The 56,878-nt window shown below is 43.7% G+C and carries 66 protein-coding genes, 1 tRNA gene and 1 pseudogene (2 of these 68 running past the window's edge); 51 read left to right on the top strand and 17 right to left on the bottom strand.

The genetic code is table 11. The features are described 5' to 3' along the window. The 26 genes from MKZ07_RS14475 to MKZ07_RS14355 form a co-directional block, all read left to right on the top strand. A protein-coding gene (locus tag MKZ07_RS14475; protein WP_341026300.1) for an FtsK/SpoIIIE domain-containing protein crosses the window boundary here: on the top strand, window positions 1–143 show its 3' portion. Its footprint begins 1,672 nt before the window's first position; the window shows 143 of its 1,815 coding nt (coding positions 1,673–1,815); the start codon falls outside the window, past its left edge; the stop codon is at window positions 141–143. A 302-nt stretch (window positions 144–445) separates the two neighbouring features. Next, window positions 446–928, top strand: a complete 483-nt coding sequence (locus tag MKZ07_RS14470; protein ID WP_341026299.1) for a hypothetical protein — start codon at window positions 446–448, stop codon at window positions 926–928. 48 nt (window positions 929–976) lie between these two features. Continuing rightward, entirely contained in the window at window positions 977–1,477 is a 501-nt protein-coding gene (locus MKZ07_RS14465; RefSeq protein WP_209988173.1) for a hypothetical protein, read from the top strand. Between the two features lie 82 nt (window positions 1,478–1,559). Continuing rightward, entirely contained in the window at window positions 1,560–2,558 is a 999-nt protein-coding gene (locus MKZ07_RS14460) for a hypothetical protein (protein ID WP_341026296.1), read from the top strand. Between the two features lie 590 nt (window positions 2,559–3,148). Further along, window positions 3,149–3,556: a hypothetical protein gene (locus tag MKZ07_RS14455; protein WP_341026294.1), complete on the top strand. Its 408-nt coding sequence runs from the start codon at window positions 3,149–3,151 to the stop codon at window positions 3,554–3,556. A 2-nt stretch (window positions 3,557–3,558) separates the two neighbouring features. Then, entirely contained in the window at window positions 3,559–3,768 is a 210-nt protein-coding gene (locus MKZ07_RS14450) for a hypothetical protein (RefSeq protein WP_341026293.1), read from the top strand. A 14-nt stretch (window positions 3,769–3,782) separates the two neighbouring features. Then, window positions 3,783–4,037, top strand: coding sequence for a hypothetical protein (locus MKZ07_RS14445; protein ID WP_081389395.1), 255 nt, complete (start codon window positions 3,783–3,785; stop codon window positions 4,035–4,037). Beyond that, the gene (locus MKZ07_RS14440; RefSeq protein ID WP_341026290.1) at window positions 4,034–6,106 is read left to right on the top strand and encodes a CpaF family protein; all 2,073 of its coding nucleotides are present in this window, start codon (window positions 4,034–4,036) and stop codon (window positions 6,104–6,106) included. Before MKZ07_RS14445 ends, MKZ07_RS14440 begins: the two co-directional genes overlap by 4 nt. Then, entirely contained in the window at window positions 6,103–6,978 is an 876-nt protein-coding gene (locus MKZ07_RS14435; protein ID WP_341026288.1) for a hypothetical protein, read from the top strand. The genes MKZ07_RS14440 and MKZ07_RS14435 overlap by 4 nt, the downstream gene beginning before the upstream one ends. A 12-nt stretch (window positions 6,979–6,990) precedes the next feature. Then, window positions 6,991–7,869, top strand: coding sequence for a hypothetical protein (locus MKZ07_RS14430; RefSeq protein WP_076162363.1), 879 nt, complete (start codon window positions 6,991–6,993; stop codon window positions 7,867–7,869). Between the two features lie 26 nt (window positions 7,870–7,895). Then, window positions 7,896–8,135, top strand: coding sequence for a hypothetical protein (locus MKZ07_RS14425; protein ID WP_076162361.1), 240 nt, complete (start codon window positions 7,896–7,898; stop codon window positions 8,133–8,135). A 61-nt stretch (window positions 8,136–8,196) separates the two neighbouring features. Next, window positions 8,197–8,571 (top strand): DUF4320 family protein, encoded by a 375-nt coding sequence (locus tag MKZ07_RS14420; RefSeq protein WP_076162359.1) that lies wholly within the window; start codon window positions 8,197–8,199, stop codon window positions 8,569–8,571. 1 nt (window position 8,572) lies between these two features. Beyond that, the gene (locus tag MKZ07_RS14415; protein WP_076162357.1) at window positions 8,573–8,992 is read left to right on the top strand and encodes a hypothetical protein; all 420 of its coding nucleotides are present in this window, start codon (window positions 8,573–8,575) and stop codon (window positions 8,990–8,992) included. A gap of 21 nt (window positions 8,993–9,013) precedes the next feature. Then, a complete protein-coding gene (cpaB, locus tag MKZ07_RS14410; protein ID WP_076162355.1) occupies window positions 9,014–9,697 on the top strand; it encodes a Flp pilus assembly protein CpaB in 684 nt (227 codons plus the stop codon). Window positions 9,698–9,708: 11 nt separating this feature from the next. Next, complete coding sequence (locus MKZ07_RS14405) at window positions 9,709–10,332, top strand: hypothetical protein (protein ID WP_076162353.1); 624 nt, start codon at window positions 9,709–9,711, stop codon at window positions 10,330–10,332. A 24-nt stretch (window positions 10,333–10,356) separates the two neighbouring features. Then, window positions 10,357–11,457 carry a WxL protein peptidoglycan domain-containing protein gene (locus tag MKZ07_RS14400; RefSeq protein ID WP_341026283.1) on the top strand — a complete coding sequence of 367 codons (1,101 nt, stop codon included), beginning with the start codon at window positions 10,357–10,359 and terminating at the stop codon, window positions 11,455–11,457. Between the two features lie 15 nt (window positions 11,458–11,472). Next, window positions 11,473–12,063: a hypothetical protein gene (locus MKZ07_RS14395; protein WP_341026282.1), complete on the top strand. Its 591-nt coding sequence runs from the start codon at window positions 11,473–11,475 to the stop codon at window positions 12,061–12,063. 21 nt (window positions 12,064–12,084) lie between these two features. After that, the gene (locus MKZ07_RS14390) at window positions 12,085–14,793 is read left to right on the top strand and encodes a hypothetical protein (RefSeq protein WP_341026280.1); all 2,709 of its coding nucleotides are present in this window, start codon (window positions 12,085–12,087) and stop codon (window positions 14,791–14,793) included. Window positions 14,794–15,002: 209 nt separating this feature from the next. Then, complete coding sequence (locus MKZ07_RS14385; RefSeq protein WP_341026278.1) at window positions 15,003–15,317, top strand: hypothetical protein; 315 nt, start codon at window positions 15,003–15,005, stop codon at window positions 15,315–15,317. A 31-nt stretch (window positions 15,318–15,348) separates the two neighbouring features. Continuing rightward, window positions 15,349–15,663: a type II toxin-antitoxin system PemK/MazF family toxin gene (locus MKZ07_RS33600; protein ID WP_445670285.1), complete on the top strand. Its 315-nt coding sequence runs from the start codon at window positions 15,349–15,351 to the stop codon at window positions 15,661–15,663. 184 nt (window positions 15,664–15,847) lie between these two features. After that, on the top strand, window positions 15,848–16,165 hold the full coding sequence (locus MKZ07_RS14380) for a hypothetical protein (RefSeq protein ID WP_341026277.1): 318 nt from the start codon (window positions 15,848–15,850) through the stop codon (window positions 16,163–16,165). After that, entirely contained in the window at window positions 16,152–17,045 is an 894-nt protein-coding gene (locus MKZ07_RS14375; RefSeq protein ID WP_341026276.1) for a copper amine oxidase N-terminal domain-containing protein, read from the top strand. Before MKZ07_RS14380 ends, MKZ07_RS14375 begins: the two co-directional genes overlap by 14 nt. A 91-nt stretch (window positions 17,046–17,136) precedes the next feature. After that, complete coding sequence (locus MKZ07_RS14370) at window positions 17,137–19,527, top strand: CARDB domain-containing protein (RefSeq protein WP_341026275.1); 2,391 nt, start codon at window positions 17,137–17,139, stop codon at window positions 19,525–19,527. A gap of 163 nt (window positions 19,528–19,690) precedes the next feature. Next, a complete protein-coding gene (locus MKZ07_RS14365; protein ID WP_341026273.1) occupies window positions 19,691–20,110 on the top strand; it encodes an A24 family peptidase in 420 nt (139 codons plus the stop codon). Window positions 20,111–20,559: 449 nt separating this feature from the next. After that, window positions 20,560–22,674 (top strand): AAA family ATPase, encoded by a 2,115-nt coding sequence (locus tag MKZ07_RS14360; protein WP_341026271.1) that lies wholly within the window; start codon window positions 20,560–20,562, stop codon window positions 22,672–22,674. Window positions 22,675–23,038: 364 nt separating this feature from the next. Continuing rightward, window positions 23,039–24,265 carry a hypothetical protein gene (locus MKZ07_RS14355; RefSeq protein WP_341026270.1) on the top strand — a complete coding sequence of 409 codons (1,227 nt, stop codon included), beginning with the start codon at window positions 23,039–23,041 and terminating at the stop codon, window positions 24,263–24,265. 256 nt (window positions 24,266–24,521) lie between these two features. Here the strand turns inward: MKZ07_RS14355 and MKZ07_RS14350 are convergent, their stop codons facing one another. Beyond that, window positions 24,522–25,007: a cohesin domain-containing protein gene (locus MKZ07_RS14350; protein ID WP_341026269.1), complete on the bottom strand. Its 486-nt coding sequence runs from the start codon at window positions 25,005–25,007 to the stop codon at window positions 24,522–24,524. Window positions 25,008–25,295: 288 nt separating this feature from the next. Between MKZ07_RS14350 and MKZ07_RS14345 the strand changes: the two genes are divergently transcribed. From MKZ07_RS14345 to MKZ07_RS14305, 11 genes and pseudogenes are all read left to right on the top strand, one after another. Continuing rightward, window positions 25,296–25,553, top strand: coding sequence for a hypothetical protein (locus MKZ07_RS14345; RefSeq protein WP_341026268.1), 258 nt, complete (start codon window positions 25,296–25,298; stop codon window positions 25,551–25,553). Continuing rightward, entirely contained in the window at window positions 25,546–26,475 is a 930-nt protein-coding gene (locus tag MKZ07_RS14340; RefSeq protein WP_341026267.1) for a hypothetical protein, read from the top strand. Before MKZ07_RS14345 ends, MKZ07_RS14340 begins: the two co-directional genes overlap by 8 nt. A gap of 10 nt (window positions 26,476–26,485) precedes the next feature. Further along, entirely contained in the window at window positions 26,486–28,324 is a 1,839-nt protein-coding gene (locus tag MKZ07_RS14335; protein WP_341026266.1) for a hypothetical protein, read from the top strand. Window positions 28,325–28,421: 97 nt separating this feature from the next. Continuing rightward, window positions 28,422–28,793 carry a DUF2085 domain-containing protein gene (locus tag MKZ07_RS33595; RefSeq protein ID WP_445670284.1) on the top strand — a complete coding sequence of 124 codons (372 nt, stop codon included), beginning with the start codon at window positions 28,422–28,424 and terminating at the stop codon, window positions 28,791–28,793. A gap of 453 nt (window positions 28,794–29,246) precedes the next feature. Then, window positions 29,247–29,591, top strand: a complete 345-nt coding sequence (locus MKZ07_RS33590; RefSeq protein WP_445670283.1) for a prepilin peptidase — start codon at window positions 29,247–29,249, stop codon at window positions 29,589–29,591. A gap of 332 nt (window positions 29,592–29,923) precedes the next feature. Beyond that, entirely contained in the window at window positions 29,924–30,250 is a 327-nt protein-coding gene (locus MKZ07_RS14330; RefSeq protein WP_341026265.1) for a hypothetical protein, read from the top strand. 62 nt (window positions 30,251–30,312) lie between these two features. Next, window positions 30,313–33,804, top strand: a complete 3,492-nt coding sequence (locus tag MKZ07_RS14325) for a tetratricopeptide repeat protein (protein WP_341026264.1) — start codon at window positions 30,313–30,315, stop codon at window positions 33,802–33,804. 330 nt (window positions 33,805–34,134) lie between these two features. Then, a pseudogene (locus MKZ07_RS14320) lies at window positions 34,135–34,324 on the top strand (transposase); the annotation flags it as partial. Window positions 34,325–34,558: 234 nt separating this feature from the next. Continuing rightward, on the top strand, window positions 34,559–35,374 hold the full coding sequence (locus tag MKZ07_RS14315) for a hypothetical protein (protein WP_341026262.1): 816 nt from the start codon (window positions 34,559–34,561) through the stop codon (window positions 35,372–35,374). A 778-nt stretch (window positions 35,375–36,152) separates the two neighbouring features. Continuing rightward, window positions 36,153–36,887: a hypothetical protein gene (locus tag MKZ07_RS14310; RefSeq protein ID WP_156949511.1), complete on the top strand. Its 735-nt coding sequence runs from the start codon at window positions 36,153–36,155 to the stop codon at window positions 36,885–36,887. A gap of 56 nt (window positions 36,888–36,943) precedes the next feature. Beyond that, entirely contained in the window at window positions 36,944–37,597 is a 654-nt protein-coding gene (locus MKZ07_RS14305; RefSeq protein ID WP_341026260.1) for an ATP-binding cassette domain-containing protein, read from the top strand. Window positions 37,598–38,025: 428 nt separating this feature from the next. Here the strand turns inward: MKZ07_RS14305 and MKZ07_RS14300 are convergent, their stop codons facing one another. Next, complete coding sequence (locus tag MKZ07_RS14300; RefSeq protein ID WP_036699458.1) at window positions 38,026–38,229, bottom strand: DUF6199 family natural product biosynthesis protein; 204 nt, start codon at window positions 38,227–38,229, stop codon at window positions 38,026–38,028. Between the two features lie 97 nt (window positions 38,230–38,326). Between MKZ07_RS14300 and MKZ07_RS14295 the strand changes: the two genes are divergently transcribed. Together MKZ07_RS14295 and MKZ07_RS14290 are read left to right on the top strand one after the other, a co-directional pair. Beyond that, on the top strand, window positions 38,327–38,623 hold the full coding sequence (locus MKZ07_RS14295; RefSeq protein ID WP_036699459.1) for a hypothetical protein: 297 nt from the start codon (window positions 38,327–38,329) through the stop codon (window positions 38,621–38,623). A gap of 135 nt (window positions 38,624–38,758) precedes the next feature. Then, window positions 38,759–39,562, top strand: coding sequence for an undecaprenyl-diphosphate phosphatase (locus MKZ07_RS14290; protein WP_341026258.1), 804 nt, complete (start codon window positions 38,759–38,761; stop codon window positions 39,560–39,562). 10 nt (window positions 39,563–39,572) lie between these two features. Here MKZ07_RS14290 and MKZ07_RS14285 read toward each other — a convergent pair whose 3' ends face one another. The 3 genes from MKZ07_RS14285 to MKZ07_RS14275 all read right to left on the bottom strand — a co-directional run bounded on the left by MKZ07_RS14285 (window position 39,573) and on the right by MKZ07_RS14275 (window position 40,670). Then, window positions 39,573–39,737, bottom strand: coding sequence for a hypothetical protein (locus MKZ07_RS14285; RefSeq protein WP_156949716.1), 165 nt, complete (start codon window positions 39,735–39,737; stop codon window positions 39,573–39,575). A gap of 69 nt (window positions 39,738–39,806) precedes the next feature. Next, window positions 39,807–40,349 (bottom strand): ImmA/IrrE family metallo-endopeptidase, encoded by a 543-nt coding sequence (locus tag MKZ07_RS14280; protein ID WP_036699461.1) that lies wholly within the window; start codon window positions 40,347–40,349, stop codon window positions 39,807–39,809. Between the two features lie 144 nt (window positions 40,350–40,493). Continuing rightward, complete coding sequence (locus tag MKZ07_RS14275) at window positions 40,494–40,670, bottom strand: YjfB family protein (protein WP_076076056.1); 177 nt, start codon at window positions 40,668–40,670, stop codon at window positions 40,494–40,496. Between the two features lie 169 nt (window positions 40,671–40,839). Between MKZ07_RS14275 and MKZ07_RS14270 the strand changes: the two genes are divergently transcribed. Continuing rightward, window positions 40,840–40,995, top strand: coding sequence for a hypothetical protein (locus MKZ07_RS14270; RefSeq protein WP_155991357.1), 156 nt, complete (start codon window positions 40,840–40,842; stop codon window positions 40,993–40,995). Between the two features lie 47 nt (window positions 40,996–41,042). Here the strand turns inward: MKZ07_RS14270 and MKZ07_RS14265 are convergent, their stop codons facing one another. Beyond that, window positions 41,043–41,234 (bottom strand): hypothetical protein, encoded by a 192-nt coding sequence (locus tag MKZ07_RS14265; protein ID WP_341026256.1) that lies wholly within the window; start codon window positions 41,232–41,234, stop codon window positions 41,043–41,045. Window positions 41,235–41,320: 86 nt separating this feature from the next. Then, on the bottom strand, window positions 41,321–41,761 hold the full coding sequence (locus MKZ07_RS14260) for a NucA/NucB deoxyribonuclease domain-containing protein (protein WP_341026254.1): 441 nt from the start codon (window positions 41,759–41,761) through the stop codon (window positions 41,321–41,323). 162 nt (window positions 41,762–41,923) lie between these two features. On the opposite strand from MKZ07_RS14260, the gene MKZ07_RS14255 reads away from it, so the two are divergent. Continuing rightward, complete coding sequence (locus MKZ07_RS14255) at window positions 41,924–43,399, top strand: glycosyl hydrolase (RefSeq protein ID WP_341026252.1); 1,476 nt, start codon at window positions 41,924–41,926, stop codon at window positions 43,397–43,399. 18 nt (window positions 43,400–43,417) lie between these two features. On the opposite strand, the gene MKZ07_RS14250 is transcribed toward MKZ07_RS14255, so the two are convergent. Continuing rightward, the gene (locus MKZ07_RS14250) at window positions 43,418–43,909 is read right to left on the bottom strand and encodes a PH domain-containing protein (protein ID WP_341026251.1); all 492 of its coding nucleotides are present in this window, start codon (window positions 43,907–43,909) and stop codon (window positions 43,418–43,420) included. Between the two features lie 202 nt (window positions 43,910–44,111). Here MKZ07_RS14250 and MKZ07_RS14245 point away from each other — a divergent pair, with 202 nt between their 5' ends. Together MKZ07_RS14245 and MKZ07_RS14240 are read left to right on the top strand one after the other, a co-directional pair. Continuing rightward, window positions 44,112–44,714, top strand: a complete 603-nt coding sequence (locus MKZ07_RS14245; protein ID WP_341026248.1) for a hypothetical protein — start codon at window positions 44,112–44,114, stop codon at window positions 44,712–44,714. Between the two features lie 405 nt (window positions 44,715–45,119). Beyond that, window positions 45,120–45,455 carry a YolD-like family protein gene (locus tag MKZ07_RS14240; protein ID WP_341026247.1) on the top strand — a complete coding sequence of 112 codons (336 nt, stop codon included), beginning with the start codon at window positions 45,120–45,122 and terminating at the stop codon, window positions 45,453–45,455. A 45-nt stretch (window positions 45,456–45,500) separates the two neighbouring features. Here the strand turns inward: MKZ07_RS14240 and MKZ07_RS14235 are convergent, their stop codons facing one another. Beyond that, window positions 45,501–45,662, bottom strand: a complete 162-nt coding sequence (locus MKZ07_RS14235) for a hypothetical protein (RefSeq protein ID WP_341026245.1) — start codon at window positions 45,660–45,662, stop codon at window positions 45,501–45,503. Between the two features lie 179 nt (window positions 45,663–45,841). Between MKZ07_RS14235 and MKZ07_RS14230 the strand changes: the two genes are divergently transcribed. The 3 genes from MKZ07_RS14230 to MKZ07_RS14220 all read left to right on the top strand — a co-directional run bounded on the left by MKZ07_RS14230 (window position 45,842) and on the right by MKZ07_RS14220 (window position 47,334). Further along, entirely contained in the window at window positions 45,842–46,528 is a 687-nt protein-coding gene (locus MKZ07_RS14230) for a M15 family metallopeptidase (RefSeq protein ID WP_341026244.1), read from the top strand. Between the two features lie 75 nt (window positions 46,529–46,603). Beyond that, a complete protein-coding gene (locus tag MKZ07_RS14225) occupies window positions 46,604–47,065 on the top strand; it encodes a WGxxGxxG family protein (protein WP_341026243.1) in 462 nt (153 codons plus the stop codon). A gap of 183 nt (window positions 47,066–47,248) precedes the next feature. Further along, a tRNA-Leu gene (locus MKZ07_RS14220) sits at window positions 47,249–47,334 on the top strand. A 107-nt stretch (window positions 47,335–47,441) separates the two neighbouring features. Here the strand turns inward: MKZ07_RS14220 and MKZ07_RS14215 are convergent. Then, complete coding sequence (locus tag MKZ07_RS14215; RefSeq protein ID WP_341026241.1) at window positions 47,442–47,732, bottom strand: DUF6809 family protein; 291 nt, start codon at window positions 47,730–47,732, stop codon at window positions 47,442–47,444. 143 nt (window positions 47,733–47,875) lie between these two features. Here MKZ07_RS14215 and MKZ07_RS14210 point away from each other — a divergent pair, with 143 nt between their 5' ends. Continuing rightward, window positions 47,876–48,088: a helix-turn-helix domain-containing protein gene (locus MKZ07_RS14210; protein WP_076154267.1), complete on the top strand. Its 213-nt coding sequence runs from the start codon at window positions 47,876–47,878 to the stop codon at window positions 48,086–48,088. Between the two features lie 203 nt (window positions 48,089–48,291). On the opposite strand, the gene MKZ07_RS14205 is transcribed toward MKZ07_RS14210, so the two are convergent. The 3 genes from MKZ07_RS14205 to MKZ07_RS14195 form a co-directional block, all read right to left on the bottom strand. Next, on the bottom strand, window positions 48,292–48,483 hold the full coding sequence (locus MKZ07_RS14205; protein ID WP_341026240.1) for a helix-turn-helix domain-containing protein: 192 nt from the start codon (window positions 48,481–48,483) through the stop codon (window positions 48,292–48,294). A gap of 166 nt (window positions 48,484–48,649) precedes the next feature. Next, window positions 48,650–49,267 (bottom strand): hypothetical protein, encoded by a 618-nt coding sequence (locus MKZ07_RS14200; RefSeq protein WP_341026239.1) that lies wholly within the window; start codon window positions 49,265–49,267, stop codon window positions 48,650–48,652. 88 nt (window positions 49,268–49,355) lie between these two features. Continuing rightward, window positions 49,356–50,102: a hypothetical protein gene (locus MKZ07_RS14195; RefSeq protein ID WP_341026238.1), complete on the bottom strand. Its 747-nt coding sequence runs from the start codon at window positions 50,100–50,102 to the stop codon at window positions 49,356–49,358. A 428-nt stretch (window positions 50,103–50,530) separates the two neighbouring features. Here MKZ07_RS14195 and MKZ07_RS14190 point away from each other — a divergent pair, with 428 nt between their 5' ends. Further along, window positions 50,531–50,932 (top strand): helix-turn-helix domain-containing protein, encoded by a 402-nt coding sequence (locus MKZ07_RS14190; protein WP_341026237.1) that lies wholly within the window; start codon window positions 50,531–50,533, stop codon window positions 50,930–50,932. Next, entirely contained in the window at window positions 50,933–51,208 is a 276-nt protein-coding gene (locus MKZ07_RS33585) for a transposase (protein ID WP_445670304.1), read from the top strand. It begins immediately after the preceding gene. Here MKZ07_RS33585 and MKZ07_RS33580 read toward each other — a convergent pair. From MKZ07_RS33580 to MKZ07_RS14180, 3 genes are all read right to left on the bottom strand, one after another. Then, complete coding sequence (locus tag MKZ07_RS33580) at window positions 51,127–51,573, bottom strand: AraC family transcriptional regulator (RefSeq protein ID WP_445670282.1); 447 nt, start codon at window positions 51,571–51,573, stop codon at window positions 51,127–51,129. The genes MKZ07_RS33585 and MKZ07_RS33580 overlap by 82 nt on opposite strands. 194 nt (window positions 51,574–51,767) lie before the next feature. Further along, window positions 51,768–51,998: a YuzF family protein gene (locus tag MKZ07_RS14185; protein ID WP_341026236.1), complete on the bottom strand. Its 231-nt coding sequence runs from the start codon at window positions 51,996–51,998 to the stop codon at window positions 51,768–51,770. Between the two features lie 22 nt (window positions 51,999–52,020). Next, the gene (locus MKZ07_RS14180) at window positions 52,021–52,314 is read right to left on the bottom strand and encodes a hypothetical protein (RefSeq protein ID WP_036724156.1); all 294 of its coding nucleotides are present in this window, start codon (window positions 52,312–52,314) and stop codon (window positions 52,021–52,023) included. A 491-nt stretch (window positions 52,315–52,805) separates the two neighbouring features. Between MKZ07_RS14180 and MKZ07_RS14175 the strand changes: the two genes are divergently transcribed. Further along, window positions 52,806–54,158 carry a sodium-dependent transporter gene (locus tag MKZ07_RS14175; RefSeq protein WP_341026234.1) on the top strand — a complete coding sequence of 451 codons (1,353 nt, stop codon included), beginning with the start codon at window positions 52,806–52,808 and terminating at the stop codon, window positions 54,156–54,158. Between the two features lie 132 nt (window positions 54,159–54,290). Here MKZ07_RS14175 and MKZ07_RS14170 read toward each other — a convergent pair whose 3' ends face one another. Next, window positions 54,291–55,328 (bottom strand): LacI family DNA-binding transcriptional regulator, encoded by a 1,038-nt coding sequence (locus MKZ07_RS14170; RefSeq protein ID WP_341026232.1) that lies wholly within the window; start codon window positions 55,326–55,328, stop codon window positions 54,291–54,293. A gap of 780 nt (window positions 55,329–56,108) precedes the next feature. On the opposite strand from MKZ07_RS14170, the gene MKZ07_RS14165 reads away from it, so the two are divergent. After that, window positions 56,109–56,878, top strand: the beginning of a protein-coding gene (locus MKZ07_RS14165) for a glycoside hydrolase family 32 protein (RefSeq protein ID WP_341026231.1). The gene runs 781 nt beyond the window's last position; only the first 770 of its 1,551 coding nucleotides appear in the window; its start codon is at window positions 56,109–56,111; the stop codon falls past the right edge of the window.

The raw sequence follows: 56,878 nt of genomic DNA, 5'->3' as shown, positions 1-56,878 counted from the left end.
GACTTGGAATACGTAAAGAGAAAGTGCTCCAGTTAATGAGTCAATTGGTGAAATCGAATTTTTTATTTTCTCCAGTAAGTTCTAAAGCAGGGTATACGATTGCATGGAGCAACGAGCAAATTGAGCAGTTTTTAAAAGGATAATTGTTAGTTTAATGAGTCGGTTATAGGAGAGATACGGTAACTAACTTGAGCCTTGTGAAAATTAATTCGACATTCTTCAGCATTTCGTTTCACTGGCCTACACCATCTGATATTTCAAATTTGTCCACTTTAAGAACTTTCATGTCAATCAATATAGCAAGGCCAGACTATTAATATGGGATTTTATATAAAATAATTAAAAATATTGACAGTAAGAGAACGTGAAGTTATATTATTTTACAGAGGGTAAAAATGGAAAAAAATATCCTCTAGTAATAAAAAAATATAAAGGAGGATATTAAATGAAAAAAAGGAAGGTTGTCACTTTGCTCCTTGGTAGCGCTATACTTCTCTCGCCAACAAATGTGTTTGCATTAAGCACAGACCAAACTATACCTTTAGTTGTTTTTGATACAGCGCAACTTCAAGAGAAATCTTTTGAACCGGCAAATACTAATACGGGGGCAAAGTTGTCAGCAGCACTCACACCACACTGGACTGCCAAGACTACTGTTACTTATAATTCTGGAGCAACTTCAGTTTCAGATTCCTTCACCGACAGTAGTAAGCGAACTAGATTAACAATTGATCGAATATATGCAAAAGTCAAACTGTATGAGGATGGGGGTCATATAGGGAGCGCTGAGGATGATCAATCCAACTTGTCTCATGCAGGTGCACAATTTGGTAGTGGGGCTAGTGCTTCAAACACAGAAGCTTATGGTGCACATAAATTTGAACATGCCGGCTTTCAATCTTGGTACCCAGAAACCTTTGATACCTAAATTCTTTTCATTTTATTTAAAACAAATAATACTAAAGGAGTTTTGTATATGAAAAAGGCATTAGCATCTATTGCTATTATCTTGTTCTCTGTTTCTTCAATATCCTTGCCTGCAAATGCTTCTGGGAATGATATTATTCCCTCAGCAGTAGTAGTAGATACAGAAAAAGTACCACATAAAGAATTTCAACCTCAATTGTTAGATAATCAACAAAATACTCTTAAAGCTGCTGCAGTTGGTCCTCACTGGGTAGCAGACAGTTCATGCGATGAAGGTTATTTTAGCGATAATGTATTGTCATACTCTGCATCTTACACAGATAGTACAAAAAGTACTAGAAAACAAATAGATCGAATTTATGCAAGATTGACAGTGTATAACGAGAAGGCCTTTGCAGCATCTGGAACCGATGATCAATCCAATTCTTCTTATGCTGGTGCAACTGCGTCAGTTCATTTCAATCCATGGGAAGATGGAGAATCATATGGTACTCATAAATTTGAACATGCTGGTTATCAATCTTGGTACCCGGAAACTTACGGAGACTAAACATAACTACAATAAGCAAATTGGCTATTTACCACCAATTTGCTTATTGTAGTTTAACAATCTGAAAAAAGAGGTATCAATCATGGATTTAAAAAAATTCAATAAGTTATTGATAGTTTCTTTACTGCTTACATTAATAGCTTGTTCTGAAAAACCTGCTAATAGCACTCTTGACGATAATGTAAATTCAGGGTTGAATAGCATAGAGTTTGCCAATACCATCCCTAGTACTGCAAATAGAGATAAACTCCCCAACACAAGTGCTGGTGGTGTGTCGCTCGGTTTGTACAATGATAAAGGGGTAATAGAAAAGGATTTTAATTTCAACTACAATGCAGATGAAAAAATAAATAAATTTATTTCAATTGGGAATTTCATTAATACTGACCGAGTATATAAGATAATACTTTTAATTGATTACAAACAAGCTAAATTCAGTGTAGACAACAGGGAGCCCGAAGAAGACTTTACACTTGAAGTTAAAGCTGGAGAGTCGGTTGAAATCCCGTTTCAGTTGCCAAATTTAGATAGGGGATTACACGATATACTATTTGTAATTATTAAATCTCCTGAGAATAAGAGCTTTGATGAGGAGTACAGAAAAAAAACTGATATGAATCATTTACTCTTTCTTAGATTTAGTACTGTAATACAGGAAGAAACTGTTAATGAACAGATTAAATATAATGAATATGGAACAATCGAAAATAATAGTATGCTTGATGGGTTGTTAGTTACAAAAAATAATGATTTAAAAAGATGGCTCACACAAAATGTTGCTTCACATGACATATTAAATTACTATATACGGGTAGGTAATAACAGCAACAAGCAATTGAAAAGATATGCAGTAGTAAATTTATTTGATTGGAAACAAGTTGATGTAATTGACGATAGAAAAATCGTATATTTTGAAGTTTCAAAAGACAACTTAGTAAAACTAAATTCAGGGTTCACTATCAATGAAGATTCTGGCACTTATGATCTTACAACTTTATTAATTCATAATCCTTATCAAAAATTAGATATATATAATAGAGATGTTGAAACAGGTATCAGAGTGGGTGTGAAAGTTAATTAAATACAATAGATCAAACAAATTGTTTCTGATACAAACTAAAGGCTCAATATTTATTCATTAGGTTATTAACGAGTACAGAAGTGGTTGTTCCTTATTTCTACTAGATAATGCGAATTTGTATTCACCTAAGGCTAAAGAATAATTAATCAGAATTATATTTAAAGTTCCCGTTATTGTTCCCTGTTTCAAAAGCCGAAACCCTCGTGGTATAGGCTTTTTTTGTTTTCTATACTTGTAAATGTCCGGGAACCAAAGATGGGAACTATAACAGGAGCCATAAAATGTTTGAGAAATAGGAAAAGGTATAATAAAGATTATTAATGGGCATCGAAAATATCCCATGGTTTATAGAAAAAGTTATAGTATTTGGGAATACCATGAAGCAGAGTTCCAACTTGCAAACGTTGCCCTGCCTTGAGATACGGCTGACGGAGACTCGAATAATTCATCCCTATAATCCCATACTTTTTACGTACTTTTCGAACACGTTTCACTTGAACAATTGAGTTAATCTTATATCATGCAAGAAAACAAAAGAGGCCGCCCCGGCAATCCTAGGGGCGGCCTTTGCGTTGAGAGAGGAGAGTGCCATGCAGGAAGTTGGATTCAAAGAGGCAGGAGAACTATTGAATACGCCAGTCAGCACATTGCGGCGCTGGGTCGTCTTATTGGAGGAGCAAGGGTACACCTTCAATCGTGACGGCAAGCGCAGGCAGCTGGATTGGCAGGATGTAGGTATGCTGCGGGAGGTCAAGCTCAGACTCCAGGAAGAAACACTGGAAGAGGCGATTCAGAAAGCCGTCTCTTCATCTGTGTTTACGCAGGAGGAAACTCATCAGCAGGAGTCACAGCCCGTGATCGAGGTAAGCGAGTGGGAGGCTTTCGACTCCCACATAAGCAGCCTGAGAGAGAACTTGTTTTGGCACGGTCAGGAACAAGCAGTGAGCACTTTGCTTATGGCTTGGCGAGCACTTAAGGAGACGATAGGAGGGGAATAACATTGGATATTAAGCACAGCCTGGCTGAGCTGCAGGCCTTACCCACGCTGCAACAATCACACACGGATAATCTGAAAAAGGACACCGGCAAAGAACGGGTCTGGTTGTCCCGAATGACCGTTGCGGATGGTATGGCCTACAACCATCAGGTCACCGTGGAAGTGTTCTCGAATGGTAAGTGGAACATCGTAGATACGTACCAGGCACAATAAGGAGTGAACATGAAATGATAAAGACTTATGCAAACTGGGAAGGAGATTTGGAGGATTACCTTCAGATCGGTGATGTGGTAGATGAGGAGATGGCCGACCACTTTCTGAATGTCCTGCCTCCGGCCTGCTGGACGGCGAAGATCATCCAGATCGGAGAGCCGAATAGCCATGTGGGGGGCAAAGCCACCTACGCCACCTTAGAAAAAACAAGTCAAGGCTGGGTGTACCGGGGCAATTGTCACCGGGGCGAGACGGAGGGGCGATCATGACCGGCAAAGCGCAGGTCATCGCCTTCGCCAATCTGGGCGGCGGGGATGCCGTTCAAGGCGTGATGAAACTGATCCGCAGCTATCCCAAGGATCAGCGCGTGGTAGTCGCGGAGTTACCTTGTGTCGGTTTGCCGCGCGTGGCCTACACCTTCGATCAGCAAATCGCTGAACTCCACAAAGAGCGCACCATGGATCAGTTCCTGCTCGATCTGGACCGTCAAGCCCTGAAGCCGATCCAGGACTACATGGTTCAGCGAAGCAGCGTGGACTACTTACTGGTCAATCCGCGCTCCCAGCCGGAAGCGCCCGTGATTCGTAAATTGTCTTCGAATCAAACGCTGATCTCGGCAGCAGTAGTGCTGCGGCAACAGCTGGAAGCTGCCTATGATGTGATCATTCTGCTCACACAGGGTTCGCTCATCCAGCCCACGACTCACTTCGCACTCCGGACTTCAGATGCTGCTCTACTGTATAGCGCAGATGCCATTGATTTTGTCGGGAATTATACGCATTACCGCCGATTAATTGAAGTGTTCAGTGTGAAGCCGGAGCGACTTTATCTGTTCAGTGCGGATACCAATGTCAAAATTGATGAAGCACCTGTGTATACCAAATTCGCTGAGCTGATCAAACGCTGGAAGGCGCTTGAACCGAACCAGATCCCCATAAGGGAAGGACAAGCTGCCGGACGTGACAATGAAACGGTGGGGATCATTGAACCGCTGGAATACTTGGATGTTCAGATTTCCATTCAGCCAGTCAACAGTGAATGGTCAGAGGGGGATGCCAAGAAGATGGAGGGGCTGCTGAACTTTGTCCGTTATCGGCTGCAGGAGGATCATCTGGACGAATACGTACAGTCTCTGACCCATGAACCTTCACGGCAGAAGATCCGTTATTATATCTCGGATCTGATCCGGGAACAGAATGACTATGCCCTATCGATTCCTCTGAATGAAGTGGTGGAATGGGTGCAGAAGGAAATCACTGAGCTTGGGGTGCTGCAGGGTATTCTGGATGATCCCACGGTCAGTTCGATTGAGATCAACGGTCCGGAGCAAGTGATCATTGAGCAGGGCGGGCAAGACATACACCGGCCAGATATCAAGTTTCAGAGTGTGTCTCACTTGTACGAAGTGATCAACAAAATGCTCATGCCGATCGGCAAACCGATCTCCAGCACCGATCCGATTGTGGATGCCAATTACCGGGGCTTCCGGATCTGTGTAGTTGCGGATACGAAAGAGTACCAGGGGGTTAGTGCTAATGCACCGCTGATCAGTATCCGGAAGTTCCCGCCGGATGTGTACACCGATGAGCAGTGTATCCAGTATGGAAACATCTCGCTGGAGATGGCCGAATTCCTGCATTTCATTGTTCCGAAGGGTGCCAATCTCGTCATTGGCGGGGGAACCAACAGCGGCAAGACCACACAGCTGATTCGCCTGCCGATGTGTATGGAGCCGATTACCCGAATCATTTCTATCGAAGATTCTGAGGAAATGATGCTGGCCAGCAAGCGGCAGTATCTGCATTATCCGAATCTGCCTTCCCTGTTAGTGAAGGAGGTCGAGGATGAGAAGAAGAGCTACGGCATCGCCAAGCTGATCAAAGCCTGTCTGCGGCTCAAGCCAGAGGTGATGTGCATCGGGGAGATCCGGGATGAACCGGCAGCGCAGCAAAGTCTGATCGGGATGAACACTGGACACACCGTCTGGACGACCATTCATGCCAACAGCGCAAAAGAGGCGGCAACCCGGTTCCTGCAGCTGAATGGAAACACGATGGCTGCGGCCAGTCAGATCTCCGGATCGATTGACCTGATTGTCTTTCAGAAGAAATTGCCGAATGGAGCGCGGGTTGTAACCGAATTGTCGGAGCTGATTGGCTACCGGGGAACCGAGGAGCCGGTGCTCAATCCGATCTTCAAATACGATTACAGCCGGAAACGGCATGTACGGGTCGGCAAGATCCAGTCCGAGTCGCTGATGGAGAAGATTTATTTGAAAGACCCCGCGCAGGAAGACCTCCGGCGCTGGTGCGAAGCGAAGGAGCTGAAGGCCATATGATGATCATTCTGCTGCTCTCAGCGGGTTTTCTGGTCTCCTTTGGCCTGTTCTCGTTGCTGCCTGCGGCAAACAGTCGTTCCAGGCAGCTGCGTATCGCCTTTGGATTTGAGCAAACCCAAGCGGAAGCGAAGGCGGCAGGCATTCACCTGGAATGGCGTAACTATGTGCAGCTCCTGGGTCTCGCCCTTGTCATAGGTGCAGGGGTGGCCTACTGGACGGCGAACATCTGGTTTGTCGGCGTGGGGATCGCAATGGGCGTGATTGTACCGAAGATGATCATTTCGGCGGTGAAGTTCAGACGCAGGAAAGAGGTGCTCCTGAACTTGCCGGGGAATCTGCGGCTGCTGTCCTCCAAGTTCCGGGATTGTAAGTCCCTCCAGAAGTCACTGGAGATGTCCTTGCCGGTGATGAGCGGTGTGACGGTTCCCTACTTTGAACAGATGTACGCTTCGCTCCGGATCGGGATCGATGTCCCCACGGTGCTGGAGCAGATGAAACAAGCGGTTCAATTCAAAAAGTTCGATGATTTCTGCGAAAAAGTACTCGCCGGGAACAAAGATGGATTCCACGCCCGTTCGGTCGAAGGGATTCGGGAGAGCATCGCGGACATCGCTTCAGACATGCATCTGCTGCAGGAGATCGATATTGAGAATGAGAAAAAACGGATGGAGCCGTTCGTGGTGTTCGGGATCAGCTTGCTCTTCCCGTTCCTGTTCGGTTATCTCGAAAGTCAGCTGGTACTGGAGTTCAAGGCAGCAACCACCTTGCAGACCGGATTCGGCAAGCTGCTGCTGGCAAGCATGATTGTCAGTGTCATGATTGGACTGTGGAAGAAGGATTCGCTGCTGCGCCTGAATCTGGATGATTTGTAAGGGAGGTGAAACATGATTACATCCATACTGTTTGGGCTCGCCGCACTATGTATTGTCATTCCTGTTCTGCGGATCGTCATTCCCGGCTTCCGGCGGCAGCAGCAGCTCATGAATCTGGCGGCTCTAGTCAACCAGTCCGATGCGCAGCGATTGCGGCTGCAGCAGAATGCCATGGTCCGATCCCTAGCCGACAGGCTCTCTGCCAGACAAGGAAAGAGGCAAAGTAGTAAGCAGCGCGAAATGTACGGCATGCTGGGGTACCCGGTAAGTTATGAGATCTATCTCGCCAGGGCGATCATTCAAGCCCTCTTGCCAGGCGGGTTTGCCCTTGTGCTGGCGGGTATGGTGCAGCAAGTCTTTTTTGCCATTGCCGGACCGATTCTATCGTTTCTATTCTTTTGGCTCCAAATGCGGCAGATTTCCCAGGCATATCAAAAACGGCAAAATCAGCTGATTGCGGATTTGCCGTTTTTAATTAGCAAAATGATCACTGCGCTGGAAGTAGGCAAGCCGTTAAACGTGATTTTTCAGGAAGTGAGTGCCCGCTGTGGTCCTACGTTATCTGCGCTGCTCAAGCGCCTTGTTGCCAATATGGGGACGATGTCGCAGAAGGATGCCTTGCAAATGTTTGCCAAAGAGGTCCATGTGCCTGTGGTGTATGATTTTGTGTCGGTGGTCAATGTCGTGGCGGAGAAAGGATTTCATGAAGCTGAGGACGATCTGAATGGTGTTAAAAACGATTTGCGGAATTTAAGCAAGCTTGCCCTGCGGGAACGCACCAGGGGCAATCCGGGAAAGATGAACCTGTTCTACGGAATGGTCATTATCCATGTGGTGGTGTTCTTTTTTATGATGCTGATCAAAATGTTCGGCGCGTTTAATTCCCTATAAACATGAACTGAGAGGATGATTGACGAATGAAGAAGCTGATGAAGAGAATGGTTGAAGGTACAAAGCAGGTAGTGGTGAACGCTCCAGGAGTTCTGGCGGTAAGGCTGAACCGGTTCCGAACAGAAGAACGCGGAGATGCGATGCAATGGGTGATTGGTATTCTGATCACGCTGCTGCTGTTCATCGCAGTGTATCTGCTGTTCAAGGCACAGATTAACACCTTTGTCGTAGATAAAATCTTCGGCAAGATGAACTCGCTTGACTAAGGAACGCGCCATGCGCCGCAGATGGAAACAGTTTATCCGGAGCGAGAGAGGAGATGGTATCATGTCCTTCTTCTTTCTGATGATGATCGTCCTCATGATTGCACTGATTGTCGTGACCATTGTGCAGTATGTAATGATTCGTTCCAACTTGCGTACAGCAGCCAATGAAGTGCTGCAGGTGATGAAGGTGGAGAATGGGGCAGACCAGGCGACCCGGACTCGGCTGGATGGGTTACTTCAAAGTATGGGGATGAATCCGGCTAAGGTCTCGCTTGTCGCCACCCCGAAGCCGGTACAGCGCGGGGATCGCCTGGAAATCACCGTCACTCGGGAGTATGACGTATTTGCCCTGAAGGCAGTGGGTGTGAACTATACCGTACCGATCACCGTCCATCTCCCCGGACTGGCACATGTATTCTACAGGACGGGGGAGTAGGATGTGGATCAAAGTCTTAGGGGCCATTTTATTTGGTCTGATTCTTGTGGTGCTGGTGATGGATCTGCTGGTGGTGGACAGTGTATATGACTCGACAGGGAGAACGATAGAGAATGCGATTGACGCAGGAATTATCCGTTCCGGCATTGTGACGGATGCCCAGCAGGGGCTTGTGCTGCTGGAACAGAGTACGCTACGCTCCGCAACCCGAGAAGCCTTTATCCAGAGTCTAGGCCTGAATGCTGCGATGGAGAACCCGGTGATGAAGAGCAGCAGCTTTGAACTGCATCTGACGTATGATTCCGGGGATGTTCCCTGGATCGATGTGGTGTTTCGCACGCATGTTTCTTTTGCGCTTCCAGGGGTGTCGTATCCAGTAACTGTTCATCGCAATATTCCCTATGAAAGTATCTATAAATAAAGAGGGAGGCAGTATAAGCCTTTGAAAAAGCTATGGAATAAGTATACCCGCAGCGCATTGATCGTCCTGCTCGGACTGATCCTTGCGCTGGTTGCGTTTCAGATGAGTAGCCGGAACATTGCCCAGCAGGTGCAGACGAAGAAGATCATTGTTGCTGTAGCCAATATTGATCCGTATATGCCAATTACTAAAGACCAATTGAAATTCCGCGAAGTCGTGGTCAGTGAAGTACCGGAGGATGCGCTAGAAACCGCAGATGAGCTGGATTTCAGCGATGCCTATGCCTCCAAGTATGGATTCATGGCTGGCGCTCCGATTCGCAAGTCGCTGGTGACAACGGCAGCGGCCTCTGGCATGGGGGCTGCAGTCTCCTTACAGGAAGGCATGCGGCAGATTGGGGTGAAGACGGATCTGGTCATGTCCTCCGGAGATGAGGTCAAGCCTGGTATCCTCGTGGATGCCTATGCATTCGTCTCCGATACGGCAACGGGGCAGTCGAAAAAAATGATTCTGCCGGAGTTGTCCCGTCTGAAGGTTGTGAAACGGCTAAATGCGGAAGGGAAGGTTCCTGATCCTGCAGACGGTGGAAGCCTGATTCCCGCCGTAATTGTACTTGAGGTGACACCGCAGCAGGCCGCACTGCTGATGGAGGCGCAAGAAACAGGGAAGGTCTACCTGCTGCCAGCAGGCACACTTCTTCGGTGAGGAGGGATTGTATGAAGAGAATCAGCCTGTGGATGGGGATGATGCTGCTGCTTGTGAACTCCCCTGTAACTGATGCCGCAAAAGCCCAGCCTGAAACCGGAGAAGGAAGCACGGTCATGTCAGCCACCTATGCCGTTTATGGCAATCCTCTAGGCAACCTACGTCTCGCCGGTCAACCGGCGCAGCTTACGCTGAGTGCTTCCGGACATCTTCAGTTTAACCAGTCGCTGAACCTTACGGTGGAGCAGCAAGGCGACTCTGGTTGGCAATATGCAGTTTCACTGGATGAGTTTACGGTCCGGCATGATGTACAGGGTGGAAATCTCCAGGCGAGAATTCCAGCAGGCTATGCATCCTATCAGGTAGCTGGTCTGATTGCGGAGCAAGAAGCTGCAGGGGTTACCACCGGCTCAGGTGTATTTGCTTCCGGATCGCCCCAGGTGGTGATGGAGGCTGCTGAAGGCTCCGGGCGGGGGAGCTTCAGCGCTGAGTTGCTGCTACAGGTAGATCTTCCTGCCTTGATTGAGGTGGCCGAAGTAAAGAATACTGATCAGGTCTCTCCCGGTGATCAGGTGGGACTGCTTGCCGGTGAGTATCAAGCGAGTCTGACCTTTACCCTGGTTAACGGGCTATAAGAGAATGAAGAATTGAGGTTGTCCATGAAAAAAGTAAACGTTCGTAAAATCATGAGTGTATGGTTGCTCGGATTCATCGGCTGTCTGTGGCTGTCTGCGGCTGTTCATGCCGACAGTTCCTTTGTGCTGTCTCCGGTCAAAGCCGTGGAAGAAGGCCGGGGCTATTATAAGGACCAGGTGAAGCCGGGGGACACGCGTGAGTATACCTTTGTGGTCCGCAATGCCAAGGATACGCCGGTGCAGCTCAAGCTGTATCCGGCTGATGCCCTTCCGGCACAAAATGGGGGCCGAAGCTTCTCGGAAAAGGAGCAGCGCCTGACTCTGGTCGGGTCCTGGCTGGAGCCGCAAGGCGTGAAGGCCATCACGCTGAAACCGCAAGAAGTGCGTAGCTTCAATTACGTCTTGCACGTACCGGTGGATCTTCGCCCCGGTCAGTACGTGGGAGTGATCGCTGCCGAAGAACTGATCAAGGCAGAAGAACCGGCTGCAGGTTCAGAGGGGCAGCAGGCTTCGGTGGCCATCGATGTGGTCAACCGCAGCGGGGTACAGATCGTTCTGGAATACAAGGCCGATCAGGCCAAGCATGAGATGAGTATTGATGATTTCAAGCATGATTATGTCAGTACGGGCCATTCCCGGCTGACGATGAAGCTAAGTGATCGCGGAACGATCCTTGAGAAGCCCACCGGCAAGATCACGGTCCGTGACGGGCAGGGGGAGATCAGGTATGAGCAGGAATACGCAGCGGACTCGATTTACGCGGGGAGCACTGCGGATATGGTCTATATCGTCAATGACCGGCTGCTGCTGCCGGATGTCTATGAGGTGAACTATACCGCCTCCTTCTCAGGCAAGACGATCAGCCGAACATTTACCTTCAAAGTCACACCTGAGCAGTCCAAGACTTCCCAGGCCGCATTGACGGAGGCAGGCAAGATTGAAGTCACACAGACGTTATGGGATTGGCTGGAGCTGCATCTGTGGGTCGTGGTGATCACGATTGTGGTGATTCTGATGTTTGTTGTGTTGTTGTTCTGGCTGCTGCTTCTGCTATGGAAGCGGAAAAAGGAACAGAAGGAAGAAGCAAACCTGTCTGTTTCAGCGCCTGTTAGCCAAGATAAATGATTGAGGAGGAGCAATATGAAGAAAGTATTAGTAGGTCTGTTCATGCTGATGGTTTTAAGCATGCCGATGTCTGCCTTTGCTGCAGATACAGATGAATCCGAAGTGGTAGTCACCGGTGCGGGACTTCAGATCACCCAGACGAAACCGGCATTTAAGGATATCACGCTTGATCTGAAGCAGAACCAAACGTCAGCAGCGGACAGTAATCTGTATGTCCTGGATGCACGCGGTACGGCAGCGGGATGGGGAGTGGTCCTTCGGGCCACGGATTTCAAACTGACCAAGATGGTGAGTGGCCAGAATGTTGACTTTGTTATTCCGGCCTCGTCCGTATCGTTTACCACGCAGTACAAGACTGCAATTGCAGGTACACCTATCGATTTTGCTGCAGCCAAAGGAGAACTGGCCAATCATCAGGTACTATCTTCCGGAGACAGCCGGATTGTGGGGGTGATCCCATCGGAAGGTGCCGGTACACATCAGTTCGGAATTGCCTATACCCTGAACGTTCCCAAGCTGATTACAGGTAGCAACGGCCAGCATGTGGGCTTACTGCAGGGAACCTATACGTCTACCTTTACCTACACGGCAACAGCCGGATTATAACGAATAAGGAGGAGCTGTTTTATGAATAAGAGCAAATCGAAGAAAAAGGGGCTACGTTCACTGTATGTAGCCCTATCATTGGTACTTCTATTTCCTATACTGCTATCGGGGAATGGAAACAATGCAGAGGGGGCTGCCTTTACTACAATAGACAGCATTACCTACGACCATAACGATACCACCTATGGCACGGTATTCAACCTTTCTAATGGGACCAAGGTACTGCAGAACTACATTTATCCAGTTCAGACGATCACTGCCGATAAAGTCCGGATGTATTATGAGAACTATTCAGATGAAGTCGGTAAAGTGTATCTGCAAGGAAGCACAATGTACTCTCAAATGAAAGGCCAAAGTGCGGTAAAGCTATTAGAACAAGTTTCTGATTTTCAGGTCCTCGAAAATGGCTATTCGTGGTCCATGGCGACTAACTACAGTTATTTTGCTCTGAAAACGGATGGAACCGTATGGTCCTGGGGGAAGGGGACTGGTGGACAGTTAGCCATCGGTGGTGCAGCCGATAAAAGCATCCCTACTGAAGTGCTCGATCCGTCCGGAGCAGAGTTGTCAGGCGTGAAGAAGTTGTTCTATCTTTCAGATAGTTCGATTCTAATCGTGAAAGATAAGGCGGTGTACCTTGTCGGTGAAGCCTTTGGAAAAACATCCTTCACCACACCGACCTCTAAGGCTGTCGATGTAACCTCCATCTTTCCAGCGTTTAGTTCAGCAAACAACTTTGATATGAAATTTTTGAATGGACAGAATCATGCGGTCATATCCACGCGTCCAGGAGGATCGGGATACTCCGATATTAAAGCTAATGTATCTTCTCGCATTTTCACAGTCAATGGCTCATCCTATACGCTTTCAAACTGGTTCACCTATCGATCGCCTATGGACACATCGAATGAGTTGACGAACAATACCTTAATTCCATTACCCAGCAACATCAACCTATCGAATGTACACAGATACATGTCTACCACAAGTCAAGGTTCAAATTATTATTTGCTGCAAGGATATGTGTCCATTCAGAATGGCGATCTGAGTTATTGGGGGACATCGTTGTCAGAATTCTACACCTCCGCTTTTTCACCCATGAAAGTTATTGATACTGGGGTTACAAAGGTAACTTCCGATTATAGTGGTACTTATTGGTACCTTAAGAATGGGAAGGTATATGCAGTGGGGCTGAATTATTTTGATAGGTCTGGTATTGCTGGAGGTTCATTAGCTACTCCTGTGAGAATAACCGGACCACTCAACCAGATCGTGAACATAACCGATTTGGCAGCCTCAGCAGATAACTACACCTATGCATTAGCGGCAGATCATACGGTAACGGGTTGGAGTAAAGCGTCCGATTTCTTTACATTGCCGAAGAAGTTTCTTAAATTTTACTCGGTTACGAATCGAAATGGTGCAGCCTATCTGTATGGCATTACAGAGGACGGAGTCTTGGAAATGATTAATGGCCGTTCCAGCTATCCTCTTACTGGCGGATTTCCAACCGTATATCCACCTGATTATGTCGCTCCTATCGTGCTAGATTTGCCAACAAATACAGTAGCCCTAGACAAGTTTAATCGTCATGTGGTTACCGTGAATTATGGTTCTTCTACCGATATTCAAACTCGTGAGTACTCGGTTGATGGTGGAACCACATGGAAGAATTACACAGCTCCCATAGTATTAAGTCAGTCAGGCGCAATTAGTTTTAAAGCACGATCAGGAGCAGGCGCTACCTATAGCCCAATCATGTCTCTGGATGTGACCAATGATCCTGTCGTTATCGCAGCTGGATATCCCAAGGTGGTAGATAAGGGTAATGGAACTTATACAGTCGAAAGTGGAACAACACATACCAGCGTGAAAGTCCAAGTTCGCAATGATAATGGGTCGTGGACAGAGTATACAGGACTGGTCACGCTGCCCCAAGGCAGTCATGTAGTGGATGCAAGAATCCTAAACCTGGCAGGGGATGAACTGGCGACAGCTCAGGCCTCAATTAATGGGCCGACTCCCATCCCAACAGTGGCCCCTACATCCACCCCTGTGCCGACAGTAGCCCCAACAGTTGCACCAACACCAACGGTCACCCCTACGGCGACACCCGTGCCGACAGTGGCCCCTACGGTCACCCCGCAACCAACCATAGATCCAGGCTGGGGCAGTCCGATTGGTTCAGAGGATATTTCCTTTACGGTCCTGGGCGGCGGCTTCAGTTCACAATTCAACGGGTTACTGCTCGATACGGTGACGATTGGTACAACCAATCAGTATCAGGTGCTCAATAGTGTCACGAATTCCGTGATTGAGGATTCTCGCGGCACCGGCGTGGGCTGGAACTACTCGCTCAAGATTACGGATTTTGTCAGTGATCCTGTGGTCGATAACAGCCTCGGAACCAACAGCCTAGTCGTGAAGATGCCTACAACGGTTCTGAGTGTAGATGTTACAGATACGACCACGCTGGTAGGTCAAGATATGAAGCTCAGTCTGAATGGATCGTATGTTTTTACTGCTGAACCCGTCATTCTCGCCAAAGCGGAAGCGTTTCAGGGCATGGGACAATACCAGCTGCCGATGAGCTATATGCTTCGGGTACCGGACAAAGTGGAGGTAGTGTCAGCGGGCAGCGGAAGTGCCTACCAAGCCGGAGCTCAAACCGGGCTGCGTGTCGGAACCTACCGGTCACAGTTCACGTTTACGCTGGCTTCAGGGATATAATCGTTATTCCTTTACAGGTCTCACTCCATTTACTGTAACTGTTTTTGAAGTCCATTGAGCGAAGAGGAACCGGTGATTGCCGGTTCCTTATTTTTGTTTTCTCGTCTATGGCATTGGGCAAGCAAAAAGGGCATACTTTTTGTATACGCCAGCCTTGATAAATTGAAGTATGCTTGTTACTGTAGGATTACTAGAGAAAGGAGATGGCCATGAATCAGCCTGTATCCGATATTCTAAAAGAAATCGAAGCTCTACCCGAGAATCAACGTGAGCAGCTGCTTGAAGTACTACATGCGAAGTATGCGAGGGCATTCATGAAGGGAGAGGGGTATACGTTTTGGTGTCATGGACCGGATGGAATGTTTGACCATATTCACGAGGAGGAACAAGATATGAACATGGATAGCAGCCTGAAAGAAGCCAACCGGAGAGTAGATCAGGTGCTTCCTGATTTATGGGCCAAAGCAGAGCAGAATTTGAAAGAAGCAGAAGCAGAATATCAACGTAAAAAAGGAGAGAAATAAGCTAATATGAAACATATTAGTTTAGCTGCGGATGAATCATAATCGAGGAGATGTTTACCTTGTCCTGTACCCTTTTGACGATGAAGTGGTGGAAAAGCTGAGGCCGGGCATTATCCTGGGTACTCAGGGAGATCGCTCCATCGTCATTAAGGTGACCACTCATGCTGAACGTGCGAATGAGACCAAGGATCTTGTTCTGTTACACTGGAAGAAGGCAGGGCTCAGTCAGCCTTCTGTCGCTAGATGCTCCCAATATGTACCGTTGCATCATGATAAAATCAAAGGCTTCTTAGGAAAATTACATGATGAGGACCTGCTAAATGTACTGGCAAAGTTTTATGAATAGCATCACGACACAAGCGCCGTTGAGGGGCTTTTTATTTTGCCTTTTTTCAGTGTGAAGGTGCGGTGGGGGAGAGGAGGGAGGGGGTGGGTATTTCATTTGGAAAATATTTCTTTACAAATGATATACTATAAAATATACTATGCGTATATCATGAAATGAGGTGCTTGTTCTGAACCCTTCAAGAATGGGTAGACCGCCTTCAGCGAACCCAAAGAGCAAAGCCGTTCCCATCCGGCTGGATGCGGCCACTGAGAAGATCCTGCAGGACTATTGCGATAAGCATAACACCAACAGAGCCGAGGCTATCCGCGAAGCGATCCATCGTCTGAGTGAAGATGAAACTCGCTATTTCTGGAGTCCGGAGTGGAGAGCTTTGCTAGGCGATAACGAGAAGAACCTGATGAATATATCTGAGGAATTCCAAGGGACGATCCAACTGTTACTGCAGCTAATACAACAAATGAAGATCAAAACGGGGAGTGAAGCAAATGAGTCGGAGTAAAATGAGAGTAGGCAGTGTGGTTCTAGCCATGATAATGGTACTAACCTTGATCACAAGTGTTGCATCCGCAGCCCAAGTCGTGGTTTCGGTGCAGGTCAATGGAACAGCACTCAAGTTCTCGGACGCGAAGCCGTACTATGAGAATAACCGGGTGATGATACCGATCCGGTTCGTCAGCGAAGCTCTGGGGGCGAAGGTGGGTTATGGTCTGGATCGATCCGTAACCATCGACTTGGGTACGAAGAAGATCCTGATGAAGATCAACAGCGATACTGTTACCGTTAACTCGGTCATTCAGAAGCTGGATGTACCTGCGCGTCTGCAACAGAACCGTACTTATGTACCCTTACGGTTTGTTTCTGAGGCTCTCGGTGCGGGTGTGGGCTGGAATCAAGAAAAACGTCTGGTGACGATTACGACAGGAGCAACTGCAACACCGGTAGCGAGTCCGTCTCCTTCGGCCACGCCTGCTGCGGGTGGGAATAATATGTTTAAAGTCGGGTTTGAGAGGCCTCGTGAGACAGAGCTGGGTAAGGCATTATTTGTTGATAATATGAAGATTGTAAATGGAAAGTTGAATTTTACATTGCCGAAAGGTGCAGCAGGCAGTAAGGGGACAGCTAAGGGAGCCTTAACTAAACTTGAGCCAGGTAAGAGCTATTCATACCCTATAGGGAAGAATGCTGGTGGGTTAATGATTTCAAAGCCTGAGTCTAACGGAGACAGTTGGGAATCTTACGCTATCAATCTGGATACGAATTTTAATGAAGATATGACTGAACTTTTTGGAACCATTACAAACGATGTGATCGTCTTTGGCGAAGGAAACGGCGGCTCCACATTGACAGAAGTTATTCAGTTATTTAAAGCTTTAAAATAAAATAGACACAGTATTTTATTTGTTAAAGGGCCTGATCGCTATAAGCGGCAGGCTTTTTTTATGCAAATATTCTTTGGAAGGTGAGATTGCTATGAAAATATTCAGGACATGCAATGTCTTACTGGTGGTAATAATCAGCGCGTTAATAATTGGGAAAAGTGTGTCAGCAGCAGGAACGCCTATGCTCTATAAATATGTCCAATGGGAGTATGGAACCGAAGATAGCTCTAGGTTTGCGGGGTATATTCCAGCAATTGATAAAAGAGTGCTTAACAACCCTTGGCAGCTCTATCAATGGGCTGGATTGTTTACCTTTTCAGATGGGCAAACAAGAATTGTTCCTAATTATGATGTCTTTAACGTTAAGAGGACTCCATTGGATCAGAGTTTTAATAAAGAGAATGGTTTTGGACTGGTCTTTAAAAGTGAGGCAGCGTTGGGTGACTTATTTGACTCTATTTGGGCGGGGCAATCTATTGGAACCAAACAGCGTCAGTATTTCCGTGATCAATTTGTTCAAACTGCCAATGATCCTATCTTTACAACAGGTCATGATTATTACTATACTGTCTGGAATAATTATCAATTCCTCCGCACATCCGGCATTGTCCCGCGCATGGGCATTAAGTTCAACAGCACCCAAAAGATCAGCGCTGACTCCTACCGAGCGCTCTATGATGTTTCTCCTTGGCCTAAATTGACAGTATCCCAGGGAAATGCACTGAATGTGGCCTTTTCTTCCTATGGCTACTCCGAACGGGACATACGGGTCATAGCAGCCCCAAAGGGAGCATTTCCGGACTTATCCAAAGTGGTTAGTCTAACGGATGGTAAACTGATCCATGCTAGTGAAGCGATCCATAACGGCAATGTGAGCGTGAATGCAAGGGACATCTCCAAAGTCCTTGGTAAAGATGTTGATATTATCGTGGATGATGGGTATGGCCGGACAGCTATTAAGAGCATTTCCCTTCCGGATGAGCAGGCGCTGGATTTTGTACCTACAAAGCTGATGCTCACGGATGGTGGTCAACTTTGGGTGAAATTTCGGTATAGCGGTGATGATATCATGGCCTCCGATCATGTGAATACGCGGGGGATGCCGATGAATGCGGCAGTCAAGATTGGGGGCGTGCTTACCGCAGAGTTTTCGCTGACCTCGATGTATAACTCTCTTCCAGCAACAATAACGAATGGACAGGAATTCAACTACATGCTCGGTAAAATAGAGATTGGTGATGATCCGGGGAAGTACTATATCAAAGTAGACGCTACGATCAATAACCCTGTCCATCAGGATCGGGCGTTGGAGTCACCAGCGGCGGCTTACAACAACAATAAGCTACATGGAGAATGGATGATTGAGCGTGTAGCTCCGAAGGCTGATTTGATTGCTGTATCGATCACGGCTTCGCCGAATTCCATAACCAAGGGTGGTCAGTCTAGCATCATCGGCAAGGTTAAGAACGACAGTGCGACAGCGCAGAATGATGTACTCATTCGTTTCTATGATAACGCCAGCACAATCTATGAGACGCGAAAATCTTTTGCAGCAGGTCAGACGCTAACCGTAGGGCCTTTTAATTGGACAGGCAACTCGACAGGGGTCCACAACCTTACTCTCTCCGTAGATCCCGAGAAAGAGAAGACAGATCAGAACCGTAGCAATAATATTGTCACGACAGGCTGTAGTGTTGTCTCAGGGGCTTCAGGAAGTGGAAGCGAATGTAATCAGCCGGAGGCTGCTGGTGAATGGTCAGTGTCCTATCCAGTGATTACTGGTTATCCTACGAAGTACTACTCTTCAAGCTATACATCAGCGGATGGTAAGACTCACTACTTCACTCAGTATTATACAGATTACGGTGATCCTAATTGGAGCAATACTCCTGTAACGTACCAGGAGAATCTGAAGATCTCTGCAGAAGTGAACACCAAGCAAGGCATAGCAACAGATCTTAATCACCCCAGAGAGGCGGACAGGGAGAGCCGCGGTTCCTGGGAGATTATCCCCTACGCCAAGAGAAGCGGAAAGGATGCCAATGCAATTACCAGAGCCGGTTACGGCATTGAGCTAAAAGTGAATACAACGTACAACACAAATTGGGAGACGAAGATACCGACAGGCCTAGAAGAAACAGCATATTCGTTAGGGGGAACTTACTACGGCCCGGATGCGGTGTACGCTACCTTCTATGACCCGAACTGGAAGTACGAGCGTCAGGTCAAACTGGAGAAGACCGGTGGGGACCGTAATAATGCGACCTGGGAGTTACCATTGACCAAGATCACCTCCGACTCCGGTAAGGTTTATCAGAGCCGTAAATACATGACCTCTATGAATGCTACAGATGGCTATTACCGGATCAAAATATCAACCGATCCTGCTGGAATGAATGGCTTGGTGACTTGTATTACGAAGCAAGTTGAGATCTATGGTGGAATGTATGACGATGTGCAGAATGTGAGACGGACAAACTAAACAGAAAGTAGCTAACCCCATCGATCTCGGTGGGGTTTTACTTGTGAGCACCGAGAGGGCTCACTGAAGGAGGAAATTATGATATCTAACTTATGTACACTGCTGAAGGTAATCGTGATCTGTGGCCTGCAACTGTTATTCCCGGATCTAGGAGTATAAAGTGATGGCCATAGTAAATATGTTGCTAATAACAAGTCTACTCATCCTTTGTTGTTGGTTCAGTTACACTGATATTACAGAGCGGAGGATTTCAAATAAGCTGACTTATCCTGCGATTATAGTTTTGCTTGTGTTCAGGATCGCGTGTAGTCCGGAATATTTATGGGGACTGGTCCCAGGTGCGGTCTTATTTCTGATCTTCATGATCACCCCCCGTTCCCTGGGAGCCGGTGATGTGAAACTGGTTGTGCTGCTTGGATTATGTATCGGCCTGGAACGAGCGGTGGTAGCTCTGTTGTTGATGTGCGGTTTTGTTTTTCTGTATCAGGGAGGAAGAAGGCTACTTTCAATGGAGGTTTCGAGTTCAGTGCCGCTTGCACCATTTCTCACTTTAGGGTTGCTAGGAATTGTTGTCGCTTTATGACTTTAAATTGTCGATTTACAGATTGTTACAATCATGCTAATGTGAAACTACACTGATCGGAAGCACCGGCGTGTAGTCCGAAAGTATCGGCGCAATCGCCCTGTTAGCTTAAGCTGGCAGGGCGATTTTTTTATTTAGGCGCTATACATTGACAGTGGGCTTAGTAGAAGTTTTTTCGATTCGAATCATTTATTTCTTTGGTCAAAATGGAGAGTTAAGGTGATGCTTTCGAAGTGCATTTATTTTAAATAACAACTTATAGTGGAGATTCTTAACGAAGTAAAGGAGGACTTAAAAGTACATTTAAGTGATTTCTTTTTAAACGAGCTAATGAAATAAATATGATTAAGACTTAAATGAAAAAGGTTTGTCTGTTCCAGTACATAGTAGTAGAAAATCATTAATATGAAAAATACAAACTTAGTTTGCATTTTAGGAGGGGAACAAGAATGGACATTTCAATTAACAACTGTAACAATATTGATTCCGGTGTTATTTATATAGAGAATGGAAGATTAAATATTAAATATGCTATCAATGGTACTGGAAAATCAACGATTGCCCAAGCTATATCCTTGCATACATCAGGTGGAACTCTGAAAGACTTACGTCCATTTAAATATTTAAATGATGGAGTAGATGCGCATAACCCAAGCGTTGCAATATCTGATACCATTCAAAAAGTGGCTATCTTTGATGAAAAGTATATTGAAACCTATGCCTATAAAAAGGATGAGCTATTAGCAAATAGTTTCGAAATTTTTGTTAAGACTCCCCAATACGAAGAACATATGCGTGAAATTTCTGAATTGATTTCTAGCATACAAATTGCTTTTCGTGATGACCCGGAGCTAGATGCCTTGATTAATGATCTGACAACTTTTATTGAGGGTTTTGGAAATACGCAAAACGGCTATTCAAAAGCCAGTGATCTTGCAAAAACTCTAGGAAAAGGAAATAAACTTGAAAATGTTCCCCAGGAACTTGTCGCATATGCTCCCTATTTAAGAAAACCTGGAACAAATCTGAAGTGGCTAAAATGGCAAACTGAGGGGAAAGATTATTTGGAAATTACTGATAAATGTCCGTATTGTGTTTCCAATATTTCTACACCAAAAGAAACAATTTTAAAATTAAGCCAAGAGTATGATACAAAATATCTTTCTTCATTAAGTAAGTTGCTAGTTGTATTTACCTCTTTAGAGGGTTATTTCTCAGAAGCTACAAAAGCAGCTATGCAAATAATATCTAGAAATGCTACCGGTTTAACAGATGATCAGATTGATTTCCTTAAACGTTTAAAAGATGAGGTGATTACATTACGAAATAAGTTGACTGGTTTAAAGTTTCTAGGTTTTACTTCATTAAGTAATGTAAACCGAGTGGCTGATGCATTACGTGAAAATAGAATCGACTTAGCTTTTTACAGTCAGCTTGAAAGTGACTATACAAAAGAGAAGATTGATAGGATTAATACTTCACTTGACGAAGTAATTACGGTTGCCGGGCAATTACAGGGACAAGTTGCACAACAAAAGATAGAAATAAGAAGGACTATAGAAAAACACAGTAAGGATATTAATGGCTTTCTTGAATCTGCGGGGTATCAGTACAAGGTCTCGATAATTCCGTCCACAGGAGAGAGCTATCGATTAATTTTGACGTATACTGAACAAAGCGAGGGTATTGGGAATGTAAGACAGCATTTAAGCTACGGTGAGAGAAACGCTTTTGCTTTAGTACTGTTTATGTATCAAACTCTTAAGGAGAATGCAGATTTTATCATCTTAGATGATCCCATATCATCTTTTGATAACAATAAAAAATTTGCTATTATTTCTATGCTTTTTAGAGGAGCGAATTCTTTCCAAGGAAAAACCGTATTGCTGTTAACACATGATTTTGAACCAATCATTGATATTGTTTGTACATTACGTGATATTTTCGCACCATCAGCAAAAGCGTATTTTATTGCAAATATTAACGGAACACTAGACGAACGTACTATCACAAATGCAGATGTCAAATCATGTGTCTCACTATGTGAAAGCAATATTGCCGATTCTGCAGATATAATTCATAAGCTAATTTATTATCGACGACTTCTTGAAATCAACGATCAAAAGGATGATGTTTGGGATTTACTCTCAAATGTGTTTCACAAAGATAGAGATATTCCGAAAATTAAAAATGAAGATGGGGATTTTAGGGATATGACTCCTAGTGAAGTTGAGCAAGCAACGAGAATCATTCAGGAAAGAATAGATGGATTTGATTACTCGATTGTATATGCTCGAATCAAAAATATTTCAGACATGATTGAGTTATATCGTCGATCTGCTAGCGGCTATGAAAAGGTACAGATATATAGAATGTTGAAAGATGGTGATTTAGAACGGGGCAGTGCAATGAAAAAATATGTGGATGAAACCTTCCATGTTCAAAACGATTATTTATTCCAACTTAATCCTAGAGAGTACAAAATTGTTCCACAATATGTTCTAAACTATTGTGATATTGAAATTCGTGCAATTGAAGAAAGTCTTGCACTAGTAGTTGGATAACTTTTTTATATAAAAAAATTATAAAGCGGCATTAGTAACCTCTCCACCTCATCGTATATAGAAGGTCTGACCCCAAATCTGGTTGTTATCTTTTGCAGTCCCGCAATTTTTGAGGGTGCTATATATTTGCTCAAATAGCAACCTAATTGAGGCCTATTACAATTTACGGCTCGTTTGATGTGTTTTTGATTTGTGGAATTCCCTCCATCTCATAGAGTCATTAGGTTGTTAATCCGATACTTAAAAATCATATGGCCAAGATACTATTGCACATAGACCGTTTGAGTTGGGGAGTATAAGTAGTTAATTGTAAAGTTTCGATAATTCAGAAGTAGTATATATTTTAACATGTTAGGAGTATATTATGTTTTTAGGATACGTTGATCAAATTGAACGTGTTGATAATATGTTTTACATTGTATTTGATGTTGTAAGTGAGCATCAATTAAAGAAATTGCTCGAAGACCCTGTAAGCGCAAAACAAATAAACCTTTCCGATGCTTATAGTACCTTTTGTCTAATGCTGAAGGTGCACAAATGGAGTGATGTACCTGCATTACAAAGAGAAATTGAAATAGATCGATGGTATAAGATAGAAATAAATGATTCTGAATCCAATCTAGTTAATGCGATACGATATGATGATATGAATTCTAATAATGGTGTAGATGTAAATGTTCAGATTTATTTTCTTGACAAACGGGTTAATTCAACTAAAAATATTTACCATTTATTTAGTCTAAATGATTTTCCTAAATCTAATGAAAATGAACTTACAAATTTATTAACTCAAAATCGATTTGCAAGCAAAACATTTCTTGCAGTTTACAACGTTGGACAAGGCAATTGTTCCGCAGTTTGTAATTCATTAAATTCGTCTCCTATCGTCTACTATGATTTTGGCGGGGGCTGTTATAGCAATGCTCATACATACCCTAGTGGACAACAATATTGCTTTACCAATAATCCACCTATTGTACTGTCACATTGGGATAATGATCATTGGTCATCGGCAAATCATTTGCGTTCACCATGGGCAAAAAATTATCCTTGGATTGTTCCTGATCAACCGCTCAATGCAACACAATTAAAGTTTGCCTCAGAGCTAGCTTTTTTAGGGAATTTATATATTTGGCCACGAATTTCCACACTCAAATTAATTCGTACTGGTTATGGTGCTTTTTTTTATTGCGATGGTACTAGCAAGAACGATAGTGGTCTTGGGTTTCTTTACTCTAGTGAGCAAGAGGATATTAGGGCTTTACTTCCAGGTGACGCTGCGTATAAATATATTAATTCTAGATTTAAGAATGATCTCTCCTCAATTGTAGCAAGTCATCATGGCGGTAACCGGAGGCTAGACCCGCCGCCTTTTGCCCGATCAACTCAATCTAATACTAATATAGTATATCCATATGGATTGCATAACTCATATGGTCACCCAGGAGTATTACGTTTTGGGGAACATGTGCATTTCGGATGGAATAAAGACATTCATACTTATAAAGGACATGTTGGCCTTGGTATATCTTCATTGCCACCAATAGGCTGTTCTACGAACTATTGTGACCTTAGGATCGTGCAAATCTAACTTTGAGGCGTGAATTTTTTAGGAACAATAATTCTTGAATTTGGAATAAATCTAAGACGTTAAATTAAAAAGTAGATAATAACTAAATAAAAGTTAAAAGCCCGTCAACTTTAACTGGTCAGCGGGTTCATTTTTATTCATTAGTTAAGTATTAGGCAGATAATCCGGATTGTTTAAAATCTGATCAACAATAAAAAGCAAGTCATCATCATTCATATATTCATCACCGGCTTGTTGAGCATTATACTTTACCGGATCAACATCGGAGGGCGAAATACTTGAAGTACCTGGCATCGATCGCAAGGTCGACAAGGGTATATGTACCTGATTTGTTGACGTCTGTTGCTTCGATGATGACACTGTCTTCCAGGTAGTTATCTTTCTCTAAATCATATTCCTCTTCGGTATCAGCGCTCCTCGCTTTAGTTGCATCAACAATGGTTATACCTTTGGCTTTGGCCTTAAACTTGAGTTTTACGACAACCGTGTCTTCATTGATGCCGTATTTTTCACCTAGACTGGCTACTAAGCAGACAGCACCGTTTTGTTCAATGGGTTTATTGTATACCTTATAGCCGGTTACCTCTTCAAACCCGAGATATTGCAAGTGCTCTTTGTCGTACTTCATTTCAAAGTCTTCAGCGTAAATTTTCTTAACATTTTTCAGTGATATATCTGCTGTGAACTCTTTGCCTAGACCAATATTTTCTGGAGCGATGGCTACATCAATCGTAGGCTTCAATGCTGGTTTTGAATAGGAGTTGGTGTTGGTGTTGGCGCAATCGAAATCATTGATACGTCCGAAAAAGCTCCTACTTTAGCCACTCCTCCCATAGTACTGTTATACAATTAAGACTACTCAGGTAACTACTTTTACTAATAGTTACTTTTGCATAATGTGGGTAAATTGATCCAGTATCTTCTACTTCAATTGCATTTATAGCATTCAAGACAAAATTTTTAATGTAAAATTTACTATTATAGTAATTTAGAACTAATGTTTTTAACTCTCATAGGAGCGTGGGAATAGATGGCGATTGCTTTTCTAGTTACCCTCTTACTTATCGTCGTCGCGATCATGTTTATCCGAAAAAAGACCTCGGTGAAAATTGATCAGGTGTATATGTCGGAGGCGGGCAAGTTCCGGGTAGAAGGGAACGTGCAAAGTTTTATAATACAAAAAGATGATCGATTCGAATTCCTTGTCGAGGATGGAATCATTACGGCTTGCAAGGATCGGACGCGCCATAAGGAATTCGTGTACTACGGGGGAAAAGATAATGATTAATCAGTTAAAACGAACAGCGGATCGATTTCTGGATCGTGCGGCTTCCGCTGTCCAAGGATTTACAGGGGAGTCTGAACGCAGAGAGTTGGTTATGAGCTTTAAAGAAGTGTACGCATCGTATAGCGAGAAAATCAGCCGAATAGTCGAACGAATTAACGATGAGATTAACCAATTTAATGATCGGATTGAGAAACTGAACAAGTACCGAAATACAACTGTAAAGAAAAACATCGCTTTTTTAGGGGGTGGGCTTTCACAGTTGGGCAATATCAAGAACGTCGAACGTTTTGCACCTGAAGCGAGAATTGATCCTGTCCACATGCCTAGTAAGCATCTGGAAGCGGTCGAGAGCTATATCGAGACGATTGACTGGAGTAAAGATGATATTTTCTCAAAAACCTTCTTTAAGGGGATTATTGGTGTACATCGGGAGACAAAGAAAGTGAATGTAGAGGCAGTACAGCAAATCGAAGAGTTCAAGACGAACGGGAATCGGATGTTAGAGCTTGGAAATTTGAAAGTTCGTTTTGTACAAGAAGATATACATATTTTAGAAATGTACCAAGAAAGTGTAGGAATGATTGCAGACACGATTGAGACTAAAGTTCTACCGGAGCTCCAGCTCATCCATGCATTCCTACAATGTGAAGAAATCAAAAATCAAGTCCTTTCAAACCGGGAATTGTCGGTATCTGCTGAGATGGATGCTGGGGTGTTAGTTTCAGGACGCTATAAGAATCATTATCGATTTGTGAAGAACGCGTTTCTTTTCTTCGTCGTTTCCTCAAAAATTTACGACTCTCCTGTGTTAACAAAACTACTTACCAATGAGTCGCACGACGTAGAACGAGAAGCTGTCTCTGATTATGGCAGAATCATTACAGAGCAGACAATCCAGCTGGAAAAATATCGAATAGATTGAGGAGGAAAAAATGTCTCTGCGAAAAGTAATAGATGCAAGAACAACGCTGCTGGAACAGGAGCAGAAGCTGTACACCTCTGCTATCACACAGATTAATTCGGAGATGAAAGGGTTGTTGACCAACAATTTCGGTTCAAAGCTTATTAATAACTGCGGTCGTGATCTCGCCGGCGAACTCGTCCGTAACTTTTTTGATACATCAGATTATTATGTTACTGCCGATCAGCTGATGGAACGAATTTTAAAGTTTAAGTACGACAGCGAGTATGATCCACTGATGGAGACTAACGCGCTACGGAAGTCGATATTTAATTATAATGACCTTGAGAGCTCCACAACGATAGTAGCAATTATGAACGATTTAGAAAGTTCAAAGCAAAAGCTCTTCGAAAAAGAGAAGTTTGAGAACGAGAATGGTAAGCTGAAAGCTCACTATAAAGATCGAAACATGATTCATAAAGGTAAGCTGCAGTACCGTTCAGACCGCCATGCTAACGGGACTATGAAAGATGACTACACTGGTAAGACAGAGACCTCGAAAAAAAATTCACGTGGGGAACAAGTGAGTCAATTACATGTGGAGCATACGCAAGCTTTGAGTACTGCATATGTGTACAATCGCTATTTGAAAGAGGGTGCGGAGGAACGGATTAAAGAATTTTATAACTCCTCAGATAACTTTACAATGATGTTCAAAACCGCAAATCAATCCAAGGGCGATGTCAAGGTTGAAGTGAAAGTAAAAGTGAAGGACTCTGATGGTGTAAGATACGAGAAAATCGACATTACACATAAAGCAACTCCTCACCAAATAGCAGAAGCCATTGAGAATCGTTGGACGCACCTTCCTGATGAAGCGAAAAAGAAGATGAAGGAAGCTGGTTACCTTGATGATGAAGGCAAAGTCCCGAAACATGTAAAGGCGGAACTGGTAAAGAATTATCGTAGATCGCAAAACGCTGAAAGTAAAAAGATTTTGAAGGAAACTGACTATAAGAAAGTGTCGAAGGACGCTGCCAAGCATACCGCAGAATCACTCGGTAAAATGTTGGCTGGCCAGGTCATCTATTATACGGTACCACCACTAATTTACGAGCTTCGAATGATTTTACAGGATAAGAAGGTTAATCTGAAAGAGGCATTGCATAAGCTCGAAAAAGCGGGAGAGCGTGTTGTTAAGTACGTCTTCTCTAAACTTGGTACAATATTCAATAACTTGGTGAGCCAGGGATTGAAAAAATTTCTAAAATCGTTTTTCGATATACTCATCAACGTAGTAAAGTCGACCATTCAGAAAATGCTCAAGCTGCTGAAGAATCTTGTTCTGGCTGTTGTGGATGCGGCTAAAGTAATTGGAGACAAACGTGCGACCCCAAGCCAGAAGGCAGACTCCGTCTTTCAGCTGCTGTCTGTGAGCGTAACTTCATTCGTGCTTGAACTGTTGTTTGAGTATGTAGAGCGCCAGTTTGCGATTCCTGAGCCGCTTCTACTGCCGCTCCAAGTAATCACTACCGTCATCTGCACAAACCTTATTATGTTAGTCTTGGAGCATGCTGACCTGTTTAATTTTCGCCATGGCCTACTGCTAACGAATATCCAGCAGGTCATTCAGCGGGAAAATCAGTTGTACATACAGAGCATTGGTAATCTAAGCGCATCAGATAGGGAGGAAACGGAAAGGAAGTTACAAGAAGTTGCTGCCGAAATTGAGGAGGCGAAACTGCATCTACAGCGGATTAATCCACATACAGACTCAGTGCAAGAGGATCTTCAAAAAATTAATACAGCTTTTGATATGAATATCGACTTTGAAAAAGAATGGAAAACATACTTGGGAGTTGTATACTGATATGCTCTATATTATTGCAGTCATCATCGTCGTTCTTGTCATTACAGGCTGCTGCGCGAAATTGAACAGCCGTTAATTGCGAAAGGGATAAGTACTTATGGAATTTAGAAAATGGTTAATCGGTGTACGTCAGGACTTTGGTGTCACTCCGCTCTGCAATGGGAAGCCAGCGCGTGCCCCGCATATTGGTGATTTTTGCTTTCCATTGTGCTGGAGATGTACTAGTGTGGTCGGAAGTACGATTATCTGCGCCGCAATCCATCTCGCGGTGCAGATAGATTACTTCCAATGGGGAGGCAACGTAATAGGTATGGCTGCCATTCTTTTCATTTCACCTATGTTGTGGGACGGGTGGATACAATACGGGAGGCATCGGGAAAGTACTAACGTCAGACGATTGGTTACAGGCTCACTATGCGGTATCGGGGTCTGGTTTTGGGCGAACCTTTTGCTTTCAGTACTTGATTAAAATGTATGTCTTATTCAAACTCACTAATTATTTTTCACGGGATAACTTAGGGGGAAATCTGGAAATGATCATTGGGGAATGTAGTATTGTTACAGGGATCACCGGTTACGGTAATGTTAGACAGAGCAGGAAGTTTATCTCTGTGATAGCTACAGATGGCTTTTACCGGATGAAAATTTCCACCGATCCTGTAGGGATACATAGTTTAGTGAATTGTATCACTAAGTAAGTAGAAATCTTTGGCAGCATGTATGATGATGTGCAGAATGTCAGATGGACAAAATAAAAAGAAAACAGCTGACCCACCCCATCGTTCTCGATGGGGTTTTACTTGTGAATAACGAGAAAGCTCATATGAGGAGAAAAACATGATATCTAACTTATGTACACTGCTGAAGGTAATCGTGATCTGTGGCCTGCAACTGCTATTTCCGGACCTAGGAGTATAGATTGATGGCCACAGTAGATAAGTTGCTGATAATATCCCTAATCATACTTTGCTGCTGGTTCAGCTACACGGATATCACGGAGCGGCAGATCTCCAATAAGCTAACGTACCCAGGAATTATAGTTTTGCTTGTGTTTAGGATGATGTGTACCGCAATACTTGTGGGGATGATCCCAGGCGCAGTGTTGTTATTGGTCTTCATGATCAGCCCTCGATCCCTGGGGACTAGTAATGTGAAATTGGTTGGACTGCTGGGGTTGGGAGTTGGTCTTGAACAAGCGGTGGTAGCTCTATTGTTGATGTGTTTTTTGTTTTTCTGTATCCAGGAGGAAGAAAGTTGCTGTCAGTAAAGGCCCAGATTTCTGTGCCATTGGCACCATTTCTGACTGTTGGCTGCTAAGGACCGAAGTTACTTTATGACTACAGATTGTCGATTTACAGATTGTTACAATCGTGTTAATGTGAAGCTACATGGATCGGAAGCACCGGCATGTAGTCTGAAAGTATCGGCTCAATCGCCCTGTTGGTTTAGGCTGGAAGGGTGATTTTTGCTAATAATCTGTTTTGCTTGAAATACGAGAATTGTTTTCTCTTTTCAAATGATTCTAGTGCTGGGACTGAAAAATTATTGACTGTGAAAGCTTATCAATGAGCAAATAAATTAAAATTAGGAGGAATCCATATGCTGAAGATTTTTTTGTATCCATTGTATTTTATTGTAGCCGTGTTAATGATCGGTGCGCTTGGTGTGGCTTCAGATGTTATGCAATTGACAAATTTTAATATACTAGAATTTATTAGGGAAAATTCACCGAATTCACTTTATTATTTAGGCATAATCATCATAATTATATATATTATCTTAGTGGCAATTGGATTTTTTCGTAAGGTGGGCCGAAGTAATTCATCCCAAGCTGAAGGGAATACAAAAATATCTCAACGAATGAAAAATCGTGATATTAGTAACTCCACTATTAATCAGTCAGGCAGGGATACAAATAGTAAATAACAAATAATTTGAACAAGGTTATTTGTTTTATATTAATCCATTTTAAAGGGGTTATTAGGAAAATGAGATTATTTAATACAACCATCTTTTCAACCTGGTTCAAACCTAAACAATCAATAAAACAGCGTGTATCGGCCAGGGTGGTAAATAACTCAAATGTTTACCAAGTAGCCGGAGACATGAATATTAATCAGTTTCCAGAAGATATGCTGAAAAAATTGATGGAAATGGCCTCAAAGGACCTTAATATAGATGGTCCTCAAACAATTGAACCTAAAGATGATTTGAGTATAGATATAGATGAAGCAAACGAATTATATGTAAAATTAATGGAAAGTAAAATACGTGATATAAATTCTTTACTTGATAATGGTGAAATTGCAAACTCAGAAATGATCATTTCTGAATTAATGGGTATATCTGGTTTTGATAATATTGAAAGTAACTATAAAATTCATTTTTTTTATTTTATGGGGTTAATCAGTCTAGAGAAAGATAATACAAAGGAATCATTTTATTACTTAACTAAAATTCAGGAAATTGAGAGCAAGAATAAATCATATTATATTTTAAAAAGTAGGATAGCATTAAAGGATCAGAACTCAATGATGTTCATTGAAGCAATTAAAGGGTTGAGAGAAATAGGCCATGATAACAATGACATATTAATTAGAGAAATGAATTATGAATTGACTCAAGGGAATACTGAAATAATCATTAGTTCTTTCACAGATCTTGATGTGGTAAAGCCTGAATTTGAAAGTAATTCAGATGCTTTATATTATTTGGGCGCGGCTTATTTGAATGAACATAGGTTTATTGATGCCAGAAAAAACTTAATCAAGTCAGATTCATTGAAGAAGTCTAAGTATAAAAAGTTTCTTGTAATTTTAACTGAGATAATCCCGATACTTCGGCAACCTGGAATTATATATTTAATTTCAAAAGAAGACACGATCATAATAAAAAGGTGCTTAGATGAATTGTTAAAATTAAGTGATTATTTTTTAGAGAAAACAATCGTTATTAAAGCCGAATTCTGGGCTTATGTTTTGAATTTGAAGCTTTTGCTAAATCCTTCTGAAATAATTGCAGATACCGAAAAATTCCCTGAGGATCTTCGAAGTAATGAGAAGATTCAGCTTATGATAGCTGAGGCATTTTCATTAATTGGTGAAGAAAATCATGCTAATGAAATATATCAAGCTTTGTACCAGAAAGAAAAAAACCCCCAATTGTTAATAAAAATTCTCAAAAGATATTATGTTCAGAACGAGTTTTGTGAAATAATAAATATTTTAGAAGGTATTGAGGATTGGGAATATGATGAAGAGGGAAACATTGCTGGATTATATCTAGCATCCTTTTCAAGATTTAATGATTTTGAAAAGACATTGTTAAAGTTTGAAGAATTTCGCGAAAAGTTTCCAGAGGCAATAATGCTGTACACAGATTTCTCGGTAGTTGCTTTTGAGCAAAATGATCTTGGCTTGGCTAAAACATTAATGCAAAAAGCAATATCTCTAATTAGTGAGGAATATTATCCAGTGAGGTTTTACATAGCGGAAATCTGTGAATCAATCGGATTAATTGAAGAAGCGATTGAGGTCCTTCGTCCTTTAGAACCGCATAATGTTAAAGCGTCAGAAATAATGGTTAGATTACTATTGATTTGTGAAGAACCCACTAAGAACGAAATTGCTGAACAAATTACTAATAGATTAATTCAAACAGGGAATGCAAATCTAAATATTCTATACGCTAAAGCGGAAACTGTTATAAGACAAGATAACATAAGTGCCGCGTTAGAACCCTTAATAAATGCTTTTCAGTTAACTCCTAATATGTATTCAGCCTATAATATTGTTGCAGTAAAGTTGCAACTGCAGCAAAAAGAAGGTTTTGATGAATATATTACTTTTCTAAAAAATAGTAGTAATCCAAAAGCAATTATGCTGGCAGCTGTTGCTCTTGATTTTTTGAATAATAATGGAACTGCTGAAGAATTAGCATATACCGCATTAATATCATTAGGTTCAGAATTTGATGAGACCGTATACATGCAGTATATAATGTTTTATATGCAAAGAGGGAATCGGGCAAGAAGAGATGAAGTAGTTATTGATTTTGATAATGTTGAAAGAGACACAGTGATTACATTGGTTGATGATGCAGGTCTGCATAAATATATTTGTATTAACTCTGAAATCAATCTTGAGGAATTTGAGGGATTAGGTGCGTTTGGTTGCGAGCATTATAAACATGATTCTGCAACTGCAATTAAGCTTTTACGACGTGAATTAAATGAAACTGTTGAATTAGATGGAACTAATTACTTAATCCGAAATATTACTAATAAGAGGATATATGCATTTAGGTATTGTCTGGAGAAATATACAGAGCTCTGCCCCCAATCTAGCCTTATTAAGGCTATTAAAATAAATCCTATTAACCCAGCCTCTTCTTTGTTTCCATTTTTAAGTGACGGTAGAAGAAGCCATGAGTTTCTTTTGGAAAATTATAACTTCAAAAATTCTATTGGTTTACCAATCTCTGCTCTCTGTAACAAAGATTATCTTAGGTATCCTGAGGCCTTATTATCATTGTTTGATAAATCAGGACAGATTTTTTATGCCGGTGAAACCAATGGTGTTTATATTAATAATCAGAATATTGTTCTTTCTTTATCATCTTTAATTTTGCTAAAAACACTAAATTTATTGGATAAACTAGATCCCATTTCGGATAAAATTTATGTGACAGAAAGTTTATATATAGCAATGAAAGACATCTTTGGGGACGTTAGCGAAAACGAAGTGAATGTAAGCGGTAGGATGGGGTTAACAGATGAAGGATTATTCTTGTACATACCAACGTCTGATGAACAAAAACAAGCAAAAGTTAACTATTGGCGTGATATTTTATTGTTTTTGGAAAAAGTGAACAAAGTCCCTGTGATTGCTGAGAAAAAGAAAGATCTTAACACTTCTCCAATTATGAATGAATTTGAAATGGATACAATTGAAGCGGGTAAGCAATTAGAAGCAAAAATCATTTGTGATGATTTATTTGTACGAAAAATTACAAATAAAATAATTGGAGAGGGTAACACAATCAATTCAATAGTATTATTGCTATCTATCAGTGACGAGAGTGAAATGCTTGATACTATTCATTTATTATCAAAAGTAAATTATCTATACTGTTTTAACGCTTCTGTAATGTGTAATCTGATAGAGAGATTAGTTACAGGGGTTTATTTAGTTGGACCCGGAACAAGACATGAGAAATTAATGCAAATAATAAAAAACGTTTTAGCGTATCCCTTATTATTCGAAGAATATTTACCTATTTTAAACCAAGTTATTTATGGATTATATGATAAACGCTATGATCAAAATATTGATCTTATTATTCGAGAAATAATTAAGGAAATTAAAAACGCTGCTAGGCGTTACGCAATTCCTTCAGCATTTGTAGTGAATTATTTAAGGCTTTTGGCAGGTATTGATTTAAAAAAGGCCAGTTATATAACAAATATTTTTAATTTATAGATTATTCAAGCGTAATGAGCGAATAAATCCTGGATTGCTCCAGGATTTATTGGTCACATATTTGGTCACGAACTCTTTATAATCCAATTTATCCTATAGTCCCGAACCCCAATAAAATCAACGATTTAATAATAGAGTGTAAGGCGTTTAACCCTTTCCTCTATATCAGTTGGTTAGAGCGGTCGGCTCATAACCGATTGGTCACAGGTTCGAGTCCTGTAGGGCCCACTTCACTTAACCCCCTTGCCTAGCAAGGGGGTTTTACTATTTATGGCTCTATACTCCATGTTAACAAATTGACCCGAAACATGCTTTTGGGGAACGAAAAGCACGGATCTTTCACTGGAAACCAAAACGATTGCTAACGTACAATGCCAAACGCTGGCCCACTGAAATCTTTTTTCACCAGTCCAAAAACAACTTGGGTTTTGACACCCATCAAGTACGTTCCGCTCAAGCGATTATCCGCTTATGGACGCTTTTAGCCTGGACACATCTCTATTGCACGGTAGGTTTGGGTAACTTATCTGGATAAACAGGAAAGAAAGGCTGTAATGGTCTCAGCCTCAGACAGTCTTAATTACTTTCCAGCGACCATTCGGACTAGTGAGATAGTCTATTTTTAAAATAAAAACTATGATATGTTAATAAAGTTAATTATACCCTTCCGATGTAATGTTTCTTTGAGAATTTGAATGATTTGAATTATGGAGTGAGTTTAAATTTAGTTTAAATAATTTTAGGAAGCGAAAGGATGAGGAAAATTCTGGGAGAAGTAATTCGAGAAGTTAGAAGTAAATTAACATTAACGTTTCTTTTTTTCTGGATTGCAATAACTGCCGCTCTTATTTCCTTTGCTGTTTACAGAAGCCACAACTATCAGTTAAGGGATTCTCTAGAGTATTTCTCATTTATTTTGAATGGCGCATTGCCTATTACCTTTCCAATTTTAGCTGTTTTGGTATATGTAGCTTCATTTTCGGGAGAAGTGAACCATCGTTTTTTGGTCTATACTCGTATGCGTAGGCCAATAATAGAAACTATATATATAAAACTAACAGCTAATATTATCCTAACATGTCTTTTCTTTTTTAGTCTGATTTTCATATCCTTTCTATTTGCTTATTATATTGAACCTTATTTGGGAATTGCTGATTATGACCCAGAAGGGTTTGGATTGACAAAAGATAATATAACAGCAGATACCTACACACGGTATACATTCACGCAACTTCTTGAATATGGAACTTTTACATATAGCATTTTGTACTCGCTTTGGGTAGGAATCAATGCAGCCCTATATTCAGCAATAAGTTTTTTTCTAGTATTAATTATAAAGAATCGTTTTCTAGCGCTAAGTCTACCCTTTATCGGATATATTATTGTCATATTTACGCTTATTGCATTGGATTTAGAAATTTACCGGCTAAGCTATGTTATTTTTCCTTTCGACCGTATACAAAGTCCAATATGGACTGCTTTTGTTCCATTCCTGGTTCTTGTAGTTATTCTCTTTTGTTTAATGATATATGTAAGACGCAATACTTCTAAGGTTGACAGTTTCTCATGAGATATATTAAAAGTATTTTTGATGAGTTCTTATCGTGGAAATGGTCTGTTCTATTTATTTTCATATTCATATTTGGTTGGGGTCAGCGTCAACATCTCATTAATTCCTCCATATCTATAAGATCTAGATTAAATCAGTGGGACCTATTAATCGGTATTTCCGGTGATCCAATTTTGTTGCTCTACCTAATTCTCCCTTTCATGATCCTTTTATCTTGTCTAACTATTCGGGAAACATGGAATTTAACTTATCTGGTTCGCTTACAAAGTTGGTCGAAATGGGTTTTGTATACAGTTAAAACATTCAGTCCGGTAGTTGTAGTCACTACAATATTAGTGTTGATTACCTCATTTCTTCTAACACTGGGTTTACCGTATGAAACAAATTGGAGTTTATTTAGTTCAGCAGATATTTCTACTTTTAATCATATGAGTTCATTATCAAGACAATCTAATTTATCTCCTTACTTAGTCATTATTCTTCAACTTTGCTTGTTAACTTTTTTCTTGCTTTCTGTACATGCTTTCATTGCAACTATTTATATTTATTTTTCCAATCTACTGTATTTAGGGATTGTCAGTTTCGCTATTTTATTATACAACCTGGTGACTTTTAGGTATTTTCCAGAATTCCCAAAGCTGATAGCTTATAACTACATGACATTTCCATCAAGTTATGGGACATATCGTTCTGTTTATCCGGCATTTTTGATTATAATAGCAATTTTATTGATTAGCCTCTATGTAATACCTCTTCTAAAAAAATGGCGGTGATTAAAATGTGGATAAAAGATCGCTATCCTTATTTAGTGTATGCTTTGTTATGCTTATTCGGTATCATTAGCCCATTTCATAATCCGTGGGGAGAATCGGTGACGGTGTGGGATACGCTATATCTCCGTTTCTACGGCGTTTCACCAGAAGCTGGGTTTTCCTTATTGTCTTTTCTGTTCTATGTTGTTGTATTTATGGGTTTTGTGTATCTGTTTCAGGTGTACATTACGGAATATTTATCAGGCCGTTTCTATTATGTTGCGATCCGCTCCCGATCCCTATACCGCTTGTTCGCACGTCTAGGTATCCAAGTAGGAGTGGGGGCAGCTATGTTACTTGTTACATTACTTGTCCTGACAATAGTTGTCAGTCTAGCCTCCGGACAAACTCTTGAGCCAGAAGTTACTGTACAGTCTGATGTGAATTTTAATCAAGTACTGTATCAGTTCCTGATCAATGGCTGGTTACAAATAATGAGTGGGATCATGATTGTATTTGTCACTGCCTGGTTGTTCAAGGAGGCGTCCCACAGTCTTATAGCACAGGGTGTGCTGGTACTCGCAGCTTTGCCGATTATTAATGTCGGGAACTGGCTACCATCTGGGCTGAATAGTATGGGATATGTTAATGGACAGTGGGAGGATTTACTTCGGATTACAGGGGTGCTTGTCATATATTTGATCATCGAAGTCAGCGTAGTTTTCTATTTATTTAGGAAGAAAAATATAGCTTTTTATTAATACAGATGAGTAAACATCTTGAAATAGAAAATTTCCTAAGGACAGGGGACGATGAGATGAATCTGATAGAGGTTGCAAATGTTAATAAATCTTTTAAAGGTAACTTATTGCTGAATCAGGCCAATGCAATTTTTGAACAAGGAAAAATATACGGAATCACAGGTCCGAATGGCTCGGGTAAATCCGTTTTATTTAAGCTAATATGTGGATTTATCAAGCCCGATCAAGGGGAAGTACGCATTCATCCCAAATATCGCAGTAAGCGTACCGATTTCCCTAGTAACTTTGGAATCATTATTGATCGTCCAGGTTATTTAGAGGGGCATACAGGATTTGAGAATTTAAAGAAGTGGGCAAAGATTCAGCATAAGATTAGTGATCAGGAAATTCACAATACGATGCATCTTGTTGGATTAGATCCTGCTGCCCGCCAAAAGATGAGGAGCTATTCATTAGGAATGAAGCAAAAAATCGCATTGGCCCAAGCAATTATGGAGAATCAGGAAGTGCTGATTCTTGATGAACCTTTCAATGCGCTAGATATCGATAGTGTAAAAAAAATTCGCGAGCTACTGCTGAAATACAAGCAAGACGGGAAGACCATCATTCTGACAAGTCATAATCAGGAAGACATCAATCTGCTATGTGATCATGTTTATGAAATCCGTAATAAGAAATTAGAAATGGTGCTGCCTCGGTATGAGACATAGTTAACAAATATAATATAAAAGTTTTACCATAATTGAGTCTGTACAAATAATAAACCCTTCTGGCATTAAGCCCGGCGGGTTATTTTATAACGTTCGCAAATTCTAAATAGTTGTGTCCATGATCTTCTTAAGGGTTTTAATTTTTATTACTTGTTACTTCCATTCTTTTGTTCTTTAGCTCTCTCACTGAAATATAAGCTGATAATAGCAATTACCAATAAAGCCACACCTACTACATTAGAGAATACAGGCTCATTGTTTGAAAATGATCGTATTAACAACCGAATATTAATAGCAAGAGCCCCGAACCAACATATGTAAACAAACAATTTGGTATTATTTTTCATTATTTTACCTTTCAAATACATTATTTTATAATTATACAATATATACCAACTAAGGAGGGATGCTTATGGAAGAATACACATCTAACCAAACATAGAAGGCAAAAAGAACAAGAAAAAGATAATTAGAACGATCACGCTGGTGATTCTGCTCATAATGAGGTAGGCTTCACTGGGGCCGGAGTCGCCTTTGACCATCCAGCCGTAACGCATACGCCAGCCCATGGCCGGGAAGAAGATATTCAATACTGCAATCAATACGAAAATAACAGCGAAAATAACAACCATTTTTACCAGCTCCTTTATCCATTTACGAAAGCCCATTGCATGAAGTTGCATATTTCTGGATGCGGGAAGTATGATTTTGACAAGAAGGAGGTCATTTATGAAGACGATATTCAAAAAACTAAGTTTCTGGCTACCTGTGTTGTCTTCGCTGGTCTGTCTCTATAATCTGTCAGGAGAAGACGACAAGAACTTATTGCTGTTCTTAACCAGTCCCTTGCTCCTAATCTTTAACCCCGAATTAACAAACCTGAATTCTTCTATGGAGAATGAGCAAGCTTTCCAGTACATTCTGTATGGCATTCATTTTGTCTCCTGGTTAGCCTTTGGCCTGATCATAGAGTGGGGGTTATCATGGGTATCACGTAAATCACAGGAACGTCCCCCAAACCACTAATTAAAGAGAGTCCAGTCCCACATGACAATTATGTCACACCACCCCCTATATTGTTAGCTCATTCGATGGGGAATTCCGTTTCTGCCTCTTATACTGGAAATATATTGATTCACTTCCGAGAGGGGTTATTCACCAGTGACTGAAGCTATCAAAGCAATTATATTAGGGATTATTGAGGGGTTGACTGAATTCTTGCCGGTCTCGTCTACCGGGCACCTTATCCTTGCAGGGGATCTGCTGGACTTCGAGGGGGAGGGTGCGGTTACCTTCAAAATCGTAATCCAGTTAGGTGCGGTAATGGCTGTATTGCTGCTGTATTGGAAAAAGTATGTGAACATCGGGATGAATATGCTGAAGCTGGATTTCCCCAAGAGCAAGGGACTGAATGCCATCCACATGATCCTGGCTATGGTTCCGGCACTAGTGGTGTATCTGCTCTTCAAAGACACGATCAAGAGCCAGTTATTCGGCCCCAAGCCGGTTCTCATTGGTCTGATTGCCGGTGGACTATTGATGATCTTCGCTGCACGCAGCAGGAGATCCGTTACGTCAGAGACGGTAGACGGGCTTAATTATACCCAAGCCTTCGGCATCGGGCTGTTCCAGTGTCTGGCGCTGTGGCCCGGGTTCTCAAGATCCGGCTCGACGATCTCAGGGGGCCTGCTGCTGGGAACCAGCCAGAAAGCCGCTGCGGACTTCACCTTCCTGATTTCAGTACCAGTAATGTTCGGAGCCAGCCTCCTGGACCTCTATGACAGCCGGAATGCGCTGAATTCGGATGATCTTGTGCTCATGCTGATCGGGTTCGTGACGTCCTTCCTCGTAGCCATGATTGCAGTAGTCACCTTCATCAAGCTGATCAAGCGGCTTCGACTGGAATGGTTCGCGCTGTACCGGTTCGTGTTAGCAGGGCTGTTCTATGTAATTGTTATACTGTAGAATCCTGCACTCAGTCGTATTCCTTAGGCTCCTGAAGCAGGATGGAGAAGGTCTGGGTCACGTGGTCCACTTCAATCGTCTCGATACCCACAAAATCCGGAATTTCAGGATGAACAGCATCGACGCTGTATTCAGGATGAGTCAGCAATAATTGAATGACTTTTAGGGCTTCCACGTTGATCTTGATCCCCTTTACAGTAGAATCTCTTGTTCTGATCTATAGTCTGTATTATCCCCGCAGCGCTTAGCGAATATGTCTGTGGATGATATTTCTGTCTTCGTTACGTTCCATAACAGCCATTAATTGCCCCTGAAAAATACGTCTCTGGATCTGGTCGATCCGCTGCAGCGCGAGAGGGACGGGAACCTGGAACGCTACAGCCAGTTCGGTAACGGCATCCTCACGGAGTTCAGGCAGCGTATTCGCGGAGATCATGACATAAGGCATGGAGGCATACAGGATGAACCGATCGGATTCATCTCTCTGTGCCTGCGTGAACACTCCGGGCATAAGCGTAGACTTGCCGGCATGCCGCAGCAGATGACACAGCTCGTGAAGGAATTCCAGCCGCTGCAGCTCGGGAGGGAGACGGTTGTCGATGAACATGCTGTACATTCCGGCCGTAGCCTCAATTGCCTTGCTGCGGACATCCAGATAGTGTACCCAGATATTGAGCCGGTTCGCTATGTAATCGATGGAGATGTCGGACGGCTTGCGGACACCAATACGCTGGTATAGATCCTCTGTCCATTTCTCCAATGCGGTCATCTGATAATAGCCTTGCATAATCAATCACCCCATATATAAGATCGTATGTTCGTGTTATTGGCCAAAAGAAAAGCCCGAAAGGGCTAAGCAGCAGTTCAGCACGTAACTCATCACCGGCTGAAATATGGAACGGGTGTTCCTATGTATGTAAGCATAAAGGAATTACGCTCGAATATCAAGTGTTTTTCCCAAGGTGGGGTGCGTGGCCTGACTCAGCATCTGAACCATATCCTGGGCGCTGCTCTGCGCCTGCTCCTTGGCAAGACTCATCACCTGCAGCCCTGCGGCCTGCTGTAAGGATGACTGGCTCATCACTACGGATAATGCAGCAATATCCATCCGTCATTCCTCCCTCCATATGTTGTGAAGCCATTGCTTCATACTCTATATCGACCACTGGACGCCTGTCCGTTAGGTGAATGGTATTTCTTTGCCAATTGGCCCATGCAACGGAGCGGAATTCCACATATTCTGTGCTGTATTCAATATTCAAGAGGAGGAATTAATCATGGGAGCAGAGTATGGTTGCGGTTGTGGAAATAACGTAGGTGGAGTGAATCAGGGACCTCCAATCGTTCCGGTAGTAAGCCCTTGGACTTCGACAGGTGCAATTCTGGTTCTGTTCATTCTGCTGGTTATCATCACAAAAGCCTGTTTGTTCTAGAACAGCCTATAGCCAGTGTAGCCCTGTCCGGCCTGTGCCGGATAGGGCTATTTCTTTTTTTTCTTCTTATGAGCACGGACCGTTGGCCCGATCTGGCGTGTGATTCTGCCTGTGGCTGCATCAGTTTCAATGATATAGAGCTCCTTGATTGTTCCTGCAAGCGCGAACCATTCCTGTAAGGCTTCAGCTTCGGACATAGGGCCGTACAGCCGTTTGCCCCGATAACAGATATAGAACACATCGGGCTCTCCATCTATGTTATATTATCCCATTTCATTCTACGCTTTATCGCAGTGAAATTGAATAACATCCCCCACATGCCGGCTTACTTGAAAATAAACTCCACACGCGTACCGTCTGCGAACGCCTCCAGCTGATTGCCGACCCAGCTTCCCGCTCCGCGGTTATCACTGGGGGTTATGTACTCAATATGGGCCCCGGCTCCGCCTTCCGCACACATGGCCATCGGCCATTCGTCCCGGTCATAGCCTTTCTTGGTGGGAACTCCCTTCAGCGACGCCTTGCGGTTCTCCTCAGCATCCTTGCGGTTGATGGTACAGATGGCTGACTCTCCCTTGCGGATGGCCTTTTGGATGTGCCTCGCGGTCTCCGGGTAGCGGTCTGCCGGGAACTTCAGCTTCACGATCTCCGAAGAATGACCGGAAGGGGTCTGCGGCAGCCATTGCCCGTTCTCCTCCAGCAGGTAGGCGGACAGACTGAGCAGGGCGATAATCATGAGACTGATGATGGATTTTTTGGCTTTCATATCTGCTCCTTTGGATGTGGGTATGGGTATAATGCCTGTGCCCTGAATAGTATAGCGTAAGAATAACGGATTGGGACAGCCCGAATTCTGTGCAGCAGCCGTGCTGAAGTTCCATAATTCGTCATAATATGTACAAACACAATGAAAAGGATGGTGGAAAATGTGGAACAGCGCAACCTCAGGGACCTGCTGGATTCGGCCTCGCGGCTGATTGGTGATGTGCAGTGGCAAGCGGCTTTTCGTAAAATACAGATGTCTCCCGCTGACGCGGAGCTGGGGGCGCCCGCACGGAAGCTGCTGGAGACGCTGTACTGGCTGCAGGGCCAGGGAATGATCAGCGGCCAGCATGATTACCTGGAGAGCCCGGATGATATCAACAACAAGCTGAAGAATACGGCAGGCAGTTATGCCGGACTGCACGGCTATGAGATGGGGCCGATCAGCAACCAGACGGAGAAGCTCATCAGCAGTCAGCGGCAGGGCGTAACGGACAGTGCGATCCGCTGGCACAAGGCCGGGGGCATCGTAGCGATGACCTATCATGCCAACCTGCCGGGTACGGCACCAGCCTGGACGAATGTCTCCATGAGCCTCAGCGAAGCTAATTTCAGCAAGTACATCACACCGGGAACAACCGAGTATACGGCGATGATTGCCGAGCTGGATAAGGTCGCTGTTTTCCTGAAAAAACTGAATGACGCCGGTGTCCCCGTCCTCTGGAGACCTTACCACGAGATGAACGGCGGCTGGTTCTGGTGGGGGCAGAAATCCTCCTTCGTGACCCTCTGGGAGATCATGTTCGAGCGGTATACCGTCTATCATCAGCTGCACAATCTGCTGTGGGTGTGGAGTCCGAATGCCAAGAACAAGAATAGTGAGGAGCCGGCCAAGTATTATCCGGGCAGCGGCAGAGTGGATGTGCTGGCGGCGGATATTTTCGAGGGTGATTACAAGGGGGAACATCATGATACGCTCTGGGACCTGGGACGCGGCAAGCTGATCGCCATCGGCGAGAACGGGGAGCTTCCTCCGCCAGCTGTGCTGGCAGGCCCGCAGAACAAATGGAGCTACCAGATGACCTGGGGCAAGATGCTGTACGAGCGCAATAAGGATGCAGTGATTCAGGCTTTTATGAGGAATAGTGCCATATTCTCCAGAGACGACTATTCGGCCAAAGCGGCGGCGTATGCTTCTTCAGGAGGGGTACTCCCCAAACCGGGCCTCTATGGGCAGTATTACAACAATATTACGCTTACCGGCACGCCTGCCCTCACCCGGACAGATGCCAATATTAACTTCGCCTGGAGGCAGGCCGCGCCTGATCCGGCTGTTCACGCAGATCTGTTCTCGGTACGCTGGAGTGGCCGAATAAGCGCTGCCTACAGTGAGACCTACACGATCTATTCGTATTCAGATGACGGAATCCGGATATGGATCGACGGGAAGCTGGTTATTGACAGCTGGATCAAGCAGAGCGGGCAGGAGCGGCAAGGCACAGTGAGTCTGATTGCGGGGAAGCTGCATGAGCTGAAGGTGGAGTACTATGAGAACCAGGGGGATGCGCGGGCGGTACTGATGTGGGAGAGCCCCAGCCAGGCCAAAGGCGTAATTCCGGCAGGAGCTCTCTATCTTCCCTGAAAAAAGTGTAACGAAGCCTCAGATATGCTCGCGGTAGCTGATATTGTTGGCGACTTTCTCGTCACGCACGGCTTGGCGCAGGATATCCTTGACAGATTGAACCTTACGGATCCTATAGAAGGGGAGCTGTGGTGATGAAGCATCATCCGACAAAATGATCAGCGTCCCGATGCCCAGCATACGCTGCATAACCGACTGGGTGACGGAGAAATCATTGACCCGCAGCAGCTCGATTTCTTCGACATCCTTGCCGATCAGCCCGCTCTTCACCATAATCCGCTGGGACGTAATCGTATACTTGGTGGTATTCAGCCCGATCAGCCCCTTGAGACGGTCAGAGATGCCGGCAGGCTTGCCCTGCCATAATTCTTGTTCAGGACCGGAGCTGTGGCCAGCCGCCGGACGACGTGCTGCTGCCGGAGAACCGGCCTCATCTGTACCTGCCCCGCATTCCCCGCAGAATTTGGCGCCTTGCTTGTATTCCGCACCACATGCTGTGCAATAAGCCATGATAGATCTTCCTCTCCTTGAACGGATAAATTCATTATAGTATAACAGGAATTGCCAGTCATCAACTGGGTTATTGGCCACCTTTTCTCCCTATGAATACGCTTAACCGCTGACATATGTTTCATTACGCCGAATTTTACATTAATTTCATTTGCACTTAACAAAAATCGATATTATTCTGTTAAGTGGAGGGATATTAACTATGAGACAAGCTTTACTTGCAGGACTGCTAATGGCCGTCATGATCCTCAGTGCCTGCGGCAATAACAGTGCTGAACCGGCTTCCCCGGAAGAGGTACAGGAGACGGTACAGAACTTTTACAATGAAATGTCGAAATTCGACGAAATGGGCAAATCCTCGCTAGAGAACTTCAACACCACGCTCACCTCTTATTCCACCGGACAAGCGACGGACAAAGAATTCCAGAAGGCTGTGGACAGCTTCCAGGATACCGCCTCCGAGCTTGCAGATCATGTGAACGATATCAAGATTGCGGGCGGCCTGCCGGATACGATCCAGAAGCTGCTCAGAGATTCGGTGATCGCTTTCCAGAGTGCTTACCAGATCAAGGAGAAGGCCTCCAAGAGCGCAGTATCGCCAGATGTAACCGCCGAGGAATTCGAAGAGATGAATCAGCAGGCGGACGTAGCGATGCTCTATGGCATCTCCAAGCTGAATGAAGCCAGAGAAGCCGCCGGACTGATTGATCCGGAGCAAGCCGTACCAGGAACCGTGTCAGATGCAGGCACAGATGCCAAGCAGGAACCGGGTACTGGAAGCGCAGGGACTACGTCAGTGAAATAAGCAGAGACAAGACTTGTTATATGCAAAAGGGTTCAGATGAAGACGCTGTACAGCATAACTGTGGGCGTCTTTTTGCTGCCGATTGAATTATTTGTCCAACACTATCCTCCACATTTGCAGTTCTAATCATAAATATCATCTCCGCTCCTTTCTACTCCTTTACCCTAATGATGGCATCAGATTAGCTGAAATACTAGAACCACGGGGTGGCCGTTCTAATGCAGGTGTGGTGCAAGTTCAACCCTTTATTATGATCAGCTGAACCCCTTCTCTGTGTCCTTAGACTGACATTAATTTCTGCTTGCCTAACAAGATGGATCACGGATATAATACAAACATACGTTCGGTTCATAGGCGGCAAGATGATGTAGTCCGGGTTATAAACAACAGAGTGGGGGAATAGCAATGGGCAAGAAGCTTGAAGCGGGCGGTCTGCGTGAGAGCAGCCGAATCATGTTGACGGAGCATAAGGGCGGGATCAAGAGGGACGAACGGGAGACCTGGCATAGCCTGAAGCCGGTGCTGGACGAGCAGAAGCTGGAGGAGATTGAGCATACGCTGGCCTTATCGCTGCGGAGTCATGTGCGGGTAACGCTAGTGCTGTATGATCCTCTGGAGCAGAGGAAGCTGAGCGGGTTCGTGACCTCCATTCACACCCACTCGAGGGAATTCAAGCTGCAGTGGGCGGAGGAATGGAAGTGGCTGCTTGTAGATGACATTGTAGAGGCCTATATTGTCTAAAAGGTAACCGCTCTGCCTGGGATCAGCCCGGGCGCGCGTTACATTTTACTTGCTGCGGTGTCCGTCCGTCTTCTCATAGGCAATCAGCGTGACCTGCGGGTTCCCCGTCATCCGGGCAATCTCCGATTCCGCCTGGCGGATTACCTCCACCACATCCTCCTGATCGCTAAGCGGGGCTATTCTGTAGCTGTCACTGTGGATGTCCATGTTCATCCCCCTTTCCGTTAGAATGACCTGACTTAAGGTCTGCATTCTTATTCTGACCTGTAGGTGCACAGTTCATCCGGGGAGATCAGGCGCTGCACAGCTTCTTTTTGCGAGAAAAACGGTCATTGGTGCAAGCAACCCGGACAAAGCGGGCATTTACTATACCAGGGGGTGAGTAGATGCTTACTTTGGAGCAGGTGAAGCAGAAGTCTGCCGCAAGGCTGGCGAAGCTGCATCCGGCCGTATTGGCCGGGGCGAACGAGCTGATTAGACGGAGTTATAACCGGGGGGTGCAGATCCTCATTACGCAGGGCATGCGCACGATAGCGCAGCAGAATGAGCTATATGCTCAAGGGAGAACCAAGAAGGGCGACATTGTGACCAATGCCCGGGGAGGCGACAGCTACCATAATTACGGACTGGCAATAGACTTCGCGCTGCTGCTGCCGGATGGCAGGAATGTGTCCTGGGATATGAACCGTGACGGGGATGGTGATCAGGTGGCAGACTGGCAAGAGGTGGCGCAGGAGGGGAAGAAGCTGGGGTTCGAATGGGGAGGGGACTGGACCTCCTTCAAGGATTATGCTCATCTGCAGATGAGCTTCGGCCTTAGCATCCAGGATCTGAAGGCAGGCAGACGGCCGACCGCCCTGCAGAGTGCAGCCGCCCTAAGCCGCATAACCGGAGGTGAGCCAGAGGTGAACAAGGATATCCCGGTTAATATTACACTCAATGGTAAGAAGCTGACGACCGGCGTTCTGGACGATGCTGTAACCTATGCGCCTGTACGTGCGATTGCAGAAGCGCTTGGAGCCAAGGTCACGTATAATGCGTCCAGCAAGACCGTGAACATTGTGAAGGAATAACTTCTCTGCATAGATGCTGTCCCGGATGGGGAAATTATCAGCGATTAACCACATCCATGAAGGGGGCACAACATTTTGAACAAGCTGATCACAAGTCTTGCCTGCGGTACGGTCCTGTCCATGAGTCTGCTCGGAGCAGGTGACATCTCCGCAGCCTCAGCACCCGGCGGTATGATGACTACTACTCCGGGTGTTATGAGCACAGCCGCTCCGGGCATGAACAACACCACTGACGGACGTATGGGGAACATGGGCAATATGGATGACCGCATGATGGACCGCGGCAACACCATGATGAATCAGACCCGCGACACTCTGCGCCGGGATGATACCATCATGGGGGACAAAATCCGTACGGGCGACAACAGCCCCGTCTCCCCGTTGAACAACAATAACACAACGGGCCGCTACCGGGCACAGAACACGACCACCACAGCCAACAACGACAACCGCTCCAACTGGGGCTGGCTCGGTCTCGTCGGCCTCCTGGGCCTGGCAGGCATGCGCAGCAGAACCGGTGAGCGTGACCGCCACTAATCTGGGCAGGACACCGCAGTTCTGCGAGTAAGGAACAGCAGCGTCATGCAGTAAAGCCCGTGTCAGTCTCGGCTGAGCGGGCTCTTTGCTGCATATGCAGAAGAAATATTGGAAAAATGAATTGCGTATCCCCCGGATACGTGATATTATATTTCTTGTCGCGTTAGTTCGCGCGCATAACATGCCGGGGTGGCGGAACAGGCAGACGCACAGGACTTAAAATCCTGCGGTACGTGAGTACCGTACGGGTTCGACCCCCGTCCTCGGCATCCATAGTAGTAGTGAAGGACGCATTCAGTGAATGCGTCTTTTCTATACATACGGGTTAGAAACGGCTTGCAGGATAGAAACAGGAAAATGTGCGGTTAAGATAGAATTATGCAGTAGAGGAACTCCGCAGCTCATTGGAGAGATAGAGCGCATCCCTGAATCCTTGCAGGTAAATGGCGCGTTCAGTAATGGCTTGAAGGGAGAACTGCGTGTCTTCATATTGGAAGGCCGCATCCTGCTGCTCCTCCGGTAGGGCGTTTCTAAGCTGGTGGAAGAACTGAACACTCTCTTGCAGGAGCATTTTATAAGTAGCATCTGTATCCAGCAGATCCTGGTACATCGCTTCCAGCCGGATACGGATTAAGGGTTCGGTTAGAGCTTCTAAAGATTTATACAAACTAGACACCTCCCTGTCTTAACCTTATAAGGTTATTATATAACTCTATAGGTGTAGTTGTAAAGTTAAATTTTAACTCTATAAGGATAATGGAAGTGGAGCAAAACTATACATATATAATAAGTAGAGGGGAGCTACGCCTCATGTTGAGAAGCAACTTAAGAATCCTGATGGCCAAACACCGGATCGACGACATCACCGAGCTGATGGAGAAATCAGGCCTGAGCCGGAATTCGATTAACAAGCTGTATCGGGAGACGGACTTGGAGACCGTTAAGCTGGAGACGCTGGTCAGGTTATGCGATACGTTTCAGTGTAAGCTGTCGGAGTTGGTTGAGTATGTGCCGGGGGAGTAGGGATTTTAGGAGTGGGGGAGTGCCTTTGGGGGTACTCTTTTTTATTTGGAGATTGTGTATTTTTCTTGTTTTCAATAATCATATTTGTGTTGTCCATCAATACCTCCAGTAGACACTGCTTAATGGTTTCAGGGGTTATAGTTAAAGCTGAAGGATGGCAACCGCTTCTCACACCTCCCTTCGGATCATACAAAGTTAATAGATCAACTAAGGTAATCTCCAGAGCAATCGATATTTGTTCTAGTACTTTGTATCGTAGGGTTCTTTTCTCCACGTTCGAACTGCCCGATGTAAGATGTGTTTACCCCTGCACTTAGTGCAAGCTGCTCCTGACTGAAACCATTTTTCAACCGTAAAATCCTGATATTTTCCCCAATAAATTCGATGTTGTTCATTTCCCTTCACCCCTAATCAAACGATAGAATTTTTTTGTAGGAGGCTCAACAGGATATAGTACGGATTTCAATGCTTATAGTAGAGAATTGATACGGAGTGTGGTTAAACCGTGGATTTCTTTTGGTAATTGTGATTAAAAGAATAGTCACATACGGTAACCTAAATTTATTTAGCTATTTGGTTATTTATATAATCCAGTATTTCTTTAGAAGGCTCAGCTTGCATTTTGATATAGTCGCTTATCAGTGTATTACTTGAATCAGTATAGGAAATCTTAACATAAAGCTCCGTGAAAACTTCAGTCACGGTCGTGTCTAATAATGTCTTATCTAGAACAAACGCACGATATAAACTAATTCCGTTAGTATCGCTATTGGGTGAGTAATCAATTTGTTCCTCATTTAACGCATTGCTAACAAAAACATCGCTAGTATCTAGTCTAGTGAGCATATCGGGGTTTAAAGAAAAACTCATCATTAGATTTGTCATTTGAACCTTTGGTTTCTTGACAAAAATTTCATAAACTATTCTGTCAGCATCTTTATCAGCAGCAAGGTTTATTGTAGCTGTCAGTTCATATTCCGTTGGAAGTGCAGATGTAAATGAATTTTTTTGTTCAATATTTTTCATAACATCATCTAATTCAATGGTATAGTTTTTCGTATATCCTTTACCGTCTATTGAGGCAGGAGGATTTAATTCGGTTACATTAGTTTTATTATCACAACCTGATGATAAACTCACAATTAATAAGGAAAGAATTAATAATGTTAACTTTTTCAAAGTGACTACCTCCAATGTTGTTATACAACCACCCTATCCAATATCAAATAAATAGGGTGGTTTATTTTGTTAACTAATGTTATAAATATTAATTATTTATCCATTCCTCAGTTGTGTGCTCCTTACCTTGGAGGTAATTATTATATGCTTGAGTTTGAATATATGTATCATTGTAATAATGTGCAGCCGATTGTACTTTTATTGCTGAATAGCCTTTTGCAGGTACGAAATCCTTAACTCCTTGACGGCTATTTTTGTTTTTATCCCAATAAATCGCGTAATAATGTTTATAGACATTTCGATTGGTGCTTTCAAAGAGAGTATGCCATGCATTTGAATACCATACTTGACCTTGTTTTGTTGGATAAGTGTACGATACTAATGTTTGTGCTGTTGCAACTTGGGTTGTATCAATAGAAGACATTACTAAATCTGCTACACAAGTCACAACTGAATAAAACGTGTCGATAATACTTGTAAATACAATTAAAGTTAGTCCCTTCACTATATTGAATATCCCTGATTTTCTATCCTGTTGTGCGGGCTGTGCATAAGAACCATAGGTGGTAAGCACTACTTTGGTAGCTCCTTCACCTGGATCAACTCCTTGAGGAGTATACTGCAAATCTGATTTTGAAACGGTAATTGGCAAACTGTTAATGTCGATTATATCATCTTGTACTACGTATTCATTCTGTTTCGATAGATTGAAATCCTCAATACTCAACTGATCGGGTATATCAGAAGGAGACGCAAATACCGACATAGGTCCGCTAGCGGTTAATAAACAAAGTGTACTAAATGCAATAATAGTCTTCTTTAGCTTTAAGTTCATTGTTTTACTTCCTCTCTAATTTTAGATGGTGTAATTTTCTATATCTCTTTTTATTGGATTTATTGATTCATTAATGGTTTTAATGCCAATTAATAGTTTAAAAATACTACGCAATATGTAAAAATAATGTGATATACATCTTTATATTCAAAAAAATAGTAAATTATAGTATTTTGTTATTGAGGATGTGATTAATTACTCTATTTAAAGGTAATTTTGTAATAATTTAGGTATTTTTGGAATATGATTTTACTGGTCCGCTAGTATTTTCGTCTGTAATATTAGTGGATAATTCCCAAAGTTACTGAGATTTAATGCAGTTAGGTGTTTCTGCTGAACTATAACGCCGCGAAGCTAGTGCCCCATCAGAGATCATAGTTGGGAAAACGGGTAATGATATGTAAATCCAACTTCTCGAGGTGAGCGGTATGACTATTTTTGTTCGTGACTTGACTCCGGAAGAAGGCAACCGACTCAAGCGAATTGCACGAAAAGGAGCCGACCCTGTTCAGGTTCGTCGAGCTCTGCTTATTCTGGCTTCTGCCCAAAAAATGAAAGTACCGGAAATTAGTCGGCTTTATCATATCTCTGGCGAACATATTAGACACACGATTCATCGGTTTAATCGGGAAGGGATGGTTTCAACAACGCAGACCCGTCCGCTGCGGGCGACCTACAACCGCCCGCATGGAGTCAAGCATCTGCTTGCGGCATTGGATTTGAAAACAGATCAGTTGTATGGTCATGCTTCAAAAACGAAGAAACATCAGGATATTCTTCGTTTCTTCCATGTGCTTCGGCGCCGGTTTCATCGGTCGGAACGCTTGTAGATCATACTGGACAATTTTTCTCCGCATTTACACCACAAAGTGAAAGAATGGGCCGCAGCGAACAATGTAGAATTAGTCTATACTCCAACATATGCATCGTGGCCTAACCAAATCGAATGTCACTTTGGGCCCCTACGAAAATTCGTCCTCGAAGGTAGTGATTTTGCCAAACACCAAGATTTAGGGTTGGCCATTCAAGCGTATCTTCGCTGGCGAAACAAGAATAAACGTAAGGCCATTATTCTACGCGAGCAAAATAAGATCAAGGTTGTCTGATGGGGCACTAGTTCTAAAATATGTCCGGGCGTAAATTCAATCCTACAGGTTAAGTTGGGCACTTCGGGGGTTGCTTCCAGCACTTCGGCAATGATTGGTAAATCCATAGAAGCTACAAGGTAGTGTGGCGGACCATACCGGTAGCGCTCCTTACCAATGACTATGTCCTTGAGACCTTGAACGACTATGCATAGTGAAGGGTTGTTAAGTTTGTAGGGAGGTTCAGTCTCGGTTGAATGGTATGGAACGGAACAGCGGGAGAAGCTGAGGGACGAAATTAATGTAGACTGAGGACCATCTATATGAGTATGCCGGTCCACGAGCGCAGCAAGCTCTTTTTGCAAAAAATCATTAAGGTCAAACATACGGTTCCTCCTGTAAAGGCTTTATCTTTAGATCTATGTAATGTTCATCATGTTTTAACCATCCCTTGTTATTCGCGTACCTTATTTTAACATAGGAATGTGAAATGCTAATAACAAAACCCCGTCAACCTTTTGCCGCATCGACAACTGCTTTATGCAAAAAAAGAGCTACTGTCGTAGCTCTCTCACAAAAATTATTCTGGCATGATCCAGACAATCTCGCAGATTCGTACGAAAAACTTCCGGCCCCTGGTATCCAATACAACGTGGTCTGGCTTAACGTCCACTAAGCAGCCGCTAATTCCTCCGCGAGTGGTTTCGAGCACTACCTGCTTACCTTTTACAGACATTAAGGTTTCGACTACGTAGGGATCAATAGGATAGACCATGATTGCTTGCGGCATCTGTTGCTGCATGGGATACATTTGATTATTCACCTAATCATTATTAAATGAAAAATGGAAGCAAGTACAAAGCTGTAATGGCACCAAAGGGGATAGGTCTTGGATAAAAGCGGCGGCGCGGGTAGAAACCCGGATAGTATCCGAATTGTCTGTAGGTTGTTGCGTTAGCAGGCATTCCGTTCATCTGGCCCACCATTTCATTGGTGGGAATGGCAAGTGTGACGTAGTTCTGATCGATATGAGCAACAAACCCGTCGTGAGACTGACCATCACTTGTAGTAATACCAACATATTTATTCATACAATTCCAGGCAACTTGTTGATAATTCGTTTCCATGGGTAACCTCCTCAAATACTATCTCGTCAACAGTCTATGGACTACAACCCATATCCATCACGGCATATGCCCATAGCTCAAAAAATTCATAATGAATTAAGCCCATTGAGACGAGAGATAAACGATGAGAATGGATATGGGGAAACGAATATAAACGGTGCGAATGATTGGAGGAAAGGGTTGAGGATGAACCTGAACTCGAAAAGTTGTTATACGAAGGGATTGGTTAAGCGCTCCAATAATGATTTTTTCATTTCTGTTGTATTTCTTCACAGGATCACCTCAAGTACCATTGATATGGAAACTGCAGTCTCCCGAAAAAATCAAATTTTCTTTTAAAGTCGGCAAAAATAAACACTTAAGTATTCACGAGTTGGTTATGCTAGGGAATAAAATAAAAACAAACTGACAATTGTTAATAAAATTTTCATATGACTCTTAGGGATACTTGGATTATAATGATGTCTAAAAAAGAAAACGGGGAGTTAGGGATGAATCAATTTAAAGGTGAAAAAAGCCTGGTTTCGGAGAAAAAGGAGCGTTTTTCTTCCAGCGGTTTTATTTTAGCGGCCATCGGCAGCTCAGTAGGGCTAGGGAATATGTGGAAGTTCCCTTATATTACAGGGGAAAACGGGGGAGCGGCATTCTTCCTGCTCTTCGTTATCTGCTTGATGCTGATCGGTTTGCCGGTGCTGCTGGCCGAACTGGCTATCGGACGCAGCGGGCGCGGAAGCGCAGCGACTTCGTTCATACGGGCCGGAGGCGGGAAAGGCTGGAAGGCTGCCGGAATTCTGCAAGTGATAGCGCCGTTTCTAATCCTTTCTTTTTATATTGTTGTTGCAGGCTGGACGCTGAACTACGCGGTAATTGCCTTCAATGGGCAACTGTTCAGCACAAGTGATTATGCAGGAGAATTCAGTTCATTTATCACAGGATACATGCCGATTGTCTGGCAGGGCACAGCGATGTTGATCACGGCAGGCGTAGTCATCCTTGGGGTATCGGGCGGGATTGAGAAATTCAATAAAGTCCTGATTCCCGGCCTGGTCGTTCTTCTGATTGTACTCATGATCCGCGCGGTAACCTTGCCGGGTGCAGGCGCAGGGGTATCCTTTTTCCTCAAGCCGGACTTCTCGGTGCTGACGGCCGAGTCCGCACTTGTTGCCTTGGGACATGCTTTCTTCTCGCTGTCGCTCGGGATGGGGATTCTACTGACTTACGGTTCTTATGTGGGTGAAAAACAGTCGCTGGGTAGCGCTGCTCTTGCGATTGGGGCTGGAGATTTGCTCTATGCATTTATCGCCGGACTGATTATTTTCCCGACGACGTTCTCGTTTGGCATTGCCCCTGATCAAGGGCCTTCACTGATTTTTGTCGCGCTCCCTGCAGCGTTCTCGGCTATGCCATTCGGCTCCTTCTTCGGCGGTCTGTTCTTCATCCTGCTGGCAATTGCCGCCTTGACTTCGGCCGTTTCCCTGCTTGAAGTGCCTGTATCCTTCGCTATGGAGCGCTGGAACTGGAGCCGTCAACGTGCGGTCTGGATCTTGTCCCTGATCTGTTTCCTGTTTGGTATTCCTTCAGCGATGTCGCTGGGAATGTTCCCTGAGCTTACGTTCGGCGGCAAAGCCCTGTTCGACTGGATAGATTTCATCACCTCCAACATTATGCTGCCGCTTGGCGGACTGCTGGTTACCATTTTTGTCGGATATTTCTGGAAAGGGGCAGCAGAAGCGGCTGGCCTGCAGGCACGTTGGTTCCGTGTCTGGTTGTTCATGCTCCGGTATGTTGCGCCGATTCTGGTGTTCCTGGTGCTACTCCATACTTCGGGCATTCTGACCTTCTAAAGTATGCTGCATAAAATTAAAACAAGGAACCCTTTCAGCAAACGTTGCTGAAAGGGTTCCTTGTTTTAAGCTTTACGACACGTTCAATCCTCATCTTCTGCCAACGCATATCCCACGGCATTGTTCTACTGCCTACTCCCCGTGACCCGTCGATTGACGGAAAACCGGCATGGTCTTCACATGCGTAACCAGTGGAGGTCTATCGGGATTTTCGATTTTGGACAGAAGCATCTCGGCGGCAAGAAAGCCCATTTCGGACCGGTGGATATGAACGGTGGTCAAGTGGGGTTCCACGATTCGCGACTCTGGGGAATTATCGAATCCGCAGACTCTAACCTCACCAGGAATTTGAATATTTAGGTCCTTTAAGATACGAATGACATTAATAGCGATGAAGTCATTGGCGCATACGAACGCGGGTGGAAGATTAGTTATGCTTGCTAGCCGCTGCTTAAGCCACTTATAGTCATCGATATGCCGGTCATCTTCGAGAATGCAGAAGGATTCATCAAGATCAATCCGGGCGGCATACATGGCTTTGGTGAACCCATCCCAACGCTCGTTGAAGCTCATACAATGGCGGGAATCGCCGATAAACCCAATCTCCGTAATTCCTTCATCAATTAGCTTCTTCGTTAGACTGAAAGTGCTGTGAATGTTCTCCATCAGCAGTAGATCTGCCTTCATCTCTGAAAACGTCAGTTCTGCTGAACCGTCAATGAACAATGTCGGGATCCCGAATGACGTAATAAACTCCGAGTAGCTCTTGTCAAACAATTCGATACAGACAATGCCATCTACCTTACTTTTGTCGAAATTCACAGGAAGAGCCGACGAATCGAGTTCATTCTCCCGAACGATATGTATCGACAAATTGAAGCCTTCGGAGCTGATTTTTTGTTCGAGGCCGCTTAGCAGCGATGTGCCAAAATGTGAATTGTTCGGCATATTTGCTGTAAGCAGGGCAATATTACCGGTTCTTTTGGCAGGTGTGACTTCTTGTTCAAACAAGGCGAACTGCTTGTAATTCATATCCATAGCTTTCCTAACCACTTTGCTGCGTGTCTCATCCGGTATTGAGGGATTATTATTTAATGCTTTGGATACCGTATTCCTAGAAAGTCCAAGCGAATCGGCTATATCTTGAATGGTTACTTTTTCTTTGTTCAAAGAGAATGGCTCCTTTAGCAGAAGTATTGCAATCTCGACCAAAATAATCGTAGTACAAATTGATGTAAATGTCAACTTAATTGTTACAAATGAACAATTTATGTAAAAGTAAAAAGAATGAGTATTGAGGTTTATATTTTGTGCAAAAGTAAACAAATGCATAATAAAATTGGACGGTGTTCATTAACCTCGTTATGGAATTTTTATAACAAAAAAGTACTATTTCATAGTTTAGAGCTGTAAAACTAATAAATATTACGTTATTATAATGAAATGGAATTATTTATTTGTTCATATGTTTACTTTTTGTGGTCATGAAAGTCTTGACGAAGTAATCGTGATGTTGTAAGTTTAATTTGCTAGCCGTTAACAGTGACTTGTGGAAGCACTTACTTTTGCGCGAGGAATATTCAAAATCACATTATTTGTTTTGCAAATGAGTGTTGAGAGGGAACGGTATGGGATTTGACCGCGCTAGAATGGTTATCACAGCCGATAAAAAGAACATCGAAGCGGCGAAACGCAGCAAATTATTTGTATGTTGGACGAAGCTGCAAAAATGCTGAAGCCCGATGCCGGACGATGCGGCATGGCGCATTGATATTTTGAAGAAGATCTATGGGCCGGACATGAAAGCAGGATTGGCTGAAAATCTAACAAACAGGTTACGACAGAGCGGGGAAATAGCCAGTTACATTATATTACATACCGTCGGAGCGTGAGTTCATGCTGCACTGGGCCATGCTCTGACTATTATTATCCTGGAGGAGTGGGAGAAACATGAATTATACAGAGAAGTTCCGTCCGCAGTATCATTATTCGCCACAAAAAAACTGGATGAACGATCCGAACGGAATGGTGTATTACGAGAATGAGTACCACCTCTTTTATCAGCACACTCCGTTCGCAAGCCAACCTGATTTCGGAAGAATGCATTGGGGGCACGCGGTAAGCACCGATCTGGTCCATTGGGAGGAGCTTGAAGCATCCCTGCCGCCAGGTGAGGACGGTGCGATTTTCTCTGGAAGCGCGGTAGTCGATACACATAACACTAGTGGTTTTTTTGATGATTATGGTTCAGGGCTTGTGGCGATCTATACGAATAACGACAACAAGGCTCAGCCAGGTAAGCCGCAGGTTCAAAGCATCGCCTACAGCAGAGACAAGGGACGGACTTGGACGAAATATGAAGGGAACCCGGTCTTGTTCCCTGAGACAACGCTTGATTTCCGCGATCCGAAGGTATTCTGGCATGAGGATACATCTAGTTGGATTATGACTCTGGCTGTTCAAGACCGTGTGGAGTTCTACACCTCTCCGAATTTGAAGGAATGGACATTTGCGGGTGCATTTGGCGCCGACGTCATCGGAACACATCGCGGCGTTTATGAATGTCCGGATCTATTCTCGATTCATGTCGATGGTGATCCCAATCAGAAGAAGTGGGTGCTCATTCTAAGTGTAGGCGATTGTAATGGAGTGAACCCGAACGAACCTGAACCACCGGCAGGCGGCTCCGGTATGATGTACTTCGTCGGCAGCTTCGATGG

It is taken from the genome of Paenibacillus sp. FSL P4-0338 (genome assembly GCF_038002365.1).
In the GTDB taxonomy this organism is placed as follows: Bacteria; Bacillota; Bacilli; order Paenibacillales; family Paenibacillaceae; genus Paenibacillus_AQ.
Note: the sequence above shows the minus strand (reverse complement) of the source record. Positions and strands in the feature narration are given on the sequence as shown.

Coding starts and splice junctions, on each gene's coding strand:
- MKZ07_RS14175 (WP_341026234.1), top strand. CDS start 52,806: ATGAATCAATTTAAAGGTGAAAAAAGCCTGGTTTCGGAGAAAAAGGAG.
- MKZ07_RS14270 (WP_155991357.1), top strand. CDS start 40,840: ATGGGAGCAGAGTATGGTTGCGGTTGTGGAAATAACGTAGGTGGAGTG.
- MKZ07_RS14440 (WP_341026290.1), top strand. CDS start 4,034: ATGACCGGCAAAGCGCAGGTCATCGCCTTCGCCAATCTGGGCGGCGGG.
- MKZ07_RS14465 (WP_209988173.1), top strand. CDS start 977: ATGAAAAAGGCATTAGCATCTATTGCTATTATCTTGTTCTCTGTTTCT.
- MKZ07_RS14430 (WP_076162363.1), top strand. CDS start 6,991: ATGATTACATCCATACTGTTTGGGCTCGCCGCACTATGTATTGTCATT.
- MKZ07_RS14365 (WP_341026273.1), top strand. CDS start 19,691: ATGGCCATAGTAAATATGTTGCTAATAACAAGTCTACTCATCCTTTGT.
- MKZ07_RS14275 (WP_076076056.1), bottom strand. CDS start 40,670: ATGGATATTGCTGCATTATCCGTAGTGATGAGCCAGTCATCCTTACAG.
- MKZ07_RS14425 (WP_076162361.1), top strand. CDS start 7,896: ATGAAGAAGCTGATGAAGAGAATGGTTGAAGGTACAAAGCAGGTAGTG.
- MKZ07_RS14445 (WP_081389395.1), top strand. CDS start 3,783: ATGATAAAGACTTATGCAAACTGGGAAGGAGATTTGGAGGATTACCTT.
- MKZ07_RS14295 (WP_036699459.1), top strand. CDS start 38,327: ATGAAGACGATATTCAAAAAACTAAGTTTCTGGCTACCTGTGTTGTCT.
- MKZ07_RS14405 (WP_076162353.1), top strand. CDS start 9,709: ATGAAGAGAATCAGCCTGTGGATGGGGATGATGCTGCTGCTTGTGAAC.
- MKZ07_RS14370 (WP_341026275.1), top strand. CDS start 17,137: ATGAAAATATTCAGGACATGCAATGTCTTACTGGTGGTAATAATCAGC.
- MKZ07_RS14315 (WP_341026262.1), top strand. CDS start 34,559: ATGAGGAAAATTCTGGGAGAAGTAATTCGAGAAGTTAGAAGTAAATTA.
- MKZ07_RS14395 (WP_341026282.1), top strand. CDS start 11,473: ATGAAGAAAGTATTAGTAGGTCTGTTCATGCTGATGGTTTTAAGCATG.
- MKZ07_RS14325 (WP_341026264.1), top strand. CDS start 30,313: ATGAGATTATTTAATACAACCATCTTTTCAACCTGGTTCAAACCTAAA.
- MKZ07_RS14455 (WP_341026294.1), top strand. CDS start 3,149: ATGCAGGAAGTTGGATTCAAAGAGGCAGGAGAACTATTGAATACGCCA.
- MKZ07_RS14205 (WP_341026240.1), bottom strand. CDS start 48,483: ATGAACAACATCGAATTTATTGGGGAAAATATCAGGATTTTACGGTTG.
- MKZ07_RS14250 (WP_341026251.1), bottom strand. CDS start 43,909: ATGGCTTATTGCACAGCATGTGGTGCGGAATACAAGCAAGGCGCCAAA.
- MKZ07_RS14330 (WP_341026265.1), top strand. CDS start 29,924: ATGCTGAAGATTTTTTTGTATCCATTGTATTTTATTGTAGCCGTGTTA.
- MKZ07_RS14385 (WP_341026278.1), top strand. CDS start 15,003: ATGAATCAGCCTGTATCCGATATTCTAAAAGAAATCGAAGCTCTACCC.
- MKZ07_RS14375 (WP_341026276.1), top strand. CDS start 16,152: ATGAGTCGGAGTAAAATGAGAGTAGGCAGTGTGGTTCTAGCCATGATA.
- MKZ07_RS14470 (WP_341026299.1), top strand. CDS start 446: ATGAAAAAAAGGAAGGTTGTCACTTTGCTCCTTGGTAGCGCTATACTT.
- MKZ07_RS14260 (WP_341026254.1), bottom strand. CDS start 41,761: ATGAAAGCCAAAAAATCCATCATCAGTCTCATGATTATCGCCCTGCTC.
- MKZ07_RS14360 (WP_341026271.1), top strand. CDS start 20,560: ATGGACATTTCAATTAACAACTGTAACAATATTGATTCCGGTGTTATT.
- MKZ07_RS14235 (WP_341026245.1), bottom strand. CDS start 45,662: ATGGACATCCACAGTGACAGCTACAGAATAGCCCCGCTTAGCGATCAG.
- MKZ07_RS33595 (WP_445670284.1), top strand. CDS start 28,422: ATGGAATTTAGAAAATGGTTAATCGGTGTACGTCAGGACTTTGGTGTC.
- MKZ07_RS14415 (WP_076162357.1), top strand. CDS start 8,573: ATGTGGATCAAAGTCTTAGGGGCCATTTTATTTGGTCTGATTCTTGTG.
- MKZ07_RS14355 (WP_341026270.1), top strand. CDS start 23,039: ATGTTTTTAGGATACGTTGATCAAATTGAACGTGTTGATAATATGTTT.
- MKZ07_RS14380 (WP_341026277.1), top strand. CDS start 15,848: ATGGGTAGACCGCCTTCAGCGAACCCAAAGAGCAAAGCCGTTCCCATC.
- MKZ07_RS14180 (WP_036724156.1), bottom strand. CDS start 52,314: ATGGAAACGAATTATCAACAAGTTGCCTGGAATTGTATGAATAAATAT.
- MKZ07_RS14185 (WP_341026236.1), bottom strand. CDS start 51,998: ATGTATCCCATGCAGCAACAGATGCCGCAAGCAATCATGGTCTATCCT.
- MKZ07_RS14460 (WP_341026296.1), top strand. CDS start 1,560: ATGGATTTAAAAAAATTCAATAAGTTATTGATAGTTTCTTTACTGCTT.
- MKZ07_RS14400 (WP_341026283.1), top strand. CDS start 10,357: ATGAAAAAAGTAAACGTTCGTAAAATCATGAGTGTATGGTTGCTCGGA.
- MKZ07_RS14310 (WP_156949511.1), top strand. CDS start 36,153: ATGTGGATAAAAGATCGCTATCCTTATTTAGTGTATGCTTTGTTATGC.
- MKZ07_RS14230 (WP_341026244.1), top strand. CDS start 45,842: ATGCTTACTTTGGAGCAGGTGAAGCAGAAGTCTGCCGCAAGGCTGGCG.
- MKZ07_RS14305 (WP_341026260.1), top strand. CDS start 36,944: ATGAATCTGATAGAGGTTGCAAATGTTAATAAATCTTTTAAAGGTAAC.
- MKZ07_RS14210 (WP_076154267.1), top strand. CDS start 47,876: ATGTTGAGAAGCAACTTAAGAATCCTGATGGCCAAACACCGGATCGAC.
- MKZ07_RS14435 (WP_341026288.1), top strand. CDS start 6,103: ATGATGATCATTCTGCTGCTCTCAGCGGGTTTTCTGGTCTCCTTTGGC.
- MKZ07_RS14280 (WP_036699461.1), bottom strand. CDS start 40,349: ATGCAAGGCTATTATCAGATGACCGCATTGGAGAAATGGACAGAGGAT.
- MKZ07_RS33600 (WP_445670285.1), top strand. CDS start 15,349: ATGAATCATAATCGAGGAGATGTTTACCTTGTCCTGTACCCTTTTGAC.
- MKZ07_RS33580 (WP_445670282.1), bottom strand. CDS start 51,573: ATGTTTGACCTTAATGATTTTTTGCAAAAAGAGCTTGCTGCGCTCGTG.
- MKZ07_RS14345 (WP_341026268.1), top strand. CDS start 25,296: ATGGCGATTGCTTTTCTAGTTACCCTCTTACTTATCGTCGTCGCGATC.
- MKZ07_RS14300 (WP_036699458.1), bottom strand. CDS start 38,229: ATGGTTGTTATTTTCGCTGTTATTTTCGTATTGATTGCAGTATTGAAT.
- MKZ07_RS14420 (WP_076162359.1), top strand. CDS start 8,197: ATGTCCTTCTTCTTTCTGATGATGATCGTCCTCATGATTGCACTGATT.
- MKZ07_RS14240 (WP_341026247.1), top strand. CDS start 45,120: ATGGGCAAGAAGCTTGAAGCGGGCGGTCTGCGTGAGAGCAGCCGAATC.
- MKZ07_RS14390 (WP_341026280.1), top strand. CDS start 12,085: ATGAATAAGAGCAAATCGAAGAAAAAGGGGCTACGTTCACTGTATGTA.
- MKZ07_RS14335 (WP_341026266.1), top strand. CDS start 26,486: ATGTCTCTGCGAAAAGTAATAGATGCAAGAACAACGCTGCTGGAACAG.
- MKZ07_RS14190 (WP_341026237.1), top strand. CDS start 50,531: ATGACTATTTTTGTTCGTGACTTGACTCCGGAAGAAGGCAACCGACTC.
- MKZ07_RS33590 (WP_445670283.1), top strand. CDS start 29,247: ATGGCCACAGTAGATAAGTTGCTGATAATATCCCTAATCATACTTTGC.
- MKZ07_RS14245 (WP_341026248.1), top strand. CDS start 44,112: ATGAGACAAGCTTTACTTGCAGGACTGCTAATGGCCGTCATGATCCTC.
- MKZ07_RS14340 (WP_341026267.1), top strand. CDS start 25,546: ATGATTAATCAGTTAAAACGAACAGCGGATCGATTTCTGGATCGTGCG.
- MKZ07_RS14195 (WP_341026238.1), bottom strand. CDS start 50,102: ATGAACTTAAAGCTAAAGAAGACTATTATTGCATTTAGTACACTTTGT.